Annotated in this window: 53 protein-coding genes and 1 pseudogene (1 of these 54 running past the window's edge); 26 read left to right on the top strand and 28 right to left on the bottom strand. The window is 37.5% G+C overall.

What is annotated here, in order from left to right; genetic code table 11:
• The 4 genes in view from dpdJ to H4J65_RS08230 are tightly spaced (at most 34 nt apart) and all read left to right on the top strand, a layout consistent with a single transcriptional unit that may run on beyond the window.
• Positions 1-71: the final stretch of a protein DpdJ gene (gene dpdJ, locus H4J65_RS08245; RefSeq protein WP_220465110.1), read on the top strand. The gene continues 4,369 nt to the left of window position 1, outside the view; 71 of the gene's 4,440 nt are visible here — the last part of the coding sequence; the start codon falls outside the window, past its left edge; it ends in the stop codon at positions 69-71.
• Positions 68-670 (top strand): phospholipase D-like domain-containing protein DpdK, encoded by a 603-nt coding sequence (dpdK, locus tag H4J65_RS08240; RefSeq protein WP_182197425.1) that lies wholly within the window; start codon positions 68-70, stop codon positions 668-670. Before dpdJ ends, dpdK begins: the two co-directional genes overlap by 4 nt.
• Positions 657-2,849, top strand: coding sequence for a protein DpdD (gene dpdD / locus H4J65_RS08235; protein WP_182197422.1), 2,193 nt, complete (start codon positions 657-659; stop codon positions 2,847-2,849). The genes dpdK and dpdD overlap by 14 nt, the downstream gene beginning before the upstream one ends.
• A 34-nt stretch (positions 2,850-2,883) precedes the next feature.
• Entirely contained in the window at positions 2,884-3,921 is a 1,038-nt protein-coding gene (locus H4J65_RS08230) for a DUF2971 domain-containing protein (protein WP_182197421.1), read from the top strand.
• A gap of 75 nt (positions 3,922-3,996) precedes the next feature.
• Here the strand turns inward: H4J65_RS08230 and H4J65_RS08225 are convergent, their stop codons facing one another.
• The gene (locus tag H4J65_RS08225; protein ID WP_182197418.1) at positions 3,997-5,205 is read right to left on the bottom strand and encodes an IS256 family transposase; all 1,209 of its coding nucleotides are present in this window, start codon (positions 5,203-5,205) and stop codon (positions 3,997-3,999) included.
• A gap of 454 nt (positions 5,206-5,659) precedes the next feature.
• Here H4J65_RS08225 and H4J65_RS08220 point away from each other — a divergent pair, with 454 nt between their 5' ends.
• Positions 5,660-6,133: a hypothetical protein gene (locus H4J65_RS08220; protein ID WP_182197416.1), complete on the top strand. Its 474-nt coding sequence runs from the start codon at positions 5,660-5,662 to the stop codon at positions 6,131-6,133.
• Positions 6,126-7,622, top strand: a complete 1,497-nt coding sequence (locus tag H4J65_RS08215; RefSeq protein WP_182197413.1) for a DNA sulfur modification protein DndB — start codon at positions 6,126-6,128, stop codon at positions 7,620-7,622. The genes H4J65_RS08220 and H4J65_RS08215 overlap by 8 nt, the downstream gene beginning before the upstream one ends.
• Before the next feature lie 82 nt (positions 7,623-7,704).
• Here H4J65_RS08215 and queC read toward each other — a convergent pair whose 3' ends face one another.
• The 5 genes from queC to queD form a co-directional block, all read right to left on the bottom strand.
• Positions 7,705-8,361: a 7-cyano-7-deazaguanine synthase QueC gene (gene queC, locus H4J65_RS08210; protein WP_182197410.1), complete on the bottom strand. Its 657-nt coding sequence runs from the start codon at positions 8,359-8,361 to the stop codon at positions 7,705-7,707.
• Between the two features lie 37 nt (positions 8,362-8,398).
• Positions 8,399-9,598, bottom strand: coding sequence for a DGQHR domain-containing protein (locus H4J65_RS08205; RefSeq protein ID WP_182197400.1), 1,200 nt, complete (start codon positions 9,596-9,598; stop codon positions 8,399-8,401).
• Positions 9,598-11,013: a tRNA-guanine transglycosylase DpdA gene (gene dpdA / locus H4J65_RS08200; RefSeq protein ID WP_182197398.1), complete on the bottom strand. Its 1,416-nt coding sequence runs from the start codon at positions 11,011-11,013 to the stop codon at positions 9,598-9,600. Before dpdA ends, H4J65_RS08205 begins: the two co-directional genes overlap by 1 nt.
• A 73-nt stretch (positions 11,014-11,086) precedes the next feature.
• Positions 11,087-12,001 (bottom strand): DUF6884 domain-containing protein, encoded by a 915-nt coding sequence (locus H4J65_RS08195; protein ID WP_182197396.1) that lies wholly within the window; start codon positions 11,999-12,001, stop codon positions 11,087-11,089.
• Between the two features lie 3 nt (positions 12,002-12,004).
• Entirely contained in the window at positions 12,005-12,367 is a 363-nt protein-coding gene (gene queD, locus H4J65_RS08190) for a 6-carboxytetrahydropterin synthase QueD (RefSeq protein WP_182197394.1), read from the bottom strand.
• A 147-nt stretch (positions 12,368-12,514) separates the two neighbouring features.
• Between queD and H4J65_RS08185 the strand changes: the two genes are divergently transcribed.
• Together H4J65_RS08185 and folE are read left to right on the top strand one after the other, a co-directional pair.
• A complete protein-coding gene (locus H4J65_RS08185) occupies positions 12,515-12,706 on the top strand; it encodes a hypothetical protein (RefSeq protein ID WP_182197391.1) in 192 nt (63 codons plus the stop codon).
• Positions 12,707-12,760: 54 nt separating this feature from the next.
• A complete protein-coding gene (gene folE / locus H4J65_RS08180) occupies positions 12,761-13,309 on the top strand; it encodes a GTP cyclohydrolase I FolE (protein WP_182197389.1) in 549 nt (182 codons plus the stop codon).
• A gap of 1,393 nt (positions 13,310-14,702) precedes the next feature.
• Here the strand turns inward: folE and H4J65_RS08175 are convergent.
• Together H4J65_RS08175 and H4J65_RS08170 are read right to left on the bottom strand one after the other, a co-directional pair.
• Positions 14,703-15,458: a hypothetical protein gene (locus H4J65_RS08175; RefSeq protein ID WP_182197387.1), complete on the bottom strand. Its 756-nt coding sequence runs from the start codon at positions 15,456-15,458 to the stop codon at positions 14,703-14,705.
• A gap of 215 nt (positions 15,459-15,673) precedes the next feature.
• Entirely contained in the window at positions 15,674-16,561 is an 888-nt protein-coding gene (locus H4J65_RS08170) for a hypothetical protein (RefSeq protein WP_182197385.1), read from the bottom strand.
• Positions 16,562-17,016: 455 nt separating this feature from the next.
• Here H4J65_RS08170 and H4J65_RS08165 point away from each other — a divergent pair, with 455 nt between their 5' ends.
• From H4J65_RS08165 to H4J65_RS08155, 3 genes and pseudogenes are all read left to right on the top strand, one after another.
• Positions 17,017-17,226 carry a tyrosine-type recombinase/integrase gene (locus H4J65_RS08165; protein ID WP_182197447.1) on the top strand — a complete coding sequence of 70 codons (210 nt, stop codon included), beginning with the start codon at positions 17,017-17,019 and terminating at the stop codon, positions 17,224-17,226.
• 241 nt (positions 17,227-17,467) lie between these two features.
• Positions 17,468-18,889, top strand: coding sequence for a Fic family protein (locus tag H4J65_RS08160; RefSeq protein ID WP_220465109.1), 1,422 nt, complete (start codon positions 17,468-17,470; stop codon positions 18,887-18,889).
• A 239-nt stretch (positions 18,890-19,128) separates the two neighbouring features.
• A pseudogene (locus H4J65_RS08155) lies at positions 19,129-19,284 on the top strand (RHS repeat-associated core domain-containing protein); the annotation flags it as partial.
• 49 nt (positions 19,285-19,333) lie between these two features.
• Here the strand turns inward: H4J65_RS08155 and H4J65_RS08150 are convergent.
• The gene (locus H4J65_RS08150; RefSeq protein WP_182197381.1) at positions 19,334-19,633 is read right to left on the bottom strand and encodes an MbcA/ParS/Xre antitoxin family protein; all 300 of its coding nucleotides are present in this window, start codon (positions 19,631-19,633) and stop codon (positions 19,334-19,336) included.
• A 699-nt stretch (positions 19,634-20,332) separates the two neighbouring features.
• Here H4J65_RS08150 and H4J65_RS08145 point away from each other — a divergent pair.
• On the top strand, positions 20,333-20,659 hold the full coding sequence (locus H4J65_RS08145) for a helix-turn-helix domain-containing protein (protein WP_182197379.1): 327 nt from the start codon (positions 20,333-20,335) through the stop codon (positions 20,657-20,659).
• Positions 20,660-20,674: 15 nt separating this feature from the next.
• Here H4J65_RS08145 and H4J65_RS08140 read toward each other — a convergent pair whose 3' ends face one another.
• Complete coding sequence (locus tag H4J65_RS08140; RefSeq protein WP_182197377.1) at positions 20,675-20,890, bottom strand: hypothetical protein; 216 nt, start codon at positions 20,888-20,890, stop codon at positions 20,675-20,677.
• Between the two features lie 601 nt (positions 20,891-21,491).
• On the opposite strand from H4J65_RS08140, the gene H4J65_RS08135 reads away from it, so the two are divergent.
• Entirely contained in the window at positions 21,492-22,775 is a 1,284-nt protein-coding gene (locus H4J65_RS08135; protein ID WP_182197374.1) for a tyrosine-type recombinase/integrase, read from the top strand.
• Positions 22,776-23,532: 757 nt separating this feature from the next.
• On the opposite strand, the gene H4J65_RS08130 is transcribed toward H4J65_RS08135, so the two are convergent.
• The gene (locus tag H4J65_RS08130) at positions 23,533-24,957 is read right to left on the bottom strand and encodes a leucine-rich repeat protein (protein ID WP_182197372.1); all 1,425 of its coding nucleotides are present in this window, start codon (positions 24,955-24,957) and stop codon (positions 23,533-23,535) included.
• A gap of 179 nt (positions 24,958-25,136) precedes the next feature.
• On the opposite strand from H4J65_RS08130, the gene H4J65_RS08125 reads away from it, so the two are divergent.
• From H4J65_RS08125 to H4J65_RS08115, 3 genes are all read left to right on the top strand, one after another.
• Positions 25,137-26,153, top strand: a complete 1,017-nt coding sequence (locus H4J65_RS08125; protein WP_182135794.1) for a YafY family protein — start codon at positions 25,137-25,139, stop codon at positions 26,151-26,153.
• Between the two features lie 304 nt (positions 26,154-26,457).
• Positions 26,458-26,745, top strand: coding sequence for a hypothetical protein (locus H4J65_RS08120; RefSeq protein ID WP_182197370.1), 288 nt, complete (start codon positions 26,458-26,460; stop codon positions 26,743-26,745).
• A gap of 17 nt (positions 26,746-26,762) precedes the next feature.
• Positions 26,763-27,179: a peptide chain release factor-like protein gene (locus H4J65_RS08115; RefSeq protein WP_182197368.1), complete on the top strand. Its 417-nt coding sequence runs from the start codon at positions 26,763-26,765 to the stop codon at positions 27,177-27,179.
• A 57-nt stretch (positions 27,180-27,236) separates the two neighbouring features.
• Here the strand turns inward: H4J65_RS08115 and H4J65_RS08110 are convergent, their stop codons facing one another.
• The 4 genes from H4J65_RS08110 to H4J65_RS08095 form a co-directional block, all read right to left on the bottom strand.
• Positions 27,237-27,566, bottom strand: coding sequence for a helix-turn-helix domain-containing protein (locus tag H4J65_RS08110; RefSeq protein ID WP_182135790.1), 330 nt, complete (start codon positions 27,564-27,566; stop codon positions 27,237-27,239).
• A 10-nt stretch (positions 27,567-27,576) separates the two neighbouring features.
• Positions 27,577-27,783 (bottom strand): antitoxin Xre/MbcA/ParS toxin-binding domain-containing protein, encoded by a 207-nt coding sequence (locus tag H4J65_RS08105; protein ID WP_182197366.1) that lies wholly within the window; start codon positions 27,781-27,783, stop codon positions 27,577-27,579.
• A 1,116-nt stretch (positions 27,784-28,899) separates the two neighbouring features.
• Complete coding sequence (locus tag H4J65_RS08100; RefSeq protein ID WP_182197364.1) at positions 28,900-29,844, bottom strand: response regulator; 945 nt, start codon at positions 29,842-29,844, stop codon at positions 28,900-28,902.
• Between the two features lie 189 nt (positions 29,845-30,033).
• Complete coding sequence (locus H4J65_RS08095; protein ID WP_182197362.1) at positions 30,034-30,525, bottom strand: NYN domain-containing protein; 492 nt, start codon at positions 30,523-30,525, stop codon at positions 30,034-30,036.
• 210 nt (positions 30,526-30,735) lie between these two features.
• Between H4J65_RS08095 and plsB the strand changes: the two genes are divergently transcribed.
• From plsB to H4J65_RS08080, 3 genes are all read left to right on the top strand, one after another.
• The gene (gene plsB, locus H4J65_RS08090) at positions 30,736-33,177 is read left to right on the top strand and encodes a glycerol-3-phosphate 1-O-acyltransferase PlsB (protein ID WP_182197360.1); all 2,442 of its coding nucleotides are present in this window, start codon (positions 30,736-30,738) and stop codon (positions 33,175-33,177) included.
• A gap of 1,417 nt (positions 33,178-34,594) precedes the next feature.
• A complete protein-coding gene (gene gltB, locus H4J65_RS08085) occupies positions 34,595-39,202 on the top strand; it encodes a glutamate synthase large subunit (RefSeq protein WP_182197357.1) in 4,608 nt (1,535 codons plus the stop codon).
• Positions 39,203-39,222: 20 nt separating this feature from the next.
• The gene (locus H4J65_RS08080; protein ID WP_182135784.1) at positions 39,223-40,710 is read left to right on the top strand and encodes a glutamate synthase subunit beta; all 1,488 of its coding nucleotides are present in this window, start codon (positions 39,223-39,225) and stop codon (positions 40,708-40,710) included.
• 148 nt (positions 40,711-40,858) lie between these two features.
• Here the strand turns inward: H4J65_RS08080 and ubiA are convergent, their stop codons facing one another.
• Positions 40,859-41,719: a 4-hydroxybenzoate octaprenyltransferase gene (gene ubiA / locus H4J65_RS08075; RefSeq protein ID WP_182197355.1), complete on the bottom strand. Its 861-nt coding sequence runs from the start codon at positions 41,717-41,719 to the stop codon at positions 40,859-40,861.
• A 12-nt stretch (positions 41,720-41,731) separates the two neighbouring features.
• On the bottom strand, positions 41,732-42,298 hold the full coding sequence (locus H4J65_RS08070; RefSeq protein ID WP_182197353.1) for a chorismate lyase: 567 nt from the start codon (positions 42,296-42,298) through the stop codon (positions 41,732-41,734).
• Positions 42,299-42,633: 335 nt separating this feature from the next.
• Here H4J65_RS08070 and H4J65_RS08065 point away from each other — a divergent pair, with 335 nt between their 5' ends.
• Entirely contained in the window at positions 42,634-43,014 is a 381-nt protein-coding gene (locus H4J65_RS08065; protein ID WP_182197351.1) for a flagellar basal body-associated protein FliL, read from the top strand.
• 220 nt (positions 43,015-43,234) lie between these two features.
• Here the strand turns inward: H4J65_RS08065 and glpG are convergent, their stop codons facing one another.
• From glpG to H4J65_RS08045, 4 genes are read right to left on the bottom strand one after another with little or no spacing between them, the layout of a single operon-like run.
• Positions 43,235-44,101 carry a rhomboid family intramembrane serine protease GlpG gene (gene glpG, locus H4J65_RS08060; protein ID WP_182197349.1) on the bottom strand — a complete coding sequence of 289 codons (867 nt, stop codon included), beginning with the start codon at positions 44,099-44,101 and terminating at the stop codon, positions 43,235-43,237.
• Positions 44,101-44,433 carry a thiosulfate sulfurtransferase GlpE gene (glpE, locus tag H4J65_RS08055; RefSeq protein WP_182197347.1) on the bottom strand — a complete coding sequence of 111 codons (333 nt, stop codon included), beginning with the start codon at positions 44,431-44,433 and terminating at the stop codon, positions 44,101-44,103. The genes glpG and glpE overlap by 1 nt, the downstream gene beginning before the upstream one ends.
• Positions 44,433-45,461 carry an L-threonine 3-dehydrogenase gene (gene tdh, locus H4J65_RS08050; RefSeq protein ID WP_182197345.1) on the bottom strand — a complete coding sequence of 343 codons (1,029 nt, stop codon included), beginning with the start codon at positions 45,459-45,461 and terminating at the stop codon, positions 44,433-44,435. Before tdh ends, glpE begins: the two co-directional genes overlap by 1 nt.
• Positions 45,462-45,463: 2 nt before the next feature.
• Positions 45,464-46,678, bottom strand: a complete 1,215-nt coding sequence (locus H4J65_RS08045) for a glycine C-acetyltransferase (protein ID WP_182197342.1) — start codon at positions 46,676-46,678, stop codon at positions 45,464-45,466.
• Positions 46,679-46,855: 177 nt separating this feature from the next.
• On the opposite strand from H4J65_RS08045, the gene H4J65_RS08040 reads away from it, so the two are divergent.
• Together H4J65_RS08040 and waaA are read left to right on the top strand one after the other, a co-directional pair.
• The gene (locus tag H4J65_RS08040; protein ID WP_182135777.1) at positions 46,856-47,284 is read left to right on the top strand and encodes an Lrp/AsnC family transcriptional regulator; all 429 of its coding nucleotides are present in this window, start codon (positions 46,856-46,858) and stop codon (positions 47,282-47,284) included.
• A 112-nt stretch (positions 47,285-47,396) separates the two neighbouring features.
• On the top strand, positions 47,397-48,689 hold the full coding sequence (gene waaA / locus H4J65_RS08035; RefSeq protein WP_182197340.1) for a lipid IV(A) 3-deoxy-D-manno-octulosonic acid transferase: 1,293 nt from the start codon (positions 47,397-47,399) through the stop codon (positions 48,687-48,689).
• A 78-nt stretch (positions 48,690-48,767) separates the two neighbouring features.
• Here waaA and H4J65_RS08030 read toward each other — a convergent pair whose 3' ends face one another.
• The 3 genes from H4J65_RS08030 to H4J65_RS08020 form a co-directional block, all read right to left on the bottom strand.
• Positions 48,768-49,373 carry a PepSY domain-containing protein gene (locus tag H4J65_RS08030; RefSeq protein ID WP_310649928.1) on the bottom strand — a complete coding sequence of 202 codons (606 nt, stop codon included), beginning with the start codon at positions 49,371-49,373 and terminating at the stop codon, positions 48,768-48,770.
• 92 nt (positions 49,374-49,465) lie between these two features.
• Positions 49,466-49,909, bottom strand: a complete 444-nt coding sequence (locus H4J65_RS08025) for an NUDIX domain-containing protein (RefSeq protein ID WP_182197336.1) — start codon at positions 49,907-49,909, stop codon at positions 49,466-49,468.
• Positions 49,910-49,929: 20 nt separating this feature from the next.
• Positions 49,930-51,018, bottom strand: a complete 1,089-nt coding sequence (locus H4J65_RS08020) for a glycosyltransferase family 9 protein (RefSeq protein WP_182197334.1) — start codon at positions 51,016-51,018, stop codon at positions 49,930-49,932.
• A 48-nt stretch (positions 51,019-51,066) separates the two neighbouring features.
• Here H4J65_RS08020 and H4J65_RS08015 point away from each other — a divergent pair, with 48 nt between their 5' ends.
• Positions 51,067-51,822 (top strand): 3-deoxy-D-manno-octulosonic acid kinase, encoded by a 756-nt coding sequence (locus H4J65_RS08015; protein WP_220465108.1) that lies wholly within the window; start codon positions 51,067-51,069, stop codon positions 51,820-51,822.
• 117 nt (positions 51,823-51,939) lie between these two features.
• On the opposite strand, the gene H4J65_RS08010 is transcribed toward H4J65_RS08015, so the two are convergent.
• Positions 51,940-52,596 carry a TetR/AcrR family transcriptional regulator gene (locus tag H4J65_RS08010; protein ID WP_182197331.1) on the bottom strand — a complete coding sequence of 219 codons (657 nt, stop codon included), beginning with the start codon at positions 52,594-52,596 and terminating at the stop codon, positions 51,940-51,942.
• A 172-nt stretch (positions 52,597-52,768) separates the two neighbouring features.
• Between H4J65_RS08010 and H4J65_RS08005 the strand changes: the two genes are divergently transcribed.
• Complete coding sequence (locus tag H4J65_RS08005; protein ID WP_182197329.1) at positions 52,769-53,149, top strand: nuclear transport factor 2 family protein; 381 nt, start codon at positions 52,769-52,771, stop codon at positions 53,147-53,149.
• 87 nt (positions 53,150-53,236) lie between these two features.
• Complete coding sequence (gene coaD, locus H4J65_RS08000; RefSeq protein WP_182197326.1) at positions 53,237-53,731, top strand: pantetheine-phosphate adenylyltransferase; 495 nt, start codon at positions 53,237-53,239, stop codon at positions 53,729-53,731.
• A gap of 400 nt (positions 53,732-54,131) precedes the next feature.
• Here the strand turns inward: coaD and H4J65_RS07995 are convergent, their stop codons facing one another.
• Positions 54,132-54,338: a cold-shock protein gene (locus H4J65_RS07995; protein WP_081150364.1), complete on the bottom strand. Its 207-nt coding sequence runs from the start codon at positions 54,336-54,338 to the stop codon at positions 54,132-54,134.
• A gap of 107 nt (positions 54,339-54,445) precedes the next feature.
• Positions 54,446-54,769 carry a hypothetical protein gene (locus H4J65_RS07990; RefSeq protein ID WP_182135769.1) on the bottom strand — a complete coding sequence of 108 codons (324 nt, stop codon included), beginning with the start codon at positions 54,767-54,769 and terminating at the stop codon, positions 54,446-54,448.
• A 666-nt stretch (positions 54,770-55,435) separates the two neighbouring features.
• Between H4J65_RS07990 and H4J65_RS07985 the strand changes: the two genes are divergently transcribed.
• Entirely contained in the window at positions 55,436-55,981 is a 546-nt protein-coding gene (locus tag H4J65_RS07985) for a class I SAM-dependent methyltransferase (protein WP_259367565.1), read from the top strand.
• An 82-nt stretch (positions 55,982-56,063) separates the two neighbouring features.
• Here H4J65_RS07985 and mutM read toward each other — a convergent pair whose 3' ends face one another.
• On the bottom strand, positions 56,064-56,993 hold the full coding sequence (gene mutM / locus H4J65_RS07980; protein ID WP_182184331.1) for a bifunctional DNA-formamidopyrimidine glycosylase/DNA-(apurinic or apyrimidinic site) lyase: 930 nt from the start codon (positions 56,991-56,993) through the stop codon (positions 56,064-56,066).
• Positions 56,994-57,671: the final 678 nt, after the last annotated feature.

Raw genomic sequence — 57,671 nt, 5'->3', positions numbered from 1 at the left:
GAGTTAATAGAATTGATAGGCATTTGGGTGAAATTATATTATTTGTCGAACTGGCGGAGTCCATTCAATGATTAACCAAAATCTGCGTAAAATAAGAACCAAAACGCCATTAGGGAAGCGACATTTAAAAGAAGTTTTAGGTAGTACTTTTGCGGGCTTAATTTTATCACCAGAAGAAATTTGGTTAATAACAGCTTGGTTTACTAACTTTGAAATATTAGACAATCGTTCTGGTAACTGGAGTTACCTCAACGCAAGTTGGGGTAATAAAATGGTAACGTTTGTAGAATTGCTTGAAACTGCTGTTCTTAACGGATGTAAACTCAATCTTGTAGTTAATGAGACTAAAACTAATGATTCAGCACTTAATTTGTTGAAAAGTAAATTATTTGATGAAGACAACTTTAGATTTGAAATATCACATAAGGAACATATTAAAGGTTTAATTACTGAGTCTTGTTTTATTGATGGCTCGATGAACTTAACTTTTTCAGGAGCAAATATAAACTCTGAAATGCTTACTCTTTCTGGCGATATTCATGAGATTTCTGAGGCTCGGATTGATTTCAATAATCTTTATTTTAAAAACTATCAACAAAAAACAAAAGTGATAGAAAACCCAATTGTTGAAATTGAAGAAGATGGGGATGATGAACATGACTTTTTCTAGCTACCCATCTTGGTTTTTAGATTTTTTTACAGGCGATAATGCAATTGAATTAGAGCACCCGGTTGAAGAGATTTCTGATTCTATAAATTTATTATTATTGAAGTCCATACGCAATTTGGAATCTAAAACGCCATATTTTTTAACCGCTTATGTTAATGGTAAATTGTACTTCTATGGTATATGTCAAGACAAAAAATCATTAAACGAGTTGAAGAACTGCTTATATTACGGATTAGGATCTTCGCATACATCATCTTATGAAATAATAAGGTCACCCGATTTTAAATTTGAACAGCCATTATTATTGAATCAATCGCACGGTGTAATCAGGTTCTCTCAAGTTAATACCGACAATTTTAAGAAAGATACTAGCTATATAGTTAAAACGTTAAATGAAGTCTCTGCCCGATTTGAAGCAAAACCTAACTTTGCCAGTGTAAGGTTACGTCCAATAGGACGCATTCTACGTGATTTCTTTTTAGCAAGTCGAGAAGGTGATGGAGAAAGTGCGTTAGCTTTTTATAATGAAGCTAAAGACTCTGGTAAGCTAAGTCATAGGAACTTAGTCGGCCTTGAAATTCAATCTTTGGCTATTAGCGCTTCATGGGATGAAATACTTGAACATGAGAATTTACCTGATTATTTAGCAGGTATAATTCCCACGAGAATATACCATTTATTAATTCGTGCATTGATGCATGTAAATAATTTAGATTTAACTGATTTGTCCAATGTAGATTGGGTTGGTCTAAAGCCAAATTTAGCTGATTATGAATCGTTTCTACTTTTAAAACCTAGACTAAAGGAAGAAGATAAATATAAAGAAGATTGGGAAGCTTGGTCTGCTTTAGCTGCTAGTATAGGAATCGATAAAAACGATATCATTTCATTTTCACCTAGCTTTATTACAGAAGAGTGGGTGAGTGAGTTATTTGGAAAAATTGAATCATTCATTGAAACTCGTAATGCTCTATCAATAGAGTCTTCGAGACTTGAAGCTTTATTTGATTCCCCTGTAAGTCTTGATGTGGTTGCTAAAGTTCTAGATTACTCAAAAGCATGCATGCCCTCTGAAGCTAGTGAAATATTCAGTTGGTTAGAAGAGCTTCCTTTTGAAATTCGTCAAAAAACAAAAGCATCGGCTCCTTTTAGGAAGTTATGGAGTTTATTAGAAGATTTTATATATGGTAGTAATAATGAAGCTGTAATTATTAACGAAAGTGAAATTGTTGATACAACAGTCGAAAACCCTAAAGGTTCAGTCATTAACTCTTGGAATGACTGGTTTAAGCACTACGCTAGTGGAGAGCTTATTAATTTCGATTTAATAAGTGAGTGGCAACCATGTGAGTTCGACATTAAATTTATTACCAAGGAAATATCAACTTCAGCAGATGCTGAGAGTATTCGAAATATAGCACCGCACTTACTAAGTTGGTTAGATGATAACAAGGTAGAAACCACTAGCGTTTTTTGGTTAGGACTCATTGAGTTAATTGCACTGGATGATGAAACGTCATACATAACTATTGGCTTGATGAGAGACTTAATTCAAGGCTTACTCAATACACCTCACTCTAAAGAACAGTACTCGTCTGCAATAGAAGCTTTTGAGGTTGTTGTAAAAGTAGAAATAAGTCGAAAATCACTACCTATCATTATTGAATTTAGCGAAATGTTATTTGATTATGCGATAAAGTCACCGGGAATAGTGAGATATCCATTGTGGAGTGGCATATGCCAATATTCGATAACTCATTGGTCTGATATTGATTTCGAACTACAAACAGTTCTTACATGGCTAGATAAACACATAGCACCAGAAGATAAATCTTTTGAACATTTAATAAGTGTGGATGATTCCTCTCATGAAGATGCAAAAGTTTCTTTAAAAGATAAATTAATAGGTATATCAACACTTACTGAAAAAGCAGGGCAACGAGCCGCTGAAATACTACAGAGCTTGTTTCCTGGAGTTGCTGTTAAGCTTAACCATGATAAAGTCGCGACAGATAAGTTGAAGAATCTTGCTTCAAGTGCAGATTACTTTATTTTCTGCAATAAAAGTGCTGCGCATCAATCATATTATGCTGTTAAGGCAATTAATAAAGATATTATCTATTGTGATGGCAAAGGCAGTTCTTCGATTATAAGATCATTAACAGACTTCATTAACTAATTTATTTGTAAGACTAGAAACGAAAAGGAAAGTTGTGATAGAGAATATATATAAATACTCTCCTTTAAGGGAAGATTTTTTTGATAACCTTTTAGTACGGGGGAGTCAAAAATTTTCACTTAATGATCCTTTTGAACTTACACCTGCTGACTCAATGAGAAACCGTGACAAAGGTAAATGTATTAACTCTTATTTTGACTATTCTGTTTTCTCTGCTTCTGAAACTCAAAATAATTTATTAATGTGGTCACATTATGCCGATGAGCATAAAGGTATAGTTATTGAATTTGACCCAAGCAAACCCATTTTTGAAAGGTATTTCCATAAAGATGTTAAGGCTTTAAACTTTATTGATGATGTTGAGAATGGTGGAATAAAAAAAATAGATGAAGGTATGTATCTCAGTTGTTTTTCTGAAGAAATAGTTATTGACGTTAAGGAATCTCAGAAAAGGCAAGCTATAAACGCTGGGCACCTTCATAGAGTTAGATATAATAAGAATAGGCCGGTTATTGATCAATATGAAAATATTCTTGAACACTTTTTAATAAAAAGTGATGAATGGATCTATGAAAAAGAACATAGAGTACTTCTCCCTCTATTTGATGCAGATAGTATCGTGGTGCATGAAAGTCATTTAGAAAAAATTAATGATGCAATTATTTCAGTGGAATACATGGAGGTTCAAAAGTTAGAGAAGGGCATGTGCCAATTGAACATGGATAGCATATTAATGGAGGATATGTATATTGCTTGCGATACAACTATGTATTACACGGAAAAGGAATCAAAAAAGAAATTCAAAAGCTTATGCGATTTTTTGAAAGGTTTAAGCTATTCTAATTTTCTAATAGATATATCTAAAGATTCTAGAACTGTTTTTTTATATAAAGTCTCACCACAAGCGATAAAGTCAATTTATATTGGTTGCAAGGCAGAAAAACAAGATGCAGAAAATGTTATTAAAAAAATAGAAGGTAATGCCAGTCTACAGCATGTGGATATTTATAAGGCTAGTGCTAGTTCAGAGCGATTTGAACTGTCTTTCGAGCAGATTTTCAGGCTATTGTAAAACATAAAACACCGATAAATATGATTGTTTCACCAAAGGCCTGACCCTGTAACAGATTTTGTGTAACTGCCAATTTTAAATAAAGTCCTTTAAACGGTCTTCGAATTCAATCATAAATCGATTCAAGGCCGTTTTCCAGTTTCTTATCGGCATCGTCCATTTCTTGGATGCCGCATCTATCGCAAGATAAACCACTTTCCTTGCTGAATCATCAGACGGAAATAGCTTACGTTTTTTAATTGCTTTTCGAATAACACTGTTCAGTGACTCTATCGCATTCGTTGTGTAAATGGCTTTACGAATGTCTTGAGGGTATTTAAATAGTGTATTTAGGTTTGTCCAATGTGCTCGCCAAGAGCGACTTATTTGTGGATATTTATCATCCCAACGTAAGCAGAAGTTATCGAACTCAAGTAACGCTTCTTCTTCTGTCACTGATTGATAAATGCGTTTTAAATCACCTGTAACAGCCTTGTAATCCTTCCAGGGCACATATTTCATCGAGTTACGTACCATATGAACAATACAGAGTTGAACTTGGGTTTGAGGGAAAACGGTATTAATCGCTTCAGGAAAACCTTTCAGGCCATCCACACAAGCAATCAAGATGTCATTTACCCCTCGGTTTTGAAGCTCAGTCAGTACGTTCAACCAGAACTTAGCCCCTTCGTTCTCAGATATCCACATGCCAAGTAGCTCTTTATGTCCTTCAATGTTAACCCCTAAAGCCAGATAAACAGCTTTATTGATAACGTGTTTATCTTGTCTGATTTTTACGACTAAACAGTCAAGGTAAACAATAGGATAAACTGAATCTAAAGGTCTGGCTTGCCACTCTATGACTTGCTCTATCACGGCATTGGTGACACGAGATATCAGTGTGGGTGAGATATCAGCATCATACATTTCTTTGAACGTATCAACAATTTCTCGAGTCGTCATGCCTTTGGCATACAGATATAAGATTTTATCGTCCATTGACGTAAATCGAGTTTGGTTCTTTTTAACCAATAAAGGCTCAAAACTACCTTCTCTATCGCGTGGTGTTTCAAGGTCGACTTGACCATCTTCAGTGCGGATATATTTTGATGAGTAGCCATTACGGCTGTTGTTGGTGCTGGATTTTTCATGAAGTGCATAACCAAGATGTTCTTCAAACTCTGCGTTTAAAGCAGCTTCAACGGTTATCTTGGTCAGTATTCTGCGAAAGTCTGTTAAGTCTTGCTCTGACTTAATGCCTTTAGCGGCTTGTTTCGCAAATACTTCTAATTCTTTCTTATTCATAGTCTGCCTATCCTAAACCCTAGTTGGGTATTAATGATAGGCAGTTACACAGATTTTGTTACAGGGTCAAAGGCCTCAAAGCTATCAAATATATAAGTTATTCATGAAGCTAACCCCAAACTTCAATTATACATTGCGCAATAAATAGTTGGTTAGTATCTAAAGTGATATTTTGAAGATCATTCCATTTAACTTTATCTTCAGTCCCAAAATTCCAGTAGCCACATGCCCATTTACAATATGATTGCTCTAGGTCGGCTTAAATTGTTCATAAGTTACGGTTTCTTCAAAGGTTAAATTGTTCGAAAAAACTACAAATCTCCATGAGTCAAGAATAAATCTTTATATCTTGATTTGAATCTGTAAGATTTTACATTAAATCTAGTGAGCTTTATTGACAATCTATTAGATTCTGCAATAATATGTCTAGATTCAACTTATATAAGGTTTAAATATGTCTAACACAATTAATTTGAAAGAAAGTGATATTCCTTTTGAACACGAGAGGGAAACCAAAATCCGTGACCATTATGCTGCTAATTTAGATGACTTAAGACCCAATGAAAGACTTATTGGTTGTGAAGTAAAAACAAAAAAACACAATTTAAGTGTGGATATGCAAACCGTTGATCATAATAACGTTTTAAGGCTTTGGGAATTCAAGGTTGTAGCTAATTATTCTGCAATAGGTCAGTTGTTAGTATATATAGCTCAAAAAAAGATTGAGTTATTGGGAAGTAAAAGAGTTATTGGCGTCATTGCAGCAGTCGATATACCGGAGTTTATAGTTGATGCAATTAATATGAGTGACCTACATATTGAACTTGTCAAAATCCCCAAAACAATTATTAACTGCGGTTTAATATCACAGGTACAGTCTAACAACAATTTAAAAATTAATTACCCACAGGAGACACAAAATGTTTAATGCACCATCAGGAAAAGAGATTATAAAAAATATTGATATCCCAGAAAATGAGCATTTTATGGGATTAAAGTATTTGGACTACAATGAAGATCAAGTAAGAAAAGCTTTTGATGATAATCGTTATGAATTTCTTACTCGTCATGATCATTACACTGTGACTGGGCAACTGTCTTTAAAAGGGAACGTTAAGAATAAAGAAGGTAAAAGATTGTCAATCATCTCAGCTATGAATTTACAAAATTTCACAACGACTGTTTCATATGATCCTTCAAATCCACCAATTGAAAACTATGACGCTTTGGGAATGATTGACGCTCATGAAAAGACTCAATCTGACTTTAAAGGCGCTAAGAAAACAAATAAACAAGACTTTGCTAGCTATATAGTTGAAGGTATGAGGAATGACCGTGACATCCATCTGCCTGTTATTTCAGGCTGGCAGACAGATGAAGTGTTTTGCGATACTATTTTTGTTGTATATCATCAAGTGGATGTCAATACAGCATACGGGTGTCTATATATACCTAAAAAACCCATAATGCAATCTGATGGACAGACTCAAACAGCTGCACTTTTTTCTGTTTCGCAAAATAAAGAAGCGCAAGAGTTGGGTGCTTTAGAGAACTTATTGGTAACTTTAGAAATTGAACTAAATGTAGATAATGTGAAGGCAGCACAGGCATTTGCAGATCGAAATGGCAGAGGATCTAAGAAAAATAAGAATTTAGTTATTTCAATGGATACGGCCGCACCTCTTAGTAAATTAAGGGCACAAGTTTTAGCTAAAACAATTTTTGATGGTCGAATAGCTAATGGTCGTAGTGGTGGAACTTCAGTTACAGCGACTGAGAATATTGTTGATTTGTCAACAATTGAGCAAATGATGGCTTATGCCTTAACAGGGCCTAGTCCTCTTAAGCCTGAACACTTTAAACATCACCACTTAGATGTTTTGAAGCCTTATGCTGATGAGTTCTTAAGTATGTTATCAACTTTATTCTCTTCTTATTGGACTCATCCAACACCGCCAAATGACGACACATATAGACGACTGTACGTTTTAGGTTGGCCTTTTGCACTTAAAGGTATTGCTTTAGCATATTATTATTCTAAACAAGATGAATTAGAGCCAATCAAAAAAGCAATGTTGGAACGTGATTTAGTGAGAGCTGATATGTCAGCACAAGAGTCTTTTTCATATAGAATTTTGTATACAGAGAAAGATATAAAGCCCTTGTTATCGTTTAAAGAATTAACCGATCGGTTAAGCCAAATCAATTGGATTAAGCACAAAAAACATTGGGCTGATATTACTGGCTATTCACTCGATGTAGACGGTAAGAAGAAGACATGGAAACTAAAACAATTTGGAGAAGTGGTAAAAACACTAAACCAGAATCAAATGATACAAGTTACCAAAGTAGCAAATAAAATTTGTGGTAAAACTTGGAAAGATTTGACAAGTGATACTGACGAGTCATTATCGTAGCTATCTCTGTAAACGTAATTATTTAAATATGTATTGAGTGAAACACTGGCTGTTTATATAAAAGCAGCCAGTGTTTCTTATTTTAGATATACTCTAAGGGATCTTGAATACTGTTGCGTTCGAAAGCTTCAAGTCTTTCTACACATGAACCGCAAGTACCACATGCTTTTCCTTGTCCTTTATAACATGTCCATGTTTGAGAATAATCTAGTTTCATTAACATACCATCTTTTAGGATACCGATTTTATCAGTATCTAAGTAAGGAGCATGAACATAAATAGGTTCAAAATTAGCTACTTTTGAAGCTTGGTCCATTATTTTTACGAACTCTGGTCTACAATCTGGATAAATTATATGATCCCCTGAGTGAGCGCCATACCAAACGCCTTCAGCCTCAATATCTACAGCGTAACCAATGGCCAATGAGATGAGAATCATGTTGCGGTTGGGCACTACAGTTGATTTCATGTTTTCAGCTTCATAATGGCCATCAGGGACATTAATATCGTCAGAAACTAGTGACGAACTGGTAAATAATGTAGATATAGATTTTATATCTAAAATTTTATGTGGAACATTAAGTTCATTACATACATTTTGTGCGTAAATGAGCTCTTTATTATGCTTCTGGCCATAATCGAAAGATAGTGCATATACATCAAAGCCTTCTTTTACTGCTTTGTTTAAAGCAGTAAAAGAGTCCATGCCTCCAGAATATATAACAACAAGCTTTTTCATTTCTTAAATTCCATTAATTGTCTTGCTCAAATAAGGCTTAGCTGAAGTACACATCGTAATCAGCTTTAAATGCTTTCTCTACTTCATAAATTTTTAATAAGTTTCCAGCAAACAACTGCTTTTCTGACGTTGTATTTTGAAAGTCATGCCACCTTCGAGAAAACTTTATATCGTCAGTACCTTCTTCTTCGCTTTTTATAAGTCCCAAATTCCATGATGTTTTACTGAAGTGGCATTTATGAGAAATAAGTTTTAACTCTTGAACAAAAAATTCAATTGTAGGGATATTTACTGTGTTCGACGGTTTGTCTTCGAGAAATACTCTTATCATATGGCGACATAAAAATGAGAAACCAAATATGCTAGTACCATGAATGATATAAGTATCTTTCATGCTTTTAGATGTATGCTTCCATTCATTTTCAAATACAATTGTTACAGCTATCCAAAAATTGTTAATTATTTGAGCAAATAACTGTTTTGATTCTTTCGTTAAGTCTTGATGCACTCTTACGTTAATCGATTTTAAGATCATTCTTTCAACGTTTGAAACAAATTCTGTTATCGATGATTCAGCAATTTTTCCTAAAGGGTTTCCATTTGATTTGATAAGCCCCTTTAAAGGAGGAGTTCCATTTTTATTATCTCCAAATCCTAGTTCTTCAGAAATAGATAAGGGGAAGGCCTTTATAGCTAATGCGGGCGGTTTATAAATATCATCATTGAGTGCTAAAGCATTCAATTGAACTGATGTTAATGGTTTGCCGAGATTAAGAATTAGAAATTGTTGAATATAGTCATTTTCATCTTCAGAAATGAAAATAGAAACAGGCAGAGGATAACTTTCATGAAAACTATTTTTAACTCCCCCTGAACGTTGTTGACCATCTACAATTGATCCCGGTAACTCTTGTGCTGGAGATTCAGGGAAGTATGGAACTTCCAAATGTCCAAACTCAGTTTGACCTTCTAAAGGAGTAAAGGTTACTGACTTATTAAAGCCAATAACGAGATTTGCCAAAATAGTAGACTTAGGAGATTCAATGTAATCTTTTATAGACTCAATATGTTTTGGTAGTTCACTTCTTTGATATCCATGGATATATTTACCTTCTCTTGTTATATGGACGATTTTAGCTATATCCCTTACTTTTTTACCTTCTACCCAACCAGAAAATACAGTGACGTTATTAACCAATTTTTTAATTACTTGGATTCTTAAAATGACTGGTTTCATTATTTATTAGCCTTAATCGTCGAGCTTTTCATGTCATCAATAACTTTGTCTTTATGTTTTGTAACCATTGCTAAATTATGTATACCTCTACGACGGTTTGTTTGGTTAGAGCGAAAAATGATATTCATTATCCCACTCTCACAAACTCCGCATGTACAACTTTTCCAAGGTCTATTGGTTAGAAAGCTTTTTATTTTAAGCTTATCCTTCTTTAGCATTGCCTGTTTAACTGGTGTGATTTCTTCTACTAGATAATCTGCTGTTGTAACTTTTTCATAAGCCATAAGCGCTTTAAAGGTTGAGTCTAAATTTTCACCTGTATCGTCATACTGTATTAATTTTTCAATACAGTCAGTTTCAAGCCTTTTTACACATTCATTTGTAGATAGGGCATTGTTGGATAGGTCGATATCAATTTCATTATTGTTTAGCATTTTAGCTACGAGGCTTCGAATTTCATGACGATGTTTATCAATTAATTTTTGAACATTATCATGATCACATTGACGAATTCTTATTGATAAAGACTGAATAAGCTCATGGGCATTATCATTAAATTCAAAGTACTTTCCAGCTTTAATGCCTTGCATTAGTGGGGACGTACTATCTGCACTAGTTACACCATATTTTGCGTATGCAGGAATATTCTCAAATCTACAGATTCCCAGTAAGTGAAACTGCGTCTCTTTCTTTTTAATAGAAGAGAGTGTCTCTAATAAATCTAATAAGTCAGGCGTTTTTGATTTGATCATACCGCCGATTGTAATATGAGTGTATCCGATCTCTTCTAGCTTTTTCACCGAGCTAATAAAAGACTCTTTGCTAAAACCATGAGCTACGCCATAAGGAATGAAAGACTTACTTTTAGCAGTATTAAGGGTCTTAGAACGCTCTAAAAATAGCTCGGCATTATCTAGGGTTATCTTTATTCTACGTTCCGCTTCTCTTATATCGGCGTAGTCCATAGCTTTTAATGCTTCATCATCCTTGGCATACGGGAATACAATGTGATCGAGTGATATTCCACAATCAAAACCTCCCCGGTCATAGAATTCAATTAACTCATCAATTGTGAATGGTGGCTCAGGCTCATTTACATAATCAAATGCGCCACAATCCCCCATAAGCAATACATTCGAAAATTTCTCTTGGTTCAACCTTAGAAATTTTTTAGCACCATAATAATAGAAGTCTTCAGTGAGTTCTTGAGTGTAGTACTTACCTTTCTTTTGCATTGTGCCAACACCAGCTAATGAAACAAGCATACCGTTGTAAGGCAATTCCTTTAATATTTCATGGGGGTAGGCATCATCATCATATTTACGGTGATGCTTGGTTTTTTCGTTGGTAATACCATTAAATTTAGGGTCGACAAAATCTAAGTTGTCTGGAAAATAATAATTAAAAGTTGTCACGTTAAACCTATGTATTCTTTATTGTTGGATATCGTTGATTATTTATTAGAGTGAAACTGCTTTAAATAACACATTAAAGTAATTCTTTGAGTAGTCTACTAAATCGTTTTTGCTCACATGCTAAGTTTTCATTTCTCAATTTTTTTAGCAACATAGAAGCCGATACTTTAGCTCCTTGAAATATATCTAATTCTTTTTTAACAAAAGAAACAACTTCTTCATCTGAAAGTTTTTTCCGATTTTTAACTAATAGTTTGATAGCGTTTTTTTCAAGATCATTGTATTTATCAATGACACGTTTACAATCGAAAATATTAACTTCAGTTTCATCTAATAAATATTTAGCTAGTCTGATATTCAAGGAAACTCTACCGCCTTTTAAAGTGCTACAAAAGTCTGCTTTTGACTCTAAAAAGAACGGTATTAGTTGTTTGTTAATATTATGTTTACTTGAAACAATAAAAAAGTTTTCATTTGTTAGTTTTTGTTCTAAAACTAATTGTTGTAGTTCATTTTGTATTACTTTTAAATAATCAGGAGAAGCAGCAATAAAAAAAACATCACCAATATTAGTTGAAACTAATGAATGAAGTGATTCTACTTTTAATACATCGGCACTTCTTTTTTGGTGTAACGTGTCCCACCATTCACTATTTGATAATCCCGTTTTATTAATTGAGTTTTCACTTCCGCTTGAAAAGGTAGCATCATAAGAGCCAATTTTGGATGAGTTATGAATTAGTCCATAACCTGCCGATAATACCCATAACTCGAGATTCGGTTTTATAATACTTTTGGCAACTTTCCAGTGATCACCTGCATATACTTCATTTGCAGGAACTTTTTGTTCTGCTTTCTCAAGTTTATCACACCATGAATTAACTATGGTTTGTGCACTATTATTCCCAATTAAATTTTTTAACTGAATCTTACCCTGAATATTCGATTTTTTAAGGTTTGTACAATTGGTGATTAAATGGATTTTCAAAGGTTAATTACCCTTGTACACAACACCACATGTGCATGTTTCCATTAATTCAATTGCAGAAAGCTCTGGTAAGATTGGTTTTAGCTCTCCCCAAACCCATCTTGAAATTACTTCAGCAGTTGGGTTTTCTAACCCTTCAATATCGTTAAGGTAGTTATGATCTAACTGGTCATAGATAGGTTTGAAAATTGATTTAACGTCAGAAAAATCTATAAACCAGCCAGAATGTTCATCGACAGTTCCCTCTAAATGAATTCTAATTCTATAGGAATGGCCATGAAGTCTCCCACATTTATGTCCTGTGGGGACATTAGGTAATTTATGTGCGGCTTCGAAGGTAAAGTCCTTATATATAGCTGTGCTCATAGTTTTTCTAAGTTATCATACTGTCAATAAAGACAGCATTGTACACCACAACTTTAACACCAGCCACTACTATCGATTGTTTAATTACGATGAATTGATATAGTGCACTTCAAGGTTGGAATTTTATATTAACTTAGTGGTGGAGTTGTGGAAATAGAACAAAAAGAATTACTCGTAAAAATTATTTTGACTTTGCAAGGTGATCATCATGGATGTAAAGAAGAAGCAATTAATATGGCAAAAGAAGCACTTGGGATCGAAATTGAACACAACTCAATACGAGAAATGATAAATGAAATATCAGAAGAGCAAATCGAAAATTTTATGAATTTGATATAAGTTGTTTTTTTGAGTTAGTTGAACTGCACTACTGATAATGATTAGGAAAAATAAGTGAGCATAGAGAAAAATTACCAAAATATTATTTCTGCTATCGGAGAAGACATCAATCGTGATGGTTTAATTGATACTCCAAAGCGTGCAGCGAAAGCAATGGAATTTCTAACGCAAGGATATCATCAAAATATTGATGATATTGTTAATGGTGCTCTATTTGAGTCGGATGCAGATGAAATGGTTGTTATCAAGAATATTGAATTATATTCAATGTGCGAACACCATATGCTGCCATTTATAGGTAAATGTCATATTGCTTATATTCCAAGTGGAAAAGTTTTAGGCTTATCAAAGTTTGCTCGAATTGTTGATATGTATTCAAGACGGCTACAAATTCAAGAAAACCTAGCTAGGGAAATAGCTTTATCTATACAAGAGATAACCGGGTCTATTGGTGTAGGTGTAATTATAGAAGCACAACATTTATGCATGATGATGCGTGGCGTACAGAAGCAAAACTCATCAATGACAACATCAGTAATGTTAGGGGAAATGAGAGAAGATGCTTCTGCTAGGCAAGAAATGCTAGCACTAGTTAAGTCATAATCATGATTTAATTGAAATAGATTATTACTAATTTTTTCGAGGTTAAAAATATACTTTAAAGGTAACTATTATATTAGATGATCAAAATAAGGTTCAGTTTGATGAAGTTAAATCACTATTAAAGCAATCTTATTGGGCTAATAATAAACCTGCAAGGCAGCAATAAGCTCATTATAGTATGTGAGGATTCGTATTGAGGCTGACTGTTTATTAATTTCTTGGCCAAAATTTTCGAGAGAAAATGATTCAGCCTAATGTCACTTAGATATGATAGCGGAGTGCTCGGCGATTAATAACGGTGGTATTACCTTCAAAACCGATATCTGCAATGATTAGATCACCTTGGGTATTTTGCGCAATACCAACGTTCGTAGCACGTTTGGATAGTGCTTCAATACACTGGCGTCAAGATTTAGGTGCGTATGATTTTAAATGCTTGTTTTACATGATATTTACACTTAATTTTTAATTAAATAATTTAGTTAATTTTTCCTAAAGTTGTTAGCTGACACACCAGAAAAGCTAACATCGCCAAAGTCTACATCTACATAGCCATTATCATGCATCTTTGTTAAAACCCCTTCACCTAAGCTATATCTTGATAGATGTATAACTCGACAACCTTCATACAACCCCAATAAATTTGGACGGCGAGTATTTGAACTAGGTTGTGCATCAGTTTTAATATAACTGTTAGATACTTTGCTTTTATGCCTATTATTCCGTTCTATTTGAGAAGATAAAGCTTCTTCACGCTGTTTCTTTTTATCTCTTGATAGAGGAGGTAACCCTGTGGTTCGATTATATTTTTGATAGAATCTTTCTTGTATATTTACATTATCAACTATTAAAAACTTATGAAGTGTAGATTGGCATATCTACTAAGAATCTATACTTTCTGAACCCTCAAGAAAATCGTCGACCTTTATCCCTAAATACCTGACAGTGCTTTCAAGCTTTCGATGACCTAACAATAGTTTGCATGCTCTTAAGTTTTTAGTTTTTTAGTTTTTTAGTATATTAATGAAGGTTTAGTTCTTCTCATCGTATGAGTCCCGTATTGAGTTTGATCTAAGCAAATAATGGGAAACCCAAGCATCAACAATTATTCCATACTTTCGTGTTGATAAATGTGCTGACGAATGAATTCAAAATTTAAACAAATAGTTGTTATGGCTTAGTTGATAATTTGTAATTAAAACTTGAACTGATTTTCGTGTGTTTTCGCTAAGTTCAAATTGAACGGGCAATCCTGTCTTTTTTTGTGCGCAAGAACTATCAGGTTTTACCCGGAAGAATCAATTTTCCTTTAATTGAGACGTTTCCCCATTGCTTTTGTGTCTGTTCTCATTTGTTTTAAACACTTTGAAAAATATTTTTGAGTACAGCGTAATTAAATTTTAGCTAATAATTCTGCTTTAGCATTATCTATTTTATCAGGGTTGGTTTTTGTGGAAAGTTTCTCCCTGTCCTTACGCCCTAAAAAATAACTAATACGTTCAGCATTCGCACCAGACGGGTGGGGCATACCAGCAAGTATCATTTCTTCTCTTATTTTCCCATTTTGGCCGAGTGACAAAAGAATGTCTGCCACTCCTTGCCCTAGAGGAATATAAAGAACATTACTATCAAGTTGTCTACATTCATCGTCGAAACAAGAAGTCACCATATCTTTCAAAATTTCCAGACGAAGTCCATTCTTAGCTGTACTAATTGGCTTACCCTTAAGTAAGGTAGGGTATCTAAAAATAGATGTGCTATGTAATAAGTGTTTGTTCTCATCAAATAACGAAGAGCAGCTTATTATACCTAAACGAGTATTTACTCCTACTTCATCTAACATTGCTATTAGGTTCTTGCGAAGAGCACCGCTGAAGCTAGCAGTTTCTTTTGCCAACTGTGACACTTTCTCGTCCGGTAAACCTTTCATAAAAGAGGCTTGTGCCGCAATATTTGCATTGTGAGCTTGAGTTGCCCCAGGTGAAATGCCGACTAACACTATTCTGGCTTCAGTATTGACGTACTCAAATGGAGAAAAGTAAACGTCAATATCACCTTGAGTAGCTATAAGCAACGAGCTATCGAAAGGAGATTTACCCGTATAATTTTCTATGTTTTTTTTGAAAAGAGCTAATTGTTTGTTTTCCATGATAATCCTTTAGTTTCGTTTGATTCGCTGTGAGCAATGTCCACACGTTATAACGCGATACTCCTCATTATTAATTACAAAATAAGGTAAGTGTTCTGACTGCAAATGCCCAATTAATTTTTTGACTGCTTTGATTTTACGTTTGAGAACGCTGCGTGAATCTCCAGCTAATTTTGTTGCTCTTAATACCATCAAAATTTCTTTTAAAATGGACTTTATTTCGTGAGTACTTTGTCTTTTGGTATGAATTTCCACTCTGACGCGCTAACAATGCCAAAGTTATTTGATGCATTCGGTCTTCGCCATCTAGCAAGAGGCATCATCATTAAGTGATCACGGGCACTATTAAAATCATTGAAGTGAGTTTCATTTCCTTTATCACCTACCTGATAGCCTTTTGCCATGCGACAGTCTGAGTTGAAATAACTTCCATCCTTAGCTACGGGAACTAGTAACACTCCATCTTTAAGTTCACGAAAATCTACTTCCATAAAGTTGATTGTTGGCTTAAAGGAATTTCGTTGCTTTAACCAAAGTTTGGCTTCATCGACAGAAACATAGAATTTTCCTTGTCTTTGTTCGATATTAAACCCCGCTTTACCTTGGGATATATGATTTCGGACGCTTTGTAATGACATATCTGCAATAGCGGCTAGTTCGTTTAGTTCTATTTCTCCAGATATATCAAAGTTATCGTTTTCAAGGTCATATATCTTTTTGAAATCAGCGCCTTCAGACATTACTATTTCTAATCTTGCTTTTGCGGCCAGCATGATGGTTTCTATGATTGCATTTTCATGATGAAAAAATGTTGAGTGTAGTTTCGTCGAGTATAACTCCTCTAATAAACAGTAATCCTTTATCGTTTCAAAATCATCGGATAACATTTCACCTTCGATTAGTTTCCCTAATACTCCAAAATTTCGCTGTCTGATGAGTAAGTGGATTAATTCTTCAGGTTCACTTGTGTTTTCGTCCGCATGACTAATACCGTTGATCATCCAATCGCCTAATATTAAATGAGATTTTTGAAGCTCTTTTGCTTCCTTTATAATATCAATATCGGTTAATGCTTTATGCTTTATCAGTTTATTGCTAGCCATTTTGTTAATGTTATTTTTAATGTTTAGGTTGTACATAGATTAGCATTAGATGCTAAATAGTCAATCACTTTATTAATATATATATTAATATATAGCCAGTGCGTCATTCGTAGGCTTAACTTATCAAGCCATCTATAATAAACTAAAATAAATTTATCAAACTTACCTGTACTGTTAACTGACTGTAATTTTTGAAATTATAATGATGATAGTATTAATCGTAGTTCGTACTAATTTATATGCAGGCACGATACTATGATCTAATCTCCATATTTTTCTTTTCTTAAAACATCAAAAATCACGTATAAATTACAACATCTACCGTCTTCTTGGTGCGTAGAACGGAAATTAGCAACTTGTTAATCCTAACGTCCGCTTCAAGCTCAAAGTTGACGTAACAAAATGAAAAGCTTAATGTCAGGTTAGAGCGAACTCCGCTCAGTCAGAACTTTCAAATCACAGCCACAACGTTACTTGATAATGGCGCTGACTTATTAACGACTCAAAAGATACTGGGTCATGCTAGCGTGGTCACTACGCAAAGCTATACGCATATTGCAGTCAAGAAGATGAGTGAGGATTATCAGAAATATCATCCTGCGGTGCAGAATCCCAATTTATATATTCCACGTAGTCATCCTATTAGAAATCCGCCTAGTGATTAAACTAAGACTTAGCGGATTATTCCCCCCTACATCTTAAGTTGTTTTTTCTTCTTAAGGACAGAAAAATATAAAACTGTCCTTAACTTGTCTGTTTTTATCTTTTAAGGACAAAACATGTATTAAAATGTCCTTTAAATCACTATTTTTGTCCTTTAGGACGCTGACTTTGTCCTTAAGGATTTGATTTTTGTCCTTAACATGCGTACCATAAGGACAGTTTTATTAATTTTGTCCTTAAGTTATGAGTAAAAAAGCACTTCTTGAACAAGAAAAATCATCAATTTTAGCCCATATTGCTGAAATAGGTGAGCCTATGAGGCTAGGCGAAATAGAGAAAACACTTCCTCTCTCTATTAACAAGAAAACCTTGCAAAGACGCATATGGTCTATGGTTGAAGAAGGGTTGCTGTTATCTGATGGGGAGAAAAGCCATACTAAGTACTATGTCGATAAGGACATAAATGAACTTAAAAGTGTCCCTAAGGAACAGGTTGAGGACACTTATGGGGAAAATGTAAGGACAAAAAGCGAAGATAAGGACAAAAACCCTATCTTTTCGAGTGATGCGATGTCCTTATTGGGTTATTTAGATACACCTTCTTATGCTCGAAAAAGATCGAGTTACCAATTTGCGTTAATCGATAACTATATTCCTAATCAAACTCAGTATGTGCCTGAGACAATGAGAGTTCGATTGTATGAAGCTGGCAAGCGGTTTAATGAACAGTTTGCCGCAGGTACATACGCTAAAAAAATCAGTCAGAGATTACTGATTGACTTATCCTATAACTCTAGTCGATTAGAAGGAAATACGTATTCAAAACTCGATACGCAAAAGCTGATAGAGCAAGGTTTAACGGCTGAAGGTAAAGTTCACAAAGAAACTGTGATGATAATGAATCACAAGGAAGCGATAGAATTCTTAATTGAAAATGCAGAAGAAATTGTACTTATCCCATTTACAATCAGAAATATTCACTCATTGTTATCACAAGATTTGCTAGCAAACCCAAAGGCTTGTGGGAAGATTAGAGAAATAGAAGTGGGTATTAGCCAGTCAGCCTATACGCCTATGAGCAACCCTCACCAATTAGAAGAATACTTATCACTTATCCTACGTAAAGCGGATAAAATTGAAGATCCATTTGAAAAGAGCTTTTTTTTATTGATACACCTTTCGTACTTACAAGCCTTTGAAGACGTAAATAAACGCACTGCTCGACTGTCGTGTAATATTCCATTTATTCAGCATAATTTGTGTCCTCTGAGTTTTATTGATGTCCCCCAAGAAGACTACTTTAAGTCTTTGTTGTATTTCTACGAGACAAACCAGGTTGGGCCTGCGCTTGAGCTTTTTGAATGGGCATATTTACGCTCATGTGAGCAGTATGATGTTGTAACTGAGTCATTGGGTGAAATAGATACTTACCGAATACAATATCGAGCCGATAGAAAAATTGCGATGGGCCATATTATTCGCCAAAAACTTGATGAGGCTACGGCTACTCGATATCTTGAGCAATACTGTATAGATAATAATATTCCATCAGAAGATAAGTTTATCAGTATGACACTCAGTGACCTTGCACAACTGCATGAAGGCTCAATTATTGGGTTAGGCATCACAGAAAGAATATTTATTGAGTGGAAAAGCGCTAACTAAAACAATTTTAGCTCTAGCTCACTAGTTAGGAAGGATGCTCAATGCTGCGCGTGAAAGCAGGGTTTGCGGTTAATAGTCTTATGTAATACCTGTCGATATACCCTTATGTAATTCCTCTTTTAAATTGTTTAGATCATTAACACTATGTGATTAATATTAACTTTTAAAGTTAGTGTTAACCAATTGTTCTTTAAAAGTTTATATCCTCTGTTGAGGTTTTAATTTTAGAGCTTCCCTTTCATATGAACGGGCGGGTGTATGATTATAACCTTGGACGTTTCTTGTCAGTAGACCTTTTCATACAAGCGCCTAGTAACAGTCAGTCCATAAATCCTTATTCGTACATTATGAATAATCCTTTAAGCGGTACAGATCCGACTGGGTATATGGCTAAAGAAGAAACGATGACAGGAAGTCTGATTCCAGGGGGCAATTGATTCATTGTTATCGTCTGCGTGTCATTTTATTAAGGTAATCAAGGACGGAGATTAGGCCATCAGAGCTTTTACACATCTCAATTGGCGCCTCACCAAACGCATTATTTTCTGTCACAAACCAGTGTTTAACAAATGCATCGTCGTTCCCTATTAAGTAAACCAACTTAAATATTTTCAAAAATATTAAACGAGGATCACCGTTTTCTTCGGTAGTTGATGTTATTTTGACTTGGGTATCATTATCTATGTTCAGCAAGGAGCAAACTCTTAAGAATGCTTTTAATACCACTTCTTCGTTATTAATCATATTGCATCCTACTAAAATAATTTCAGTAAAAAAGGGAGGTTAAGGGCTTATTTAGGCACTTTTTAACTTACGGTAGAGTGTGGCTTCACCTATTCCGAGTTGTTTGCAACTTTAGATTTTATCATACCGGTTGCAATTAGTATTTTGGCTGACTCTATAATTGTGGAAGAGTAATAAAGTCTCATACCAAGTATCATACTGAGTGAATAAAGATTCATACCGGAATTACTAAAAAGGTCGAAATTATCGTCCTTTTTTTTATGGTCACTTTGTGGCATAAGTGACGATTAACCAAACCCCAAAATCGGTTTATTTTTTAGCACTAATATTTATTAGTGCTAATGTTCCCTTGGCACAAAGTTACTATAAATCCTATCTCACTAAGTGCCACAATGCGCCATAGAAAATCTTGTACCAGTACTGTTTATTTGTGTGTGACTTTTTCTAGTGAAATAGTCAAAATTGCTCAAAATCCACATATTAGCAACTTCAATGGGGGGTAATGGTCTGAATACCTGGGCTTATGAGTGATGAAAAAGATAGACTTGGAGCGATAACCAAAGCAGCGCTTGAGTTATTCAAAGGCTATGACGAAGCAGCTAACCGCTGATGAAAAGCGGTCTATCGATATGATTAATACTGACGACAATGCTAGAATTGGTTGCCTAGACCACGGGATGTTTCTCTGAGGGAGTTTAAATGAACACTGAAATCGATATTAAAACGCTAAAAAATAACCCTGAGATCTATCGGGACACAATTCAGTTGGTGAAGCGTCCTGATGGTCTATTCTGCAAGCACCCATCAGACTTCTTTAATCGTAATTACTTGAAGCACGTTGGCTCTATGACAAATGAAGAGGTTGCTGAGAATTTAGGGATAACACCTAAGCACTTATCTAACTTCCTTAATGAAAAAGTAAATGTCGAGCCTGACCTCGCAGCTAAGCTCGCCAAAAATACTGATTTCTGTGCTGATACGTGGTTAGAACTACAGCACAAGTTCAATGCCTACCAAACAAGCTGAGTCGATATTATTAGGTCAATTAGCCTCATTGTCGTCATAGCGCTCAATTAGTGGTGTAAGCACATCTAGCAGTGCCCAGTTCTTATTATAGCTTATGTCGTCGTCAGCAAGTATATCTACGAGTTTAAGCACTTCATCGTACTGCTCTTGATTGGTTATGCCGTTCTCGAAACTAAGCTGTAGCTCAGCTTGGATTTCATGGCCTAAACGTATTAGTTTTTCGATATCCATAACACCGCCTTTTAGCAATAAACACCTGACGTTCGAAAAAAAGCTTAAATTTTAAGCTTTCACATATGACCTGTGAATTCATGTGAATTTTTAGGAAAACGTCCGTAAAAATACAGCTAAGTCTAACTCAAAATATATATATCAGTTCAATATTTATTATGATAATTTCTTATCTAAACACGACTCAATTGTTCAGCTCCATAAAAAGCTAATACTAACAAGTTTTGGTCTTATAAATTTAAGTCAGGTTCAAGTGCAGAGTTTGCCTTTGCTCCCAACATAACTCGTGATTTATTCATAAGATTTGACCAAGAATCGCCTAAAGTTTTGGGCGTCGATAAAACTGAAAATTTAACATTCGCAAGTATTTCTAGTGCATTAGAGCGTGTATTCTCTGGTGGTAAACATCAAAAGCTTATCTTTGATGAAGCTACTTTGTTAAATGTATTTAATGCATATATTTTTAGAGTTATATTCACAACACCTAATATAGTATTAAATCGTTTAATAACAGAGTGTTAAATATACTAGGATGCTATTAGCCATCTAAATTTTAATATGTTCTCATACCTCACGATGATTGATAACGAAGCGGTATGTCATGGTTAAAAAAAGAGAGATTTTTACTGAAAAAAACCTTAAGAAGAAAGTTACTAAAGGAAAGCCAGGAAAATATTATGTTGCTCCCAACATATATTTACTTGTTACAAGTAAAGTTAAAGCTGTTTGGAAGGTACGTTTTCAACTTCAAAAGAAAAGAATTGAAAAAAAGATAGGTGTTTATGGTGTTCATAATCCATATTTTATGGATTATGAACAAGCAATGACCAAATCTATAGAGTTTCAGCGAGCACTAGCCGCAGAACAGAATCCTCTAGAAAGAACTCATACATCTATTGAGGCTTTAGATCAGCTCGTACATGAGTATATAAACAATCACACTTGTGAATATAAAAAAGAGCAACAAATCTATCAACGTGAAATTAAGCCGATACTGGGTGAATTGTTACTCAAAGATATCACTAGGTTGCATTTGGAAAGATTACTCATATCTATTGTAAAAAGCGGTAGAAAAAGCATTGCTATAAAAGCACTCTATTTTTTACGAGGCGTATTTAACTATGCATCGTTACACAATCTTGTTGTTGAACATGTTGCTTCTCATTTGAATGTTGAGAAACACGCAGGTGGTTACCCTTCTGAACGGCAAATATATTTAACAGAAGTTGAAATTAAAAATATATTTAAAGTCTTGCAGGAATACCCTAAACAGGCACCAATTTCTAGCCAAATTGCATTAGTGCTTTACTTGATTTTTGGTTTTAGAAAATCAGAACTACTTAGTTCAAAATGGGATGATTTTAATTTTGAACGCCAAGAGTGGATTGTCAAGCCAACTAAAATGGGAGAGGAGCAACTGACTTTGGATGTGCCAGATGCTGTTATGCCACTTTTTTACACGCTTAGGGTATTATCAGTTGGATCAAATCCTTTTATATTCCCGACAAAGCGTAAGTCAAAATCTGGTCATTTGTCAGAAAGTACTTTAAATGCGATGCTTAAGAAGTTTTTTGAAGAATACAAAACTAGAACGGTTCACTTTAACAACCCGCTAGGAAAGGTCGGAGTACGTAAGTTCTGGATCCATGACTTAAGACGTACCTTCACTAGTAGCGCAAATGATAACGAAATTTCTCAAGAGGTTACAGAGCGTTGCTTGAATCATAAAAAGAGGAGACGCCTTAAAATTTATGATCTATCAAATCGTCAAAGTCAGCGTAAGGTAGTGTATGAGTTAATGGCTGAAATTATTTTACCGTTAGCAAATCTTCATTCACAACTTGAACAATTTAAAGAGTATATTGAATTGCTAAAGGCAGCTTAAACAGGTCATTATTAGGCAGTAAATGGAGACTGCTTAAAAATAGCAAAATTCAGATTTTGCTATTTAGAATGTAGAGATAAATAAACTAAACAACAAACTTCTACATTTCTAATTAGAACATTTACCAATTCACATCAATCACTATAATCAACTTCGATTATAACGAAGCATGAGATGAGATCTAGAACATTCAATTTTCATCGCTATCACATTAATAAATCACAGCTATTATAAACTCATACCTAATCAAAAATTAGACTTAACACGTGACAATTCATCTATATTTGTATTAGTATAGATATTGAGTAAGTGACGAGAACTTGCAGCTAAAATTTGCGATCTGATGACCAAAATGGTGACTTCTTATTATATGCATCACAATAAATAATTGGAAAATATACCATTATTTCTTCTAATCACAGGTTAGATCCAGAATATAGAATAGTGTTTTGATGTACCTGTACTTGCACTACGCAGTAATTAAAGCCTCGTTATTCGAGGTTTTTTTATGCCTAATTTTTCTTATTTGCTAATGTAGGTTGTAGCTAGTGAGCCTAATGAAGAAAATAGGTAAAACACTCACTATGTCGATTTCATCGACATGAAAATTGAACGTGACGATATTTAGGTTTTAGCACTTGTTAAATACACTTTTATTTGTCCGGGCACTAAAAAAGTATCAAAATATCCCTTTATTTAGCGATCACAAACGCATTTTTGTACAATGCAGCGATATTATTTAGTTCAGGCGTTATGGTTACTGGCCCTCATGATCTATTGGTACTTTAATTAATTTGGGCAAGAGGTTTTGCACATTAATGTTTTCTAATTGCTCACAACCAGTTAAATGAATATATTCTAAATATTGCAGCTGCAATGTCTTTGTATCAGCTACTAAAACTATTTGACGGTCTGCAAGGTTTAACGTGGTCAATTTTGATAACTTCTTTAAAGGTTTTAATGAATGTATGGTGATACTTCTAGCGAGAAGTAGCTCTTGCACCGAGAGTAATTCGCCAATATCTTCGATTGAACACCATGTTGTTTTATTTTCTCTGCTTTTCCCGATCAGGATTAGTGTCGTTAGGTTTATTAGCTTAACTATATTAAATAAATGTAAGTTACCCGAATGATAAAGTGTTAATTTTTTCAAGCATTCAGGTACTTGCCACTGTGCAAAATCAATATTATCAATAGCATTACACTCTATAATATTTAATTCTGTCAATTTATTGAGTGAATTTAGTACTTTAATATCTTTGAGTTGAGGGCAATCATAAATTGCTAATTCAGCTAACTTATCGAGCGAGCTTAATGCTTCAATATTTTTAAGTTGATGGCAGCCATTAATTGTTAATTCAGTAAGCATGAGTAAATTTTCGATACCATTAAGTGACAATAATTTCGAACCTCCCAATAAGCTTAACCTTTGTAGTTTTTTTAATTTATAAAAATCATTTAATGAAGTAAGTTGTTTACATACTTTACCGTCTATCTCTAATGTTTCTAGATTTATTAGCTGAGTTATTTCTTTATATGAACCTGAATAACGTGGTAAACATAGCCATAAGTAGCTGATTTTTTGTAATAAGATCAAGCCGTCTAACTTACTTAATGAATCACAATCTAGTAACTCTAACTTGGTTAAATTTGGCAGAGTTGTTATTGCGTCTATACAGACTAGCCCATAGCAACTTCGAATCGAAAGCTCAGTTAAATTCGTTAATTTTTCAATGCCTGAGAGCGAAACTAACTGAGTAAGGTCATATATAGTTAGTTTTGTCAGGTTTGTTAGCTTTCCTATTTGTGTTAACTGCTCAAAGTGCGTTATTGGTTTTGCAGGGGAGTAACAACAAACTTTTAACGATAAAACCGCTATTTTTTTCAGCCACTGTATGTCAATTTCATTACCTAACGCATCACATAAACTTAACTCTAGGGTTTTTAATTTCGTTAAACTAAATAAAACTGATAATGACCTTAAACTATAAAAGCCCGTTAACACTAAATGTTCAAGGTTGATAAAATTAATAAGGTTATCGGGTAAATGTTCAACTAACTTAGTATGAACATGTAAAGGTCGGTCATATAATGCTGATAAATCTAAGTAAATGGTGTTACTCGCTTCTAAAGCACTTAACTTTTCTGATAATTGAATAGTTTGAAGTTGTTGCGGTGTCATAGTATTTAACTTTGTCCATATTTAAACAGTAAAGGAGTGATGCGTAACTTGGAAAGTAAAGTTGCTAATTTTCTTCTTAGGGGCATAGAATAAGAAAATATTGCGACGTAATATGTCGCAACGTTTACCCTAGTCTTTGCCAAAAGATAATAATAACCAAGTATTGATAAGACATTTATATGCCCACAGCTAAATCAAAAACCCTTGTTCGTGTTATGAGTATGATGCAGTTAATTCCTGTTTATCCACGTTGGACAACCGCTAAACGACTGTTAACTGCGCTCGATTGTAGAGGTTTTTCAGTCAGTAAACGCACTGTTGAACGTGATCTAGTCGAGTTAGGTGACGTATTTAGTTTGATAAGTATTGACTCACCTGAAGGGTTTAAGTGGTCTTATGCTAAAGATAATGCCCAGGCATTTTTACCGGCTATTTCAGCCGAGGAAGCTTTGTCTTTGCACCTAGTAGAGCGACATTTAAAAAATCATTTACCGCTATCTGTATATCAGCAATTAGATGCTGTTTTTAAGAAGTCAGCAGATGTGCTAAATAGCGCGGCTAGAATAAGTACTTGGCCAAATAAAGTGGCTAGTTTGCCTCATGGATTATATCTTTCACCTGTTATTTCTGATGAAAATATTCAATCGACAATATCACAAGGTTTATTAGAGCAACGTAAACTTGATATTTGTTATGGCAAGTCAGTTAAAGTTCACACCATAACTCCACTAGGTTTGATCGTGCGTGACACAAAATTAGTGCTAGTTTGCTATTTTTACCAATATGACGAACCGCGGCATTTATTAGTTCACCGTGTAAGAAATGCAATATTATTAAATGAAACGTTTGAAAGCGATTTTAATGCCAAGGATTATCTTAAAAAGAATAGTTTAGACGTGGTTGTTAATGGTGAAAAAGTCGTTGTGAAAATGCGGGTAAGAGGGTATGCAAAGCGTTTGCTTAATGAAAGTGAAGTAAACGCTTCCCAAGAAATTGAAAGCGATGATGACACTTGGGATACGGTCACTATCTCTTTGCTACACACTTTGGAACTTGAAAATTGGATTTTAAGTCAATCTCAAGATATTCAAATTATAGAACCCTTGCAGCTCAAGTCTAGGGTGATCCGTCGTTTGTTAAAGTCCATTGAAAACTATGACCTAGACGAGCCTCAGGAAGAATATGTTATTAGTTGAACATGCGGGTTCATTAACCCTAGCGTGCTATAGCGGTAACAAACTTATTTACCGTTGTTCTCGCTCGTACAGGTGAATAGTGAGTGTAGCCGTCTTCCTCTCATAAGGGCCTGGTATGAAATATATTTAGCGACCTATTTTGTCGCTACTGATTGATATCTTGAGATGGTTATATGAGGTCTTGAACACTGCCCAAACAGGGTAGCTTAGACCTGAAAAGGAAAAAGGGTTGACTGTGGTGGTTAGCTTTTTTTGTAAGAACTGTACGGTTCATTGAAATAGCCTTTAGCGAGTAATAACAAAAATGCTTACATTCCAATCATCTAAAAAAGATTATATCTCTGATGTACCTATCCCAGCCTTAGAAGCTGAAATTAAAAGAGTGTATGAGCCAAATGAAGCCAAAGCTATCTTGAGAAGTTTTCATGACATGATGCTTGGGAGTACGGTGGGCAAGATAGAGGGTAAATTGGCTGTATACCCTTGTGATGTTGTTGCTATTTTTATTCTACTCAAAGCCCCTATTAAATTCATCGATGCTAATGGAAAAGAGCTTACTTTAGATGGGAGTGGTTCAGGTATTTATTATTAAAGGCCAAGGGATTCAGTATGAATGAGAGTGATTTAGATATTAGCATTTGTAAAGGTGAACACTCGCATATTGGCAGTGTTGAAACTGGTGTTGAAATCACGCATAGAGCAACAGGTATAACGGTTTCCTCTCACAATAAAAAGTCTCAATACGCTAACAAAGTTATTGCAATGGAACGGTTAGAAATAGAATTGGCTAAGCAGGGGGGCACTATGAACACTGAAAAAATAATGCGTTTAGGCCAGGAGCTACAAGCTGAATTACGGTTTCATCCCGTGGACGGCATAACCTCTAGGGAGCAATACGACGAAGTCATAAAGATCATTGATATACTGACCGACGATGATGTAACAAGCGATAAAAACTGGGCATTGCTTGATGTGCTTGTTCCTGCCATCACAAGGTATGACGACAACGATTCTAATTGGCCTTGAGCACTTTCCCAAAGAGGCGAACAGGTTAGCCATGATAGCTGACCTTTTTTGTGCTTGTTATTTAGCTGAGTGGTAAGTATCGAACTTACGCTGTGCTTCTAACCAAGTTCCCACACAGAAGCCTGTAGCTCTTGCTAATCTAACGGCAAAGTGGGGATCAATATTTACTTTTTCATTAAGGAAGTTAGATAAGTGCTTAGGTGTAATCCCTAAATTCTCAGCAACCTCTTCGTTTGTCATAGAGCTAACGTGCTTCAAGTAATTACGATTAAAGAAGTCTGATGGGTGTTTGCAGAATAGACCATCAGGACGCTTCACCAACTGAACAGTGTCCCGATAGATCTCAGGGTTCTTTTTTAGCGTTTCAATATCGATTTCAGTGTTCATTTTAACTCCCTCAGACAAACATCCCATGGTCTAAGCAACCAATTAAATTTAAGACAATGCTAGCATTTTCGTCGGTATTAATCATATCGATAGGCCGCTTGTTATCAAGGCCGCGAACTGGATAATTTAACCAACGCTTAGCGGCTTTATTGTCATTAACAAAGAACGCTTGTGCTGCTTTGGTTATTGCGGCAAGCCTTTCTGTATCATTTTTCATAATAATTACCTTTTAAGCACCATGCTCTAGACTAACAACCAAGTATAAAACCATTTGAGTTCATAGATTAATAAGATGGCACGACAAATTATGTCGCAGGAAAAATAACGCAGGCAACTGCACTGGGAAGTTGCGCGGGGCAATGCTGTGAAATATATCTAGGTAACAAGCATACTTAGGCGTAGTAGTGATACTGACAGGTATTTTATTGTGATAGGAGTAAGCAATGGTTACTGGGGCAGCCATTGCCCAGCTGAAGCTTAAATATTCTTTACGATGGTATACCCTCCATGAATAGGGTAAAGGCTTGTCATGTTTTGCCCCCCATTAAGTGTGTGCCAGTAACCCTAGTTATTATGTCTATCGCTAGGATCGATTTATTACTGTAACGGGTTGCGGCACCGATGAAAAGGTACACCTACACTTGCGTGTATTTGTACTTTTAGCAACCTAAAATCCGTCAATACAGTATTTGTAATGGGCTGTATGACAAATGATTACGCGGTCGGTTTGTATGAATAAGGATTGAGTTGGAACTGTGGGATGGCTAACTTCGCAACGAGTTTGAATGCACTTTTATAAAGTGTTTAATTTTCCTCATACTTGCCAACAGCGTGCTCATTAATGAAGGTGGCTGTAAAAACTTTTACTTGGGTTATATTTACTTGGGTTATATTTACTTTGATAGAGCGCGATGAATACTCCGTCTCCGAGTGAGTTGAATTTCATGCTAAAATTAATACGCGAGCAAAGAAAAGATAATAAGTAGCAAGCAACTACGACCAATACCAATTGATATCTTTAGCTAGTAGTTTGGTAGGTGGTGATAAACAAACTCTCTACTATCTCTACTAAAGAATTTTGTCTCTGTACTCTGATTTTTAAAAAATTAAAATTGCACGAGAAGGATGGAAAAATAATTTGCCATCCTCATCTAAATGTTATTGGCGTGATGCTAGAAAAAGACACCACAAGCGCAAAGTAGCGTTCTTTTTTTATTAACAGTATTAGCTTACAATTAAAAAAGTAACCGTGAATAAGTCATGTCATTTGTAACCTATGACGTTCAAAACGTTGTTGATAAACCAGTGGACATTATTATCAACGGGGCGCTAGTTAAGCTATTTTTAAGTATTGCTTAATAATTTCTGCACCATTATCAGCGTTGATTGGTTTAAAAATAAAGCCAGAGATACCTTCGCTTTCACAACGTTTAATCAACACTTGGTCTGTTATTGAAGATAACATAACCACAGGCACCTTACTGCCATCAGCTCTTATTTTTGCTAATGCTAGGTCACCATTCATTTGCGCCATAACCACATCTAGAAATAGAAAGTCAGGCTTGTGATCCCGCACCATAGTCACGGCAACCGAACCATCTTCAGCTTCAATAATATTGCTATAACCAAGCTGTAATAAATAACGTCTTAGTGCTTTACGGATCATGCCACTGTCATCAACTAAAAGTATTTTACTGTCTAGCGGTAATGTTTGGGTGTGAGGATTACTAATACCGGTACTGGCTTCTCGTTTAATACCGATAGTTTGATATTCAACATTGCGGATCAAGAGATTAAAATAATAACGACCAGCACCTTCGATAGTGATTGGCACGGTGATAACCTCGGTAACACCCGCTAAGTATTTTTCCATATCATTTACATTGTGAACAAAGTACGGGCTAGAAAACTTATAATCTAAGCTGTAACGGCTATGTAAGTCGGTTGAGCGACCCACAATAGTATTACCCCATTCGGCTAAGGCATGACTTAACTCTTCATTAATTTCAGTATATTGATATTTTTCTTCAAACATATGTTCACAAACTGAGTTACCTATCGCGATAGCCGTTTCTGGATAATGGTGCATCATGATAACCCCATCTAAGCCACCAGTGACTTCAGAACATACCGCGTAACCTTTAAAACGAAAATCATCAACGCTGTCGACAAAAGCCTCACCAGCCTCGCCAATAAGATTTGTCATCGCTTTTAAACTGGCAAGTGACTCGTTAATAAATGGGTATAAAATCACTTTATGTAATGCTTCTACTGACATACTTGTTCCTTTTGTATCATTATTTTTAAATCGACCGGCCAGTGTCTTTCTCAGCTCAACCCTGAATTGAGAATTTAGCTAAAGTTGGCACTTAACTTACGCGGCATTGAAGAGTATTTATTTGCACTCTGTGTAATTGCTCTCTTAGCATACACTTAATATTGCCAAGTTGGCTACCCATAACATTAACTACAACAATAGCTTGCGATCAATAGGGAAAAATTCGCTCGCCGCATTAATTAATGACTGTGCGGTTAGCGCTGTGACGCCATAAACATGGGTTTTTACGCCGTCGCGTAACATGATCTTTTTCAGCAACAAATCAAAATCACCATCACCTGAAAGTAATATAACGATATCAACTTCGGCTGCTGCTTCCATCACGTCAATGGCGATGCCGACATCCCAATCACCTTTTGCAGAGCCGTCGCGACGCTGAATAAAAGGTTTGAGTTTTACATCAAAGCCTATATGTTTTAAGGCTTTTTGAAATTTATGCTGTTGGTCGTCACTGCGTTGTATCGCGTAAGCATTTGCCAAAACAATATCACCTTGTTGGCTGATTTCTTGCCAAAACGCGCGATAATTAAATTGCTGTTGAAAAGTATCTCGTGTGGTGTAATAAATATTTTGTACATCAACAAATATGGCAATTCTCGGTAATTGGTCGCTATTTTGCATAAAAATCCTCTTTGCTAAATGAAGCTATATTTTGACTTAATTTCAATAAATTCGTTATATTTCATTATGGTACTTGGTTTGAACACTTTTAACAGTTAATTATTAGCTGCTAAGAACGAGCATCGCAAGCCAAAATTTAGTCTTAGTATAAGAGACAACTTTTAAGCTAAGTGTTATAATAAATGATCAAATAAAGCTGAGTAAAACAAGATGTTAGCCATTCGTAAATTATTTTATTTATTACTACGTTTACCAATAAAGTTATTCGTGCATTGCAAAGTGGTTGCCGATGAAATAATTAATTTAGGTCAATTAACCACTGAGCAACCGGTATTTTATGTGCTACGTCATCAATCGGCTAGCGATGTTTTATCGTTACGTACCGCTTGTAAAAAAGCCAATCTGCCTGACCCATTAGCGCCAGTGAATGTTGATGGTCAAATTTTGTCACGTTTACTGTTTTTGGAAAAACCCACGGCATTATTTTATTGGCGCAAATCAACAAAAACTACGGCAATAGCGCAAGGGTTTGAATTGCTTAATGCTCACGCTAATAATGAAAAACTAGACGCGCTACTTATTCCAGCTAATGTCATTTGGGGACGTACTCCAACGAAAGAAAAAAACAATACTAATGTGGGTACGCTGTTAGCCGATCAAGAATCTCCCAACTGGTTACGCAAATTTTTCATTGTTTTATTTTTAGGTCGCCATACCTTGGTGCGCTTTAGTGCCGCTATTTCATTTCGCCACATGGCAGATAAGCACGGTAGTGATGAAGTCAGTGCGCGAAAATTAATGCGTATTGCACGTTTTCACTTTCATCGACAAATTATTGCGGCCACAGGGCCGAGACTGATGCATCGTCAACAAATGTTCGCTAACTTAATCGTCAATCCCGCGATAAAACGCGTGATCAGTGAAGAAGCAAAAAATAAAAACATCACTGAAGCACAAGCTAAAAAGCAGGCATTAGCCATAATGGATGAAATTGCCGGTGATTATCGCGATGTGACGGTACGTTTTGGCGAACGCATTCTGGGTTGGTTATGGAATCGCCTGTATAGCGGTATCGAAGTGAATAAAGCTGAGCGTTTACGCAACTTAGCGCAAGAAGGGCATGAAATTATCTACGTGCCGTGTCATCGCAGCCATATGGATTATTTGCTACTCACTTATGTAATTTTTCAACAAGGCTTAGTTACACCCCGCATCGCTGCTGGTATTAATTTAAATTTTTGGCCAGCAGGGCCTATTTTTAGAAAGGCCGGCGCCTTTTTTATTCGTCGTAGCTTTAAGGGTAATCGCCTTTATTCCACTATCTTTCGTGAATATTTAGGTTTACTTTTTGAACGTGGCTACCCAGTTAAATATTATTCTGAAGGTGGACGTAGCCGAACCGGTCGATTACTGTCACCAAAAACCGGTATGCTCGCCATGACCATTCAAAGTATGCTGCGCGGTATTGACCGTCCATTAACCTTAGTGCCGGTTTATCTTGGCTATGAACACGTGATGGAAGTGGGCACTTATCATAAAGAATTGAGTGGCAGCCAAAAGAAGGGTGAGTCGATATTTGGCGTGATTAAAGCGATACGAAATTTGCGCAACTATGGTAAAGGTTACGTTAACTTTGGTGAGCCGATTAATGTTAATCAGTTTCTAAATAACCAGGTACCTGACTGGAAACAAGCCATTGATCCTATTGACCCACAAAAACCTAAATGGCTAAACCCCAGTGTTAACTTGCTAGCACAGCAAGTTATGACCTCAATCAACCAATGCGCGGCGTTAAATGGTGTTGCTTTAGTATCACTGATTTTACATGCAACAGAAAATAAAGCCTTATCTAAAGCTGAGTTAATCAGTCAACTTGATTTTTTCATCGCCATGCAACGTTTTGCACCATACCATGTTGAATTAACCATACCAGATGACAGCGGTGCAGCATTGTTAGAGCACGTGATTTTGCTCAATAAAGTGACGGTAAACCAAGACAGTTTTGGTGAGATTATTTCTTTAACTGACAGTGCAATCTTGGAGCTGCGTTACTATCGAAACAATATTTTGCACACCTTTATATTGCCATCACTGGTTTGTCGTTTACTAGAGCGCAACGCAAAAATCAGTCAAGACAGTTTACTGAGCCAAGTTCAGCGCTTAATAGAATTATTAAAAACAGATTTATTTTTATGGCAATCAGCCGATGACGTTGCGCAACAAGTACAAGCGGTTTGTCAGTTTTTGGCACAAGAGGGCATTGCAAAACAAAGCAAAGCCGGTGTTTGGTCATTAAGCAGTGGCGATGAAAATCGGGCAACAATACGTTTAATAGCAGAATGTGTTAATGAAACTATGCAACGTGTTGCCATTATTACCTCACTACTGAGTCAATTAGCACCGATTAAAAAGCTTGAGTTAAATGAAAGAGTGGTGGCTATTGCTCAACGTTTATCCGTATTAAACAATATTAATGCGCCTGAATTTATTGATAAAAAAGCGCAGGCAACATTAATTACCGCGATGAAAAATCAAGGCTATATTGTGTTAGATGACGACGATAAATTAGTTGATAGCAGCACGCTAGGCTTATTAAAAAGCTCAGTGAGTAATTTAGTTGATATCGAGGTTCTACAAAGTATCGTTCGCTAGTACTATTTGCTAGTACTATTTGCTAGTACTATTTGCTAGTACTATTTGCCAGTACTAGCGGCTATATTGCTTTTTACGACCGTTTGTTGTGTTAACAGCAAGTAGCCCATAATGCGGGTGGATAATGTTTGAAAAGGGCTTAAACGTCTGACTCATAACGTGGCAAAGCCGCAAGCTGAGAGGTCTCATTAACCGAGCAAGCTGGAAGTGACGCTGCTGTTGCTGCTTTAGGCTCACGGCTAAAGGCGCTAATGCAATCGATGTTCTAGTTGATGGCATAACCCCAATAGGCGGTGTTTTGTCGCTTGTAATCGTTTTAATGGCCTGACTGTGAAGAAGCATCTGGTGTTTGCTTTTTTGGCTTTGTCATGGCCTGAACATAAGGCGACTATTTCACCCTCACATGGATTGCTAGCCTGCGTAGTTCTATTTAAAAAACCTTTCTTGATGATGTTTTACTCTAGTAGCCAAAGCTGACCATCTACCATTAGCTGATACTACTTTATATAAGCTGGCTATTAGCATTAAGCTGATTGAGTTCTAGCCCTTGCTTGCATGCAATCATTTATTGGATTTTTTGCACTGCTGCACTGGGCATGAAAAAGTTTATATTGAACTTCCTCGCTATTACCCTTGCCTTACTGAGATAAGGTTGGCTATTAATATCGAGCTTAGCGTTAATTTAGGCAAATCTAGCCAGGATAAATTTATCCTAGAGTTGATTTTTTGTGCCTAAGTGTCATATGTTTATTTTAAACCGCTAACTTTTTAGTGCTTATAACCGATCAAAACTAAGCTATATGTCGGGGTGATGAGTAAAAAACACTCAAAAATGTTAAAGTCGGTCTCATAGCCACAACTTGCAAAGACTAAAATGTAGCCAAAATATGATTTATCTGGCTGAGCGTTACTCTTATTACCCCTAAATTATATTAGTAGGCAATGCCTTAAAGTGAGACGATTGAGAATGAAAAAATCCCTTGTAAAAATATAATGGTTTTCTTTGCCGTAAAGCTAATTTTCAACTATATATGCAGTATAAAGAGTGTCTTATAAAAAAATCAATTAGCTAACGTGCCGTGATAAAACTAAATTTAAAGACTTGGAGGGTAAATATAAATAGTTTTTAATATCAATTTAGCACTATTTATATGCAAATAATTAGAATATAAATTCACATTAGAGTTGACTCAGAGCCATTTTACATATAATTTTCCCGGCCGCTTTAAATAATGATTTTCATTAATGACATATCGTCTCATAAAAACTCAGTAGAAGTTTCGCGATAGATGTTCAAGAAATTCAAAGTAATATTCTGAAGGACCAGTAGCGCACACTTTGAGCATTAAAAATAGATGACTTAATTAGCAAAGACAATTTAGCTAATAGCAATCGCTTGATGAAATAGGAATGAGCAATGAATGATATGAGTAAAAAACCCCAAGGCCTTTATCGTGCCGAGTTTGAACATGACAGTTGTGGCATTGGCTTTGTTGCCAACCTAAAGGGTAAAAAATCTCACGATATTATTGACAATGCACTCACCATGTTGAGTTGCATGGAACATCGTGGTGGTACAGGTTTTGACGTGAAAAGCGGTGACGGTGCCGGTATTCTTATTCAAATACCTCATGATTTTTTAAGCGCAGAAGTTGCAAGCTTAGGTTTTACCTTACCCGATGCTGGAGATTACGGCGTCGGCATGATTTTCTTTCCGCGCTCAAAAGCGCAAAGTGACGCGTGTAAAAGCATATTAAACCAAAATATTACTGACTTGGGCTTAACCTTGATAGGTTATCGTGATGTCCCAGGTGACAACTCTATGTTAGGCGCTGCGGCACTTGACAGCGAGCCGAACATAGAACAAGTGTTTATTGCCAAGCCAGAAAAACTAACAGCACAAGAATTTGAGCGTAAGTTGTTTGTTTTGCGCAAATACACCTCGCATAAAATTAATGCCACTATTGCCGAAGAACGTGACGAATTTTATGTTACGTCAATGTCGTCAACTAAAATTGTTTACAAAGGCCAGTTTACCACGCAGCAAGTTCGCCAATATTATCTTGATCTGCAAGACGAGCGAACTATCTCTGGTATGGCGATGTTCCATTCACGTTTCTCAACCAACACTTTTCCTGCTTGGCGTCGTGCGCAACCGTTTCGTTATATCGCCCATAATGGTGAAATTAATACCGTCCGCGGTAACATTAACTGGATGAATGCCCGTGAAGCATTGTTTAGTTCAGTTAATTTTAGCCCTGCTGAATTAAACATGTTGAATCCAGTTTGTAATAACGATAACTCTGATTCTGCCAACCTTGATATGGCCATTGAGTTATTGGTGTTAAGTGGACGTTCGCTAGCGCAAGTCATGATGATGATGGTGCCAGAAGCATGGCAAACTCAAACAGATATGGATGCGACCAAACGCGCATTTTATGAGTATTATGCTTGTATTATGGAGCCGTGGGATGGCCCAGCCTCGTTATCGTTTACCGATGGCAATGTTATTGGCGCCACGCTAGATCGTAACGGTTTACGTCCTTCGCGTTACTTGTTAACTGACGATGGCACCTTAATCATGGGCTCTGAAACGGGTACCTTGTGTGTTGATCAATCCACCGTGGTTGAAAAAGGTCGTTTGCAACCGGGTAAAATATTCATTGCTGACTTAAAGCAAGGTCGCATTATCAGTGATGACGAAGTAAAGCAAGAAGTTAGCTCGGCACAGCCTTATGGTCAGTGGATAGCAGAAAATAAAATTGAGTTAGACCAACTCCCTGTATCACCGGCTTCTATTGCACAGCCGCCATTAGCAGAATTGCGCAAAATACAAAAAGCCTTTGGTTATACCAGTGAAGATCTTAACTTAATACTGGCCGGCATGGTGGGCACATCGAAAGAGCCATTAGGCGCGATGGGCACAGATACACCATTAGCCGTATTGTCACATCGTCCACAGCAATTATCACATTATTTTAAGCAGTTGTTTGCTCAGGTAACTAACCCACCTATAGATCCGATTCGTGAAGAGTTAGTAATGTCATTGCGTGGTTATATTGGTAAGTCACTTAACTTACTAGAAGAAACCGCAGCGCATTGTCATAAAGTTGAAATTGAGCAACCGGTACTGACCAACGAGCAATTACGAAAGTTACAGCATATTGATAATGATCATCTGCAATCAAAAACTATTAGTATTACTTTTAAAGCGAGTGGTAAAGCTGGTGCGCTTAAAAATGCACTGGATCGGGTTTGTTTATACGCCAAAAATGCAGTTGAAGATGGCTATGCCATCTTAATATTAAGTGACCGTGAAGTTGACAGTGATCATGTCGCTATTCCATCGGTATTAGCAACCGCAGCTGTGCATCATTATTTAATTCGTGAAAATTTACGCTCTCACGCTGATATTATTCTTGAATCTGCTGATATTCGCGAAACGCACCATTTTGCCACCGTTATTGGTTATGGCGCAGCAGCGGTAAACCCCTACTTAGCACTAGAAAGTATGTATGGTTTACGTGATGAAGGCGTACTTGATAGTCAACTATCAAACGAACAAATCACCGACAAATATACTAAAGCCGTTGGTAGTGGTTTATTGAAAACCTTCTCTAAGATGGGTATTTCAACATTACAGTCGTATTTAGGCGCGCAAGTTTTTGAAGCCTTGGGTATTAATGCTGAAGTTGTTGATAAGTACTTTACGGGTACTGTCAGTCGAATCGAAGGCTTAAGCCTAGATCAAATCGCTCAAGAAGCGCTATTACGTCATCGTGAAGGTTTCCCTGAAGCGAGTCGTATTGCCATTGAAAACTTATTGCCAACCGGTGGTGAATACTCGTGGCGTCATGATGGCGAACGTCATCTATTTAGCCCAACGGTTATTCGTTTACTGCAGCATTCAACCGCTAGTAACGATACTAATCAATTTAAGCAATACACCAAAACAGTTGATGATCAGAGTAAAGAAGCTTTTACCTTACGTGGTTTACTTGAATTTAGTAGTGATCGCGCTTCAATACCCTTAAGTGAAGTTGAACCGATTGGCAACATTTTCAAACGTTTTGCCTCTGGCGCTATGTCATTTGGTTCAATCTCGTGGGAAGCACATACTACGCTAGCTATTGCAATGAACCGTATTGGTGGTAAGAGCAACAGCGGTGAAGGTGGTGAAGACCCCATTCGTTTTACGCCGTTAGAAAATGGCGACTCGATGAATTCGCGCATCAAGCAAGTTGCTTCGGGTCGTTTTGGCGTGACCAGTCATTATTTGGCTAATGCTGACGAGTTACAAATTAAAATGGCGCAGGGCGCTAAACCGGGTGAGGGTGGTCAGTTACCGGGTGATAAAGTGGATGCTTGGATTGGTAAAACACGTGGTTCAACACCTGGTGTTGGCTTGATTTCGCCGCCACCACATCACGATATTTATTCTATTGAAGATTTATCTCAGCTTATATTCGATCTTAAAAATGCTAACCGCGATGCCCGTGTTAACGTTAAATTAGTTTCTGAAGCCGGTGTAGGTACGGTCGCATCAGGTGTGGCGAAAGCTTATGCTGATGTGGTACTGATTGCCGGTCACGATGGCGGCACCGGTGCTTCACCACTGAGTTCAATCAAACATACCGGCTTACCGTGGGAACTTGGTTTGGCTGAAACTCATCAAACCTTGGTACGTAATAAACTGCGTAGCCGAATTACCGTACAAACAGATGGTCAGCTTAAAACACCGCGCGATTTAGCAATTGCTACCTTACTTGGTGCAGAAGAGTACGGCATGGCAACTACTGCGTTAGTGGTTGAAGGTTGTATCATGATGCGCAAGTGTCATTTAAATACTTGTCCTGTTGGCATAGCAACACAAGATCCAGGCCTGCGAGAGCGCTTTACCGGTCGTGCTGACATTTTAGTGAACTTCTTTACCATGATGGCGGAAGGTTTACGTGAAATCATGGCTGAGTTAGGTTTTAGAAGTATTGAGGAAATGGTTGGTCAGACTCAGTGTCTTAAGCAACTTGAAAATGTTGACCATTGGAAATACAAAGGTGTTGATTTAACGCCGTTATTGCACAAAGTAGAGTGCGATGAGAACGAAACACTTTATCAATCAATTAATCAGAAACATCTAATTGACGATATTATTGATCGCAAGATGATAAAAGATGCGCAAGCGGCACTTGATTCATCGCAAAGCGTTTCTCTTGAATATGATGTTATCAACACCGATAGAACCATTGGTGCGATGATTTCTAATGAAATCTCTAAAAAATATCATGCTGAAGGTTTACCAGAAAACACCATTAAGGTGAAGTTCAACGGTTCAGCGGGTCAAAGTTTTGGTTGTTTCTCAGCTAAAGGCCTGCATTTTGAACTGGAAGGCGATGCCAATGATTACTTTGGTAAAGGACTTTCTGGTGCAAACCTGGTGGTATACCCAAGCAAACAAGCCAAATTTTCAGCCAGTGAAAACATCCTAATTGGTAACGTGGCCTTTTTTGGTGCAACCTCAGGTACTGCTTTTATTCGCGGTATTGCGGGCGAACGTTTCTGTGTGCGTAACTCGGGTGCTACCGCGGTTGTTGAAGGCGTTGGTGATCACGGTTGTGAATACATGACGGGCGGTAAAGCCGTTATCCTAGGCACAACGGGTCGTAACTTTGCGGCGGGTATGTCGGGTGGTATCGCTTATGTACTTGATAAGAACAATGACTTTGCCCCTAAATGCAACATGGAAATGGTGGCATTAGAAACGGTTGATACTGAGGCTGAAAGTCTCGAATTAAAAGCCTTAATTACTCAGCATTTTGACGCTACTGGCTCAGATGTTGCCAGTGAATTATTAAGCGATTGGAACAACAACGTTAAGCGTTTTGTGAAAGTTATGCCAGTTGATTACAAGCGTATGCAAGGCTACATGAATGACGTACGTGAAAGCGGTAAGTTCGAGTCAGAATATGACGTAGCCGTTCAAGCATTCGATATCCATTTAAACAACATAGCTAGCGCAAAAGCTTAAGCTGCCAAGGAGAATATATTATGGGAAATCCAACAGGATTTATCAACGTAGGTCGTGCCTTGCCAACTGAACGCGATCCAAGCGAGCGTTTAATTGATTGGCTTGAAGTCTATGAAGAAATACCACTGGCTGATGTTGAGCAGCAAGCTTCTCGTTGTATGGACTGTGGTGTGCCATTTTGTCAGTCAGCGAAATCAGAGTTTGCTCCGGTCGTAGCGGGTTGTCCGGTTAACAACATTATTCCTGAATGGAATGACTTAATTTACCGAGGACGTTGGAAAGACGCCATCGATTTATTGCATAAAACTAATAACTTCCCCGAGTTTACTGGCCGAGTATGTCCAGCACCTTGTGAGGGTGCTTGTGTACTAGGTATCAATGCTGACCCAGTAGCGATTAAGCTGCATGAAAAAGAAATTATTGATCATGCCTTTAAAGAAGGTTGGGTCGTTGCACAGCCGCCATCAGCGCGTACCGGTAAAAATGTTGCTGTTATTGGCTCAGGCCCTGCTGGGCTTGCTGCAGCGGCACAGCTGAATAAAGCGGGTCATATGGTTACTGTCTATGAGCGCGCTGATCGTATTGGTGGTTTGCTGATGTACGGCATCCCCAATATGAAGTTGCAAAAAGAGCTCGTGCAACGTCGTGTTGATATTTTAGCCGAAGAAGGCATAGTGTTTGTCACTAATACCGAAGTGGGTAAAGACATTAGTGCAGCACAACTTGAAAGCGATTTTGACTCGGTTGTGCTATGTGTTGGCGCAACCGTACCGCGCGATTTGCCGGTTGAAGGTCGTGAACTTAAGGGTGTTCATTTTGCCATGGACTTCTTGAAAGCTAATACTAAAAGCTTACTCGACAGTGAACATAAAGATGGTCAGTACATTAATGCTCAAGGCAAAAATGTGGTGGTTATTGGTGGCGGTGATACCGGTACTGATTGTATTGGTACCTCATTACGTCATCAATGCCAAAACGCTATTCAACTAGAAATTATGCCATGTCCTCCAGGGCAACGTAGTGCAGAAAATCCTTGGCCAGAATGGCCAAAACGTTTGTTGGTTGATTATGGTCAAAAAGAAGCAATTGCCGTTCAAGGTCAAGACCCTCGTCAATATTTAGTGATGACTAAAAAAATTGAAAGTGACGACCAAGGTAATGTTAAAGCGGTACATACGGTTCATATAACTTGGCAGCGCAATGACAAGGGCCAAATGTTCCCACAAGAAGTTGCGGGCAGTGAAAAAGTTATTCCGGCTGACATCGTACTCATCGCCATGGGCTTCATGGGCCCTGAAGGTGGCTTGATTGAGCAGTTCGGCCTTGAGCAAGACAATCGCTCTAACATAGCGGCAGAATACGATAAATTTGCTACTAGCAAGCCAGGCGTGTTCGCTGCCGGTGATGGTCGCCGTGGTCAAAGTTTAATTGTTTGGGCTATTGATGAAGGTCGTCGTTGCGCTCGTGAAGTAGACACTTACTTAATGGGCAGTAGCTACTTACCTTAAGGTAACACTGACAAACGCTTTGAGTGTAAAGCGATTAATGATTAAAAAAGTCCTAGCGTTTTGATAACGCTAGGACTTTTTTATGTACAGGAGCGGCGCATAACAGGATGTAGGGTATAGCGAGCACAGGCAAAGCTACTTAACAATCTTATAAATACTCCACCATTACACCAATAAAGACAATTAAACCGACATAATGATTATTTAAAAAGGCTTGAAAGCAACGGTCACGGTCACGCTCAGCAATTAAAATTTGTTGATAGCAGAAAAAGCCTGCAGAAATCACTAACGACAACTGAAAAGGCCAACCAAAGGCTAAAATATCACCAACGGTAAATAATAAGCCTAAGGTCATTAATTGTAAAAATAAGATAATACGTTTATCACGATCAGCAAAGACGATCGCTGTTGATTTTACGCCAATTCTTAAATCATCATCACGATCGACCATGGCGTACATGGTGTCGTATGCGGTAGTCCATAAAACGTTGGCGGTAAATAAAAGCCAAGCGGTAACCGGTATTTGACCTTGCTCTTGGGCAAAAGCCATAATCATGCCCCAACTAAACGCGGCGCCTAATACTAGCTGTGGAAAATGAGTTATACGTTTCATAAACGGATAACTGGCCGCTAATATAACTGCCACAACAGAGAGCATAATGGTGTAATTACTTAAGGTTAGCACCAAGGCAAAAGCCAGTAAAATGAAGGTGGCAAACAACTGCAAGGCTTCATTACTCGACAAAGCGCCAGTGACTAACGGCCGATTTTGCGTACGTTTAACGGCACCATCAATTTTTTGGTCGGCATAATCATTAATAATACAACCAGCGCTGCGCATTAAAAAAACACCTAGGCTAAACACCACTATCATATGTAATGACGGCCAACCATCAGAGGCAATCCATAAGGCCCAGTAAGTTGGCCAAAGCAACAAGTAAGTGCCAATGGGCTTATCCATACGGGTAATTTGTGTGATAGCACTTAGTTTTTTCTTCAAATTACTCAAAGTAATACTCTTTTATTTTTGATAGGCAATGGCATTAGGTAAAAATATTTCTGCCACCATTAAGGGTTTATCATCAAGTACAAAAACCGAACGACGACCCCAAAGGGCTTGTGGGGTGTTTTTTAAGGCTAAATAATTGGCGAGATTCGCGACACTAGAGTCTTGGTCAAACACCGCCACTTGAATTTTTTTGCGCCGTAAATCGGGATGATTAAACAATACCTGCCCTAAAGACTGCGTACCCAAATGCGCTAACTCTTGATGAGCGCCGGTTAAAGAGCTTAAAGGCAATAAACTTCGGGCGAATACTTGGGGAATATCGTCACAATACAATAATACTTCGCGAACCAATACTGGCTCGCCCGCGCTAATATCATCATTGGCTTCAACCGCATCACAGGCTTGTATGCATTGGCCTAGCACTTCGACACGAAATTGTTGACCATGGGATTTCAGTCGTGCGGTTAATGAACTAGGATCGAGTAACCAATCGCGCAAGCTATTAGGCAGGGTAAAGTTTTCTGGTGGTTGCCAGTTTGCGACCATTTGCACAGGAAATAATGAATGCTCTGTTGTCATACTTGAAAACTATTTAACGAAAAACGACGTATGATAGCGTTTAGCAGGGTAAAAATACAGTGCACTCCCTGTATTGAATAACGCTTACTTACCCTACTTACTGACGCCCGTAGATATTAGCGATTTTAGGTCAGTATTATTTATTAGGTATTTATTAGGCATCAGTTAGGTATCAGTTTGATATTAGCTAGATATCATTCAGATAAGCGTCAGATAAAAAAATCGCTAAATAACTCAACGTATGATCAAAATTCAGGTTATCATTTAATCGCAATCAACCTATTTACTGTTTGACTATAAACAGTAAATTTATTAACCAATTTGAGTTTTAGTGTATGAAAACATCCATTGTTTTAATCTTAGTACTGCTCAGTTCGTCTTTTGCTAAAGCGGCTGATTATGCTTACTTTGGCTTCGAACCTTCGATAGTAACTAATTACGTGGCCGTTAAGAAAAAAATGGGCTATGTTCGCCTAACGGTGGAGTTGATGATTGAAGACTCGGTAAATTATACGATTGTTGAACATCATGCACCCTTGCTGCGTGATGCCATTATTAATATTATTGGTCAACAACCCGAGTCACAAATAAAATCAATCAATGGCCGCCATGAAATACAGCTTTTGTGTGAAGAGAAAGTTAAACAATTATTAGCAGAAGAAACAGGTAAGCCATTAATTAAAAAGTTGTTATTCACTCAATGGCTAGATAACTAAAGGCTACTAAATCAACTACCCATCATGAATGCTCAGAGTGTTTGATGAAAGCACATGCACACCTATGTCACTCACTTTGTCAGCTATGGATTAAAACAAGCGACTACTTCGATATTTATTGAATCACTACTCACACGAGTGATTAAATAAATACCTTACCTTTCGCGATTTTTCCTATATAAAGCCAATTAACTAATGAATGCAGCAGGTATTACTTATATCAGCTAGTGTGTTTTTTATCTTGTAAAACGTGAAGATAAGCCAGTAGACAACCACTGAGCAAACCTAATAAATGTGCGGTGTTCGCGACATTAATCGGCATTAAGCTGGTATAACCTAATAATAACCAAAACAGCATAAAGCCAATAATGGCTTTAGGCAGCGATAGCCCTTTTTCTGGCTGCAACCAGCCCAGCCACCATACATAGCCAACCAATGCATATACTACGCCCGATAAACCACCAAAGTTGGGACCATCAACAAAAAATTGCCCAACATTAGACACCAGTGCCGAAATAATCAGTAACTTGACTAAGCTAGCTTTTCCCATCACTTGCTCAACCGAGCCACCCAATTGCCACCACCACATAGTATTAAAAATAAGATGCAACCATGAGAAGTGAAAAAAAGCGGGCCCAATTAACCGATGAGGTGCTTGTAATACCGCATCAAAGCTTAGTTGTGGGTAGAATTGTAAATAATGAAATATTGTATTGCCCCAGCCAAAATTACTGGCAAGAAAAACCAACCAACATAAGCTGAAAACCACTGAGGTTACTATACCCGCATGAGCAAAAAACTGAGTTTTAAAACTGCTCAATAAGGCTGGAGAATTTGAGTTAACCTTTGTCACATGACTATTTTGCCAGGCGGCTTGCTGATATTTAGCTTGGTAAGGCTCAGCGATAAATTGCTCAAACTCTTGTTGAGCAAAATCATATTTATCAGCTTGGCAATAGATAACAAAACCTGCCTCTTCATTTTGCACCTGCGCCTGAACATCAACTGTGTTCAGGTAGTTGCAAAACAGTAAGGCAATATTGTGTTGTGTTACTTTTACTAGTGGCCGAAGTTCTTGTTGCAACATTAGCGAGCAACAGCATCCGGATGTTGTAACTGCCAATCAGTAAAACCGCCATCCAAAGAATAAACCTCGGTAAAGTCTTGGCTGATCAAAAACTGCGCCGCTTGTTGACTTGAAATACCGTGATAACAACACACCACGACGGGGGCGTCAAAATCAGCAGTACGCAAAAATTCAGCTAAACTGTCATTACTTAAATGTATCGCGTTAGGGATATGGCCCGATTGAAACGAAGCTGGATCACGTATATCGACCACCACATGTGTATCACTTGCTAACGTTTGATGCAGTTCACTGATTTGCATATGTTTAAAAACTTCTTCGCTACTTGCCATTATTTTTCCCAGTTTAAAATTACTTTACCTGATTGCCCTGAACGCATGATATCAAAACCTTGCTGAAAATCATCAATATTAAAGTGATGAGTGATCATTGGTGATAAATCTAGGCCTGATTGAATTAAACTGGCCATTTTATACCAAGTTTCAAACATCTCACGACCATAAATGCCTTTGATGGTTAAGCCTTTAAAAATAACCTGACTCCAGTCAATCGCCATATCCTGTCCAGGAATACCTAACATAGCAATTTTACCACCATTATTCATGTTGTCTAACATATCGATGAACGCCATCGGTACCCCTGACATTTCCATACCCACGTCAAAGCCTTCAGTCATGCCTAAATCGTTCATCACATCAGTCAATTTTTCTTTAGTGACATTAACCGCACGAGAAGCACCCATTTTACGCGCTAAGTCTAAACGGTATTCATTCACGTCTGTGATCACTACATGACGCGCACCGACATGTTTTGCCACCGCTGCTGCCATAATACCAATAGGGCCAGCACCTGTGATTAAAACATCTTCGCCCACTAAATCAAACGACAGTGCGGTATGAACCGCATTACCAAAGGGGTCAAAAATAGCCGCTAAGTCATCTGAAATTTCATCAGGTAATTTAAAGGCGTTAAAGGCGGGCAGCACTAAATATTCAGCAAAAGAACCTGAACGATTGACGCCGACACCCACAGTATTGCGACATAAGTGTGTGCGACCTGCGCGGCAGTTGCGACAATGACCACAAGTGATATGGCCTTCACCAGAAACGCGGTCACCTACGGCAAAGCCACGTACTTCTTGACCCATGCCAACCACTTCACCGGCATATTCATGGCCAACCACCATAGGGACAGGAATCGTTTTTTGTGCCCATTCATCCCAGTTATAAATATGAATGTCGGTACCGCAAATCGCAGTTTTTTTAATTTTGATCAGCAGATCGTTATGACCCACTTCTGGCATAGGTGACTCTGTCATCCAAATACCAGGTTCAGCTTTTAATTTCGCTAATGACTTCATGTTTAACCCTCAATCACTTGCATTTCTTTACCAATGCGCACAAAGGCTTCAATGGCTTTATCTAATTCAGCTTTGGTATGAGCCGCAGAAATTTGTGTACGAATACGCGCTTGGCCTTTAGGGACGACAGGGAACGAGAAGCCAATGACATAAATGCCTTCAGCTAATAATCGATCAGCCATAGCGCTAGCTACTTTGGCATCACCTAGCATAACCGGAATAATAGCGTGATCAGCACCGGCACAGGTAAAACCGGCTGCTTCCATTTGGCTTCTAAAATAGGCGGCGTTGTCTTTTAATGTTTTGCGTAATTCGCCACCTTCGGCTAATAAATCAATGACAGTAATTGAGGCATTAACAATCGCAGGAGCTAATGAGTTAGAAAATAAGTAGGGGCGTGAACGTTGACGTAACCATTCAACCACTTCTTTTTTCGCCGCAGTATAGCCACCTGATGCGCCACCCATGGCTTTACCTAAAGTACCGGTAATAATATCAACACGACCCATAACATCGCAGTATTCATGGCTGCCACGGCCTTGTTCACCAACAAAACCTACTGCATGCGAGTCATCAACCATGACCATGGCGTTGTATTTGTCAGCTAAATCACAAACCGCTTTAAGATTGGCAATAACGCCGTCCATCGAAAACACCCCGTCGGTAGCAATTAACTTAAAACGGGCGCCGGCGGCATCAGCCTCAATTAAACGCGCTTCAAGTTCAGCGGCGTCATTATTGGCATAACGAAAGCGTTTTGCTTTACATAAACGTACACCGTCAATGATCGAGGCATGGTTAAGTGAATCACTAATAATCGCGTCTTCAGGCCCTAACAAGGTTTCAAACAAACCGGCGTTAGCGTCAAAACATGAAGAATACAAAATAGTATCTTCCATACCTAAAAAGGTACTTAATTTTTGCTCTAAGGTTTTATGAATGTCTTGTGTGCCACAAATAAAACGCACTGAAGCCATACCAAAACCGTGTTCATCTAAACCTTGTTTAGCGGCGGCAATTAATGCGGGGTGATTTGCTAAGCCTAAATAGTTGTTAGCACAAAAGTTCACGACAGCTTCGCCGGTGTTAACCGCCATTTGTGGTTGTTGCGCCGTCGTTATTACTCGTTCAGCTTTATATAAACCGTCTTCTTTCACTTGGTTTATTTGCGTGGTTAAATGGGCATAAAAATTGTTGGTGCTAGCAGAATCGGTCACATTAATTCCTTAAAAAATAAAAGTCTTTCAATGACGTTATTATCCGCCCAGACCATAATATAAAAAAGTGACATTACTTAATAATTTGTCTTTTTTTATAGTCAAATTGACATATAACTATGTCAAAGTGTAATATTATGGCTGTTTTTTTGCTTTTTGCCATTTTAGGAATGCCCATTGTTAACTGAAAAAGATGAAGAACTACTGTCAATATTACGGCTCAACGCCCGAGCCAGTGTGTCTGACATAGCCAGAGCAACCGGTGTTTCAAGAACAGCGATACAAAACCGACTGAATAAGCTTGAAAATAATCATGTTATCGAAGCCTATAGCGTCGTTTTAGGCCGTGAATATACCAGCCAATTAATTACCTCTAATGTGTCATTAAAAGTAAACCCAAATTTGCGAAAAACTATCTGCTTAGCCTTGCGAAAAGTTCACCAAATCAGTCATATATATTCCATTAGTGGTGAATACGATTTATTAGTGTCAATACAAGCGAGTACCTTAGAGAAGCTCAATGAAGTACTCAACATGGTTTGTTCACTTGAAGGCGTAGCCAGAACTAATTCATCCATTATTCTTGATACTATTTTTAAACGTTAATATCTGCTTATACATGAGATTAATATCAGCCCATACCTGAGATTAAAGTGAAAGTTCAGCAGTCGCTAGGTATACTGTTCAACATTGATTTTTAGATTTTTGAGCTAGTTAAGTGCGTTTTACTCTCGCTTTAGTTTTATACCGATTATTATTTCTTATCTTAACACCACTACTTTTGTTGGTATTATTGTTGCGCTCGCTAAGTCATCAAGCTTATCGACAACGCTTACCTGAACGTTTGGGTATGCTGGCAAAAAAATTTCAGCCCAACGGCATTATTGTTCATGCTGCCAGTGTGGGTGAGGTTATCGCCTTACAACCTTTTATCTCCCAACTGCTGAGCAACTACCCTCAAGTGCCCATCACAGTCACTACTTTTACCCCCACAGGCTCAGCACAAGTGCAAAAATTATTTGCTGATAAAGTGCAACATTGTTATTTACCGCTAGACAATATTTTTTCTACCGCTTTATTTTTAAAACGCTTAAAGCCGAAAGCGATGATTTTTATGGAAACTGAATTATGGCCAAATTTAATCACTCAGTGCGCAAATCATGATATCAAACTGATGTTAGTCAACGGCCGATTATCCGACAAATCCATGCGCAGCTATAAAAAAATTGCTTGGTTGATCACCCCAACTATTCGCTGTTTTGACAAAATATTAACTCAAAGCCAAGTCAATCAAGATAACTATTTGGCGATGGGGGCAAACAGGGCAAGGTGCGCGTTATCAGGTAACTTAAAATTTGATATTTCGTTAAATCATGATGTAGCGACTAAACAACAAGCGTTAAGCACTTTATTGGTAGACCAGCGCAAAATTTGGTTAATAGCCAGCACACATCCTGGTGACGAAATACTGGCGTTAAAGGCCTTTGAGCAAGTAAAGCAGCAAGACTGTAACGCCTTACTGATTATTGTGCCGCGACACCCTGAGCGCTTTGAACAAGTCGTTAAACTCGCAGCAGACGCCGGTAATCAAGTGCTCAGACGCAGCGAAAAACAGCCGGTAACACTCAATACTCATGTATGGGTTATTGATACCTTAGGTGAACTACTCGCCGCATGCCCACTAGCTAACGTAGTGACCATGGGGGGCAGCTTTAGTGATATAGGTGGTCATAACCCATTAGAGCCGGCATTATTTCAAAAGCCAGTCATTGTTGGCCCAAATATGAGTAACTTTAAAGAGATTTTAGCGCAACTAATTTCAGCACAGGGCATAGTGCAACTTAATGAAAATAAAGCGATGGCGCAAGCGTTAGCGCAAGAAGTTGTGCGCTTGCTGGTTGACGAAACGAGCGCACACACACTGGGCCGAAATAGCTATAAAGTCGTGCAGGCAAATCAAGGCGCAACGGCGCAGTCTTTAATTGCACTGCAAACCTTATTAACATCATAAATGCTTGGGTTAATCTTAGTCTCAGTAGCTTCTGCGTTAAGGTTAAGGTTAAGGCTAAGGCTAAGGCTAAGATTAAGGTTAAGAGCGTGGCTTAATATAAAGTCTAACCCCTAAAACAGTGAGCGAAATCAACAAGAGTAGGCCGAATATACCTAACACTTGATTGATGCCCTTGAACGGTGTCCACTGCAAATAATGTACTTGGTACAGTAAGTTAATTAATTCGGTGTCTTGCCCCGTTTGGCTTAATGTCAGGCTATGCCAATCAAGCGTTACCTTCACGCCTGTGCTGGTTTGTGCTGATAAACCATCAACATGTACAATGTCGCCATAACGCGCTTTATTGTCGCTAAATGCATCATTTAACAGGGCTTTAAATTGTAAGTTTGTTGGCGCTGGTTTATCGAGTAGTGATACTGGGTCTAAATGCTCAACTTTATGGCTAGATTTCACCAACAGATGAGCCCCTAAAATAGTGTTAACTAACCTTACTTCCTGCCAGCTTTGCTTTGGAGTAACGTTCAACCCTTGACTCAAAGGGTGATGTTTTACTGATAATTGTTCATAAGCGCCCTGATAGCCGGGTTTAATAAAAAATACTAATCCGGTCAGTGTCCAACCCAACATAGGTAACACTAAAGTCAGGCCAATGATCTTGTGTAGTTTTCTACTTTTCATCTCTATATTCTTGTTTTTATTGGTGCTTGGTTATTAGTTTTTGGTTACTAGTTATAGGTTTAGCAGGGTGACTACAGGCTAGCCGGACTGATTAATCATTATGCTTTAGTCCGCGCTTGTGCTACTTCTTGTAATAACACAGGTATTGAAAAATCTGCTTGTTTATCTAAAGCTAACGGAATTAACCACTGTAAATTTGGAATAATATTGCTTGGCAATTCAGTGAGTTTAATAATATGTACTGGCTCTTGCTCAATGGTTTTAGCACTAAAAGCCAGATCAGAATGTGCAAAATAAACATCGACATCATAGCAATGGGGCCGGTATATTTTTGCATAACAGGTCCAATCGGCTTTGTGGGTTTGAACGCCAGTTTCCTCAATAAATTCTCTGACCATGGCATCAACTGATAACTCATTAGCTTCAATTTTTCCGCCAACACCATTAAATAAACCACACTGCCATGGCGGATTTGTTTTCTGGATTAACACCAGATGACTCGCGTCTTGAGAGAACAAAAAGCCGGTAACATATTTTTTCATAGCTAGACCTAAATGCTGGCTTAGAGCAACTCTGGATAGTTATCATGAATAAGGCGATCAATGGTTTTCTTTACTTGAGTAATGCTGATTTGCATCATTAAATCTTTACCTTTAGCACGGGTACCCCAAGGTATTTCTTCAACGCTTTGTTTATATTGTAACTTTATTGCTGCAGCATAAGCACTGACAACATACTGTGGATACAAGTAAGGACCTGTGCGTTTGGGATTACTGTGAGCATATAAACCTACCACCGGTGTTTCAACCGTCACCGCCATATGAGCCGGGCCAGTATCGGGTGCCACCACAAGGTGAGCAATTTTTAATACCGCTAACAACTGTTTTAGGCTAGTTTCACCAACTAAATTCTGTATTTCATTTTCACCCTGGCTAAAGTTACTGCGACTAATGATTGCCTCGGCAAGTAATTTTTCCATTGTTGTTGGGCCGCCACATATCACCACTTTAAAACCACAAAGGCTTAAGTGCTCGGCTATTTGCGAGTAGCCTTCAGTATGCCAATTACGTTCGGCTTTACTGGCGGCAGGGCAAATCACGGCAATGGGTTTGCCGGCAGTATTCGCGGCACTGAGCTTTTCACTGGCCCATAACTGAATGTCATCTGTTAACGGCATTTGCCATAAGGGGGCAGTAACTTCCAAACCTAGGGCTTTGGCAAAGCCCATAAAACCGTCTAGCACATGAGGCTGATTTTGCGGCGCTATTTTTTTATTGGTGAATAGCCATTGGCCTTCTTTTGCGCGTTGGCGATCAAAGCCAATTTTGACCTTGGCTGAAATACATAGGCTGGCAATACTAGCGCGCAGTGCAACTTGCATATGCAGCAAAACATCAAATTTATGGCCTTTAAGGGTTTGCCTTAAGTCGCGATAGCCTTTTAGGCCGGCACGTTTATCAAAAATAATAAACTCAACGCCAACCATATCCTGTAATAAGCTCGCTTCAATTTTGCCTATGACCCAAGTGATTTGGGTTTCTGGCCATTGTCGCTGAATATTTTGTACCATAGCCACCGCATGACATACGTCACCAATGGCAGATAATCGCAATAAACATAAATTTTTCGGAGCAGATAATTGACCCAGCATAAAGGATTCACCACAATAGGAGCAGAAATATAATATAGGCCTATTATCTTGAACCAGCCCGCAATTGTAAAACCTTGTCTTGAAAAATTTTTTCAGCAAGGCCATGTTTATTGTCGATACGACAGTGATGAAGTTAGCACTTTTATACCTGAAATGCTTAATAGTGATTATTGGCAAGCAAAAAATAGTGTCGTGGGCAGTGCTCAAGGTCGTGGCACTACTTGGTTTATTGCCACTGAAAACACTATGGGTACGCTGCAAAACTGGGTGTTGCGTCATTACTATCGTGGCGGTTTAATTGGCAAAGTCATTAAGGATCAATATTTATATACCGGCATGGCAAATACGCGTGCGGCTCGCGAGTTTGCCTTGCTCAAATCCATGCGGGCATTAGGCTTACCTGCGCCAAAACCTATTGCTTTTCGGGTGATTAAAAATGGCTTGTTTTATCGCGCTGATTTATTGTCATCACGGATTGAAAATGCCAGTGATTTGGTCGGCTTGCTCAGTAAGCATGCAATCAATGACTTGCTTTGGCAACAAATAGGCAAGGTAATAAAGGCTTTTCATCAGCAAGGTATTTATCATCATGACTTAAATGCTCATAACATTTTAGTTGATGACAAAGATCAGGTTTGGTTAATCGATTTTGACCAAGGTGAACAGCGCAAGCAGCAGACTAAATGGCCAGCAGAAAATATGGCTAGACTACTGAGATCGTTTCGCAAAGAAAATAACAAGATAACGAATTTCCAATGGTGCGAAAAAAATTGGCAAGCGTTATTAAATGGCTACCAGTCTTAAAAGTTAAGCTATGGCGATAGCCGGGGTGTGCTGGTAGTTTGAGTTATTACTAACTGAAAGTACTTTGAGTAAGTACTTTCAATGTCATTCAGAGCTTATGCATTACTGATACAGTAGTTAAGCGACCTTTAAGCTATCTTGGCAACGTTGACGGTACATAGCACGAGCTTCTAAAAATTCATCCTTAGCTTCTTCGCTAATGTAAGGCTGAATTATGACTAATATTTTCAATACCCCTTGATAGAATACCGCGTCGTTCATTTCATTATCATTATTTTGTGTTTGATAAAAACTGAGCCAAAAAGTGTTCACTAAACGTAAAATACTGACAATGTCAGGCAGGTCTTCATCTAAAAAATCCATCATGTTTGCGTTACGCAGCGACAGTAACAATTCACTTACGCGTTGTGCAATAAAGCCTTGTACTTCAACATATTTATCGTGCAATAAAGGATTTTTTGCTAGTAGTACCGGTAAATTACTATAAAAGAAACGAAACTTCATCATCGCCAGAAACACCACATCCATATACAAAATAATGGCATCAAGTGGTTTTACATCAGGGTTCACTTCCGGCATGGTTTCTATTAAAAGGTTGCGCGCATACTCTTCATAGATCGAAAGTATAATGTCTTCTTTATTGCGAAAGTGGTAATACAGATTACCAGGGCTAATACCAAGATCAGCGGCAATGTGATTGGTGGTAACATTACGTTCACCTTGTTCATTAAATAAGACAATGCTGGCTTGAATTATTTTATCCCGAGTTTTCATGGACACTACTTCTTGTATTGGTTGTCAGATATTTTTCCATCATACTATCAAAATCAGCGAAAATTAAAGCATTTCGAGTAAATACTTTAAGTAAGCTTAATATTGACACCTGTTAGATTTGGTTGCATCTTAGTTTACAGTGAACAAAAACCAAACAAAAGGAATAATAAAAATGCTTAATCATTGGCACACTTTGATAAAAAATAAAGCAATTGATCAGGTTTCTACTTTGCTTGCTGACGACGTCACCCTATTTTCACCTGTGATCCATACACCTATCCAAGGAAAAAAAATGGTCAGCATGTACTTAACGGCGGCCTTTCATACATTTTTAAATGGTACATTCAATTACGATCGAGAGTTTTCAGGCGCTAATTCAGCGGTATTAGAGTTTTCGTTAAACATACAGGGTATCGACATCAATGGTATTGATATGATCACATGGAATGAGCAAGGAAAAATAACTGAATTCAAAGTAATGATCCGCCCTTACAAAGCGTTAAATATGATTAATGATCAAATGACAGCCATGTTAGCTAAGCTGAAACAATAGGGCGGTGTTTAAATTATTTGATTGCTTTGAAATTAGCGGCCTCAACAATTACAATAGATTTTTACTCATTTGAAAATAGCTAAAATTATGTCAGTTAAAGCGATTTATCCAGGTACCTTTGATCCTGTCACCAACGGTCACACCGATTTAATAGAAAGAGCAAGCCACTTATTCAGTGAGGTTGTTGTTGGTATTGCCGCTAGCCCGAGTAAACAGCCACATTTTGATTTAGCCGAACGGGTTGCTTTACTTGAAGCCGTCACCAAACATTTACCGAACGTTACCATCGCCGGCTTTAGTGGTTTATTGATAAATTTTGCTAAAGAGCATCAAGCAAAGGTGTTAATTCGTGGTTTACGTGCGGTTTCTGATTTTGACTACGAATTTCAGTTAGCCAATATGAATCGACGTTTAGCCCCAGATTTAGAGTCGGTATTCTTAACACCGGCCGAAAAAAATTCTTTTATATCTTCAACGTTAGTTAAGGAAGTGGCGTTGCACAATGGTGATGTCAGCGAGTTTGTTCATCCGATTGTAAAACAAGCACTTGATAGCAGTATGCGAAAAAATACAAAACAATAAGCACAATATTGCGCTCTGTCGTTTATTGTCATGTAGGCAAATGAACAACAGTCGCTTATTTGCCACTTTTGAGCTTAATATACTGAGTAATAGCTTAAAGTCACAAGTAGCAGATAAAAAGGCATTATGCTTATCTTGTCAGTAACGGGCGCAGGTAACAGGTGCAGGTAACAGGGAAAGTAAAAGTGGAAATGAAAGGGTAATAGAAGCCAGGTTTTCTCTTAATAAATATAAATAAGCGAGTACGTATTACGCACTCGCTTATTTAACCTTACGCTGGATAAGTGTTTCATAGTACTTAAAAATTAAATATATGAATTAACTTTATGCCTAATAACGACGTTATATCGAGATCAGGCCATTGGCTTATCCTTAGCTCAGGTTACTTATGTGCTAGCGCTTAAACAGCAACTACTTTATTAGCACATGGACCTTTTTGACCTTGGCCAACTTCAAACTCAACAGCTTGGCCGTCGGCCAATGTTGCGTATTCACCACCAGATTGGATCTCTGAATGATGAACAAATAAATCTTTGCTGCCATCTTCTGGAGTAATAAAGCCGAAACCTTTATCTGCATTAAACCACTTAACTATACCTTTGCTCATATTATTCTCTTTGTCTTCGGTGAAAAATATAATTCTGACTTGCTATCACCATTACAAATCAGAACTTAAAATTATTTGCGCTATTTTAGCAAAAAACAGTTTACGTTTTAACGTAGCTTACCATTTTTATTTTTAGTGTTAGCGACCTTTCGCGCTATAGCAAGTAACTCAGATGAAATATCATCGCTACCCGCTTTTATCAACTTGCTGACATCACCCGAAGAAAATAGCGAACCACGCTCAGACTTTACGCCTAACGAACGCACAAAATCTTTTGTTTTTCCGGTACTAGCTGTCGCAATATATTGAAAAATAATTTGTTCATTAAAGCTCTGAGGCTCTGCCTGCAGGGTAGCAATTTCATCGTTAATTGCTTTAACTTCTAACGTTAAGTTTTCAATTAATTCGGCAATATTTTCATAAGATTTCATTAAGTTATTTAACCTGATATTTGAATAAGAGTTCTGTAAACAACTAAAAACCTGCCATATGCATTGATTTATAATCCCAATAATGAAACTTTAGCGCTTTTCAGGCATTTTATAAAGTAATAGGCTCTAATACTCATAAAACAACACCGATAGGCATTAAAAGTGCCTTAATAGGCAATTCATTTATCGACAGCTCAAGTGCTTTATCTCTTACCGGATTATCTGAATTTATTCATGGCGTTCACTTTACAAGCGATAAAATACTGTCGTTAACAGTATAAGTGCCAAAATCAGTATAACCATACTGTGCAAAACACTATTGTACAGTGAATGAAAGTCAGTAAATAGCTTTTGAATGCCAATACTTTATGAAACAGTTCATTTTTTGTAAAGTATTGCTGGCCACACCAGCTTTTATCATGAGTGAATTCAATCACGTTGGTATTAATTTTCTTTTAAATCCAAACGATTAGCTTGGCTTATTGGCTCAAGATTAAAGTAAATCTGCTCTGAGCAGCTTTAATCGTGTTTATTTACTTGGCAAGGTTATTTAACATTATCGCCATGATTACCCAAGTAAAAACAGCAAAAGGCATTGCATAAGCAAAAAATCATGGTTAACGTATGACTAAAAATAGTGATACCTGCCCGTCGTGGAATTAACCCTTGATAATATTTGATGTTTTACTGTTAATCACTATGGCGTTTATTGCCATGTCGTTGATATACAGCACCATAAAGTTAGGTATATCCCCGATGCCAAGCTCAAAGAAGGCCTATAAAGCCATGCTAGCATTAGCGGATGAAACGGGTACTGGCCCTATTGTTGATTTTGGCAGTGGTTGGGGCAACTTTGTGATACCTATGGCCAAGCGTAATCCCCAAAGGCAAGTTATTGGCTATGAATTGTCTTTACTGCCGTGGCTTAGCTCAACATTACTTAAAAAAATAGGGCGTTTAAATAATCTCACCTTGTATCGGCAAAATTTTTATCAGGTAAACTTACCCGCCGCCGCAGTCATCGTTTGTTATTTATATCCGCAGGCAATGCACAAAATCAATCATAGACTACTGACCAAACAACCCAAGGTTGACTTTTTGATCAGCAATAATTTTGCCTTGCCATCATGCCAGCCTGAAAAAATAATACGGCTTGACGACTTCTATAAATCACCGGTTTATTTGTATAAAATTGCTAAAATAAAAGGTTAATTTACCGCCTTTAATTTACCGACTTTAGTTTATAGCCTTTAGTGCAAGAATAAACAGGGGAGCCCTGAACTTCTTTAAGCCGTTATTGGTTAGCGCTTTTGCTTTTAAGCGCTTTTTTCTTAACGGCAAGCTGCTTTGTGGTGACTTTTACTTTTGCTTTCAGTTTTTTATTCTGTACATTTTTAGGGGTGTTTTCTGGTAATACTTGGCATTGTGGACAAAACACTGAGCTGCGATTAGATTGACGAATTTCTTCTAATACGCTTTGGCAGCCATCACATTGCTGACCGGCGCGGCCATAAACAAAAAGTTTTTGGGCAAAATAACCTGGTTTACCATCTGCCTGTGTAAAGTCTTTTAAAGTAGTGCCACCGAGTGCAATGGCTGCAGCGAGTACCCGCTTAATAATATCGGTTAATTCATTAAACTTCGCTTCACTGATGCTATTCACTAGCGTGGCAGGATGAATGCTGGCGATAAATAGTGCTTCATTGGCATAAATATTACCAACGCCTACCACAACATGATTATCCATTAAGAAGGTTTTAACCGGCACTTTTCGGTTACCGGCTTTGGCAAATAAATGCCCATAAGTAAAGTCATCTGTTAGTGGCTCTGGGCCCAATTTGGTCAATAAGCCTTGCAAGTCATGATGTTCAGGAAACCACAATACAGCACCAAAACGGCGCGGATCATTTAATCTCAACATTTTGTCGTTCGCAAATAATAGCTCAAAATGGTCATGCTTTATCGCAGGTGTGTCGTGCTCAAGAATGCGCACTGACCCCGACATGCCTAAATGTAATAACAAGGTGCCACTAGAAAACCTGAGCAATAAATATTTAGATCGACGCTCTATTTTTTCTAAGGTTTGCCCAACAACACTATGCACTTCATCAGGAATAGGCCAGCGTAATTTGGCATTGCGAACCACCACGTGGGCCACTTCCTGCCCTGAAATATGGGGCGTAATACCTAAACGACAAACTTCAACTTCTGGTAACTCTGGCATAATACTATTATATCTCTGAATTTTAGCTATTTAATAATAAATTGGGAGGGGGAGGAAATTTTAAATACAAGTGATAGTATTCAGGAGTATTAATCCCAGAACACCACACATCAAGTATTGTAGCATGGCTTAAAGCGGGTCTTTTTAATTTAAAAAGGGAATTGAGTTTATTAGCATTGCACCATTGTTAATCGCTCTTTGGTAGTTGATTATCATTGTCTAAGCTGAAATTAATATCGCTATTTATCTTTGTTTGGCATTAAGGCTGATAAACCCAATAATAGTCGCTGTAGATGCTTGTTGGCCCATGACATTAATTAGTCTGCTAAACGGTTGACGGACTGAAGTTCGACCTACAAAAAATGGTTAATCCATCAGATTAATTTCCCATTTAACAGTTGCCCCATGCAGGTTGGACTTTAGTCCATCAAGTTAAATGAAATTTAACCGTGTATGGCATTAAGGCTGATAAACCCAATAATAGTCGCTGCAGATGATTGTTGTCCCATGATATTAATTAGTGCGCTAAACGGTTGACGGACTGAAGTCCGACCTACAAAAAATGGTTAATCCATCAGATTAATTTCCCATATAACAGTTGCCCATGTAGGTTGGACTTTAGTCCATCAAGTTAAATGAAATTTAACTGTGTTTGGCATTAAGGCTGATATACCCAAT

Source organism: Colwellia sp. MB02u-9 (assembly GCF_014077085.1).
GTDB lineage: Bacteria > Pseudomonadota > Gammaproteobacteria > Enterobacterales > Alteromonadaceae > Cognaticolwellia.
This window is presented reverse-complemented; position numbering and strand designations above follow the sequence as displayed.

Bases quoted from the DNA above. Each gene is read 5' to 3' on its own strand.
- dpdK (WP_182197425.1), top strand. From the start codon at position 68: ATGATTAACCAAAATCTGCGTAAAATAAGAACCAAAACGCCATTAGGG.
- dpdD (WP_182197422.1), top strand. From the start codon at position 657: ATGACTTTTTCTAGCTACCCATCTTGGTTTTTAGATTTTTTTACAGGC.
- H4J65_RS08225 (WP_182197418.1), bottom strand. From the start codon at position 5,205: ATGAATAAGAAAGAATTAGAAGTATTTGCGAAACAAGCCGCTAAAGGC.
- H4J65_RS08220 (WP_182197416.1), top strand. From the start codon at position 5,660: ATGTCTAACACAATTAATTTGAAAGAAAGTGATATTCCTTTTGAACAC.
- H4J65_RS08215 (WP_182197413.1), top strand. From the start codon at position 6,126: ATGTTTAATGCACCATCAGGAAAAGAGATTATAAAAAATATTGATATC.
- queC (WP_182197410.1), bottom strand. From the start codon at position 8,361: ATGAAAAAGCTTGTTGTTATATATTCTGGAGGCATGGACTCTTTTACT.
- H4J65_RS08205 (WP_182197400.1), bottom strand. From the start codon at position 9,598: ATGAAACCAGTCATTTTAAGAATCCAAGTAATTAAAAAATTGGTTAAT.
- queD (WP_182197394.1), bottom strand. From the start codon at position 12,367: ATGAGCACAGCTATATATAAGGACTTTACCTTCGAAGCCGCACATAAA.
- H4J65_RS08175 (WP_182197387.1), bottom strand. From the start codon at position 15,458: ATGGAAAACAAACAATTAGCTCTTTTCAAAAAAAACATAGAAAATTAT.
- H4J65_RS08170 (WP_182197385.1), bottom strand. From the start codon at position 16,561: ATGGCTAGCAATAAACTGATAAAGCATAAAGCATTAACCGATATTGAT.
- H4J65_RS08160 (WP_220465109.1), top strand. From the start codon at position 17,468: ATGAGTAAAAAAGCACTTCTTGAACAAGAAAAATCATCAATTTTAGCC.
- H4J65_RS08150 (WP_182197381.1), bottom strand. From the start codon at position 19,633: ATGATTAATAACGAAGAAGTGGTATTAAAAGCATTCTTAAGAGTTTGC.
- H4J65_RS08145 (WP_182197379.1), top strand. From the start codon at position 20,333: ATGAACACTGAAATCGATATTAAAACGCTAAAAAATAACCCTGAGATC.
- H4J65_RS08140 (WP_182197377.1), bottom strand. From the start codon at position 20,890: ATGGATATCGAAAAACTAATACGTTTAGGCCATGAAATCCAAGCTGAG.
- H4J65_RS08135 (WP_182197374.1), top strand. From the start codon at position 21,492: ATGGTTAAAAAAAGAGAGATTTTTACTGAAAAAAACCTTAAGAAGAAA.
- H4J65_RS08130 (WP_182197372.1), bottom strand. From the start codon at position 24,957: ATGACACCGCAACAACTTCAAACTATTCAATTATCAGAAAAGTTAAGT.
- H4J65_RS08125 (WP_182135794.1), top strand. From the start codon at position 25,137: ATGCCCACAGCTAAATCAAAAACCCTTGTTCGTGTTATGAGTATGATG.
- H4J65_RS08120 (WP_182197370.1), top strand. From the start codon at position 26,458: ATGCTTACATTCCAATCATCTAAAAAAGATTATATCTCTGATGTACCT.
- H4J65_RS08115 (WP_182197368.1), top strand. From the start codon at position 26,763: ATGAATGAGAGTGATTTAGATATTAGCATTTGTAAAGGTGAACACTCG.
- H4J65_RS08110 (WP_182135790.1), bottom strand. From the start codon at position 27,566: ATGAACACTGAAATCGATATTGAAACGCTAAAAAAGAACCCTGAGATC.
- H4J65_RS08105 (WP_182197366.1), bottom strand. From the start codon at position 27,783: ATGAAAAATGATACAGAAAGGCTTGCCGCAATAACCAAAGCAGCACAA.
- H4J65_RS08100 (WP_182197364.1), bottom strand. From the start codon at position 29,844: ATGTCAGTAGAAGCATTACATAAAGTGATTTTATACCCATTTATTAAC.
- H4J65_RS08095 (WP_182197362.1), bottom strand. From the start codon at position 30,525: ATGCAAAATAGCGACCAATTACCGAGAATTGCCATATTTGTTGATGTA.
- plsB (WP_182197360.1), top strand. From the start codon at position 30,736: ATGTTAGCCATTCGTAAATTATTTTATTTATTACTACGTTTACCAATA.
- gltB (WP_182197357.1), top strand. From the start codon at position 34,595: ATGAATGATATGAGTAAAAAACCCCAAGGCCTTTATCGTGCCGAGTTT.
- H4J65_RS08080 (WP_182135784.1), top strand. From the start codon at position 39,223: ATGGGAAATCCAACAGGATTTATCAACGTAGGTCGTGCCTTGCCAACT.
- H4J65_RS08070 (WP_182197353.1), bottom strand. From the start codon at position 42,298: ATGACAACAGAGCATTCATTATTTCCTGTGCAAATGGTCGCAAACTGG.
- H4J65_RS08065 (WP_182197351.1), top strand. From the start codon at position 42,634: ATGAAAACATCCATTGTTTTAATCTTAGTACTGCTCAGTTCGTCTTTT.
- glpG (WP_182197349.1), bottom strand. From the start codon at position 44,101: ATGTTGCAACAAGAACTTCGGCCACTAGTAAAAGTAACACAACACAAT.
- glpE (WP_182197347.1), bottom strand. From the start codon at position 44,433: ATGGCAAGTAGCGAAGAAGTTTTTAAACATATGCAAATCAGTGAACTG.
- tdh (WP_182197345.1), bottom strand. From the start codon at position 45,461: ATGAAGTCATTAGCGAAATTAAAAGCTGAACCTGGTATTTGGATGACA.
- H4J65_RS08025 (WP_182197336.1), bottom strand. From the start codon at position 49,909: ATGAAAAAATATGTTACCGGCTTTTTGTTCTCTCAAGACGCGAGTCAT.
- H4J65_RS08020 (WP_182197334.1), bottom strand. From the start codon at position 51,018: ATGCTGGGTCAATTATCTGCTCCGAAAAATTTATGTTTATTGCGATTA.
- H4J65_RS08010 (WP_182197331.1), bottom strand. From the start codon at position 52,596: ATGAAAACTCGGGATAAAATAATTCAAGCCAGCATTGTCTTATTTAAT.
- H4J65_RS08005 (WP_182197329.1), top strand. From the start codon at position 52,769: ATGCTTAATCATTGGCACACTTTGATAAAAAATAAAGCAATTGATCAG.
- coaD (WP_182197326.1), top strand. From the start codon at position 53,237: ATGTCAGTTAAAGCGATTTATCCAGGTACCTTTGATCCTGTCACCAAC.
- H4J65_RS07995 (WP_081150364.1), bottom strand. From the start codon at position 54,338: ATGAGCAAAGGTATAGTTAAGTGGTTTAATGCAGATAAAGGTTTCGGC.
- H4J65_RS07990 (WP_182135769.1), bottom strand. From the start codon at position 54,769: ATGAAATCTTATGAAAATATTGCCGAATTAATTGAAAACTTAACGTTA.
- mutM (WP_182184331.1), bottom strand. From the start codon at position 56,993: ATGCCAGAGTTACCAGAAGTTGAAGTTTGTCGTTTAGGTATTACGCCC.